The organism is Gorillibacterium massiliense (assembly GCF_000455485.1).
In the GTDB taxonomy this organism is placed as follows: Bacteria; Bacillota; Bacilli; order Paenibacillales; family NBRC-103111; genus Gorillibacterium; species Gorillibacterium massiliense.
Genome location: NZ_CBQR020000151.1, coordinates 1 through 57,671 on the forward strand (window position 1 = coordinate 1; position 57,671 = coordinate 57,671).

43 protein-coding genes and 2 pseudogenes (1 of these 45 running past the window's edge) are annotated in these 57,671 nt (G+C 44.2%); 41 read left to right on the forward strand and 4 right to left on the reverse strand.

All coding sequences use genetic code 11. From position 1 onward, the window contains the following. On the forward strand, positions 1 to 1,051 hold a 1,051-nt coding region (gene spoIID, locus TJ79_RS21190), incomplete at its 5' end, for a stage II sporulation protein D (protein ID WP_052339840.1). A 284-nt stretch (positions 1,052 to 1,335) separates the two neighbouring features. Next, complete coding sequence (locus TJ79_RS21195) at positions 1,336 to 2,076, forward strand: M23 family metallopeptidase (RefSeq protein WP_040952353.1); 741 nt, start codon at positions 1,336 to 1,338, stop codon at positions 2,074 to 2,076. A gap of 120 nt (positions 2,077 to 2,196) precedes the next feature. Here the strand turns inward: TJ79_RS21195 and TJ79_RS21200 are convergent, their stop codons facing one another. Beyond that, complete coding sequence (locus TJ79_RS21200) at positions 2,197 to 2,751, reverse strand: helix-turn-helix domain-containing protein (protein WP_040952354.1); 555 nt, start codon at positions 2,749 to 2,751, stop codon at positions 2,197 to 2,199. 110 nt (positions 2,752 to 2,861) lie between these two features. Between TJ79_RS21200 and TJ79_RS21205 the strand changes: the two genes are divergently transcribed. The 14 genes from TJ79_RS21205 (at position 2,862) to TJ79_RS21275 (ending at position 18,242) form a co-directional block, all read left to right on the forward strand. Then, on the forward strand, positions 2,862 to 3,449 hold the full coding sequence (locus tag TJ79_RS21205) for a LysE family transporter (protein ID WP_040952355.1): 588 nt from the start codon (positions 2,862 to 2,864) through the stop codon (positions 3,447 to 3,449). 159 nt (positions 3,450 to 3,608) lie between these two features. Continuing rightward, positions 3,609 to 5,192, forward strand: a complete 1,584-nt coding sequence (locus tag TJ79_RS21210; RefSeq protein ID WP_238323099.1) for a hypothetical protein — start codon at positions 3,609 to 3,611, stop codon at positions 5,190 to 5,192. A 475-nt stretch (positions 5,193 to 5,667) separates the two neighbouring features. After that, positions 5,668 to 5,958 (forward strand): sporulation transcriptional regulator SpoIIID, encoded by a 291-nt coding sequence (gene spoIIID / locus TJ79_RS21220; RefSeq protein ID WP_040952358.1) that lies wholly within the window; start codon positions 5,668 to 5,670, stop codon positions 5,956 to 5,958. A 189-nt stretch (positions 5,959 to 6,147) separates the two neighbouring features. Next, positions 6,148 to 7,161: a rod shape-determining protein gene (mreB, locus tag TJ79_RS21225; protein WP_040952393.1), complete on the forward strand. Its 1,014-nt coding sequence runs from the start codon at positions 6,148 to 6,150 to the stop codon at positions 7,159 to 7,161. A gap of 56 nt (positions 7,162 to 7,217) precedes the next feature. Beyond that, complete coding sequence (locus tag TJ79_RS21230) at positions 7,218 to 8,168, forward strand: flagellar hook-basal body protein (RefSeq protein WP_040952359.1); 951 nt, start codon at positions 7,218 to 7,220, stop codon at positions 8,166 to 8,168. Between the two features lie 47 nt (positions 8,169 to 8,215). Beyond that, positions 8,216 to 9,061: a flagellar hook-basal body protein gene (locus TJ79_RS21235; protein ID WP_040952360.1), complete on the forward strand. Its 846-nt coding sequence runs from the start codon at positions 8,216 to 8,218 to the stop codon at positions 9,059 to 9,061. 90 nt (positions 9,062 to 9,151) lie between these two features. Next, on the forward strand, positions 9,152 to 9,568 hold the full coding sequence (locus TJ79_RS26235; protein WP_052339841.1) for a DNA-directed RNA polymerase subunit beta: 417 nt from the start codon (positions 9,152 to 9,154) through the stop codon (positions 9,566 to 9,568). A gap of 159 nt (positions 9,569 to 9,727) precedes the next feature. Beyond that, complete coding sequence (locus tag TJ79_RS21245) at positions 9,728 to 10,309, forward strand: CDP-alcohol phosphatidyltransferase family protein (RefSeq protein ID WP_052339846.1); 582 nt, start codon at positions 9,728 to 9,730, stop codon at positions 10,307 to 10,309. Positions 10,310 to 10,461: 152 nt separating this feature from the next. Beyond that, the gene (gene fabZ, locus TJ79_RS21250; RefSeq protein WP_040952396.1) at positions 10,462 to 10,893 is read left to right on the forward strand and encodes a 3-hydroxyacyl-ACP dehydratase FabZ; all 432 of its coding nucleotides are present in this window, start codon (positions 10,462 to 10,464) and stop codon (positions 10,891 to 10,893) included. 93 nt (positions 10,894 to 10,986) lie between these two features. Then, positions 10,987 to 12,681, forward strand: a complete 1,695-nt coding sequence (locus TJ79_RS21255) for a phospho-sugar mutase (protein ID WP_040952361.1) — start codon at positions 10,987 to 10,989, stop codon at positions 12,679 to 12,681. 204 nt (positions 12,682 to 12,885) lie between these two features. Then, positions 12,886 to 14,943: a DUF5693 family protein gene (locus tag TJ79_RS21260; RefSeq protein ID WP_052339842.1), complete on the forward strand. Its 2,058-nt coding sequence runs from the start codon at positions 12,886 to 12,888 to the stop codon at positions 14,941 to 14,943. Continuing rightward, positions 14,919 to 16,202: a polysaccharide pyruvyl transferase family protein gene (locus TJ79_RS21265; protein ID WP_040952363.1), complete on the forward strand. Its 1,284-nt coding sequence runs from the start codon at positions 14,919 to 14,921 to the stop codon at positions 16,200 to 16,202. The genes TJ79_RS21260 and TJ79_RS21265 overlap by 25 nt, the downstream gene beginning before the upstream one ends. A 17-nt stretch (positions 16,203 to 16,219) precedes the next feature. Then, on the forward strand, positions 16,220 to 16,984 hold the full coding sequence (locus TJ79_RS21270) for a WecB/TagA/CpsF family glycosyltransferase (RefSeq protein ID WP_420319401.1): 765 nt from the start codon (positions 16,220 to 16,222) through the stop codon (positions 16,982 to 16,984). Between the two features lie 157 nt (positions 16,985 to 17,141). Continuing rightward, positions 17,142 to 18,242 (forward strand): glycosyltransferase family 4 protein, encoded by a 1,101-nt coding sequence (locus tag TJ79_RS21275; RefSeq protein ID WP_040952365.1) that lies wholly within the window; start codon positions 17,142 to 17,144, stop codon positions 18,240 to 18,242. A 229-nt stretch (positions 18,243 to 18,471) separates the two neighbouring features. Here TJ79_RS21275 and TJ79_RS21280 read toward each other — a convergent pair whose 3' ends face one another. Both TJ79_RS21280 and TJ79_RS27390 read right to left on the reverse strand, forming a co-directional pair. After that, positions 18,472 to 20,988, reverse strand: coding sequence for an O-antigen ligase family protein (locus TJ79_RS21280; protein ID WP_040952366.1), 2,517 nt, complete (start codon positions 20,986 to 20,988; stop codon positions 18,472 to 18,474). A 223-nt stretch (positions 20,989 to 21,211) separates the two neighbouring features. After that, a pseudogene (locus TJ79_RS27390) lies at positions 21,212 to 21,622 on the reverse strand (transposase); the annotation flags it as partial. A 538-nt stretch (positions 21,623 to 22,160) separates the two neighbouring features. Between TJ79_RS27390 and galU the strand changes: the two are divergent. The 24 genes and pseudogenes from galU to TJ79_RS21400 all read left to right on the forward strand — a co-directional run bounded on the left by galU (position 22,161) and on the right by TJ79_RS21400 (position 54,276). After that, positions 22,161 to 23,048: a UTP--glucose-1-phosphate uridylyltransferase GalU gene (gene galU, locus TJ79_RS21285; RefSeq protein WP_040952367.1), complete on the forward strand. Its 888-nt coding sequence runs from the start codon at positions 22,161 to 22,163 to the stop codon at positions 23,046 to 23,048. A 161-nt stretch (positions 23,049 to 23,209) separates the two neighbouring features. Continuing rightward, positions 23,210 to 24,517 (forward strand): ABC transporter permease, encoded by a 1,308-nt coding sequence (locus TJ79_RS26240; RefSeq protein ID WP_238323100.1) that lies wholly within the window; start codon positions 23,210 to 23,212, stop codon positions 24,515 to 24,517. 21 nt (positions 24,518 to 24,538) lie between these two features. Continuing rightward, complete coding sequence (locus TJ79_RS21295; protein ID WP_155987985.1) at positions 24,539 to 25,822, forward strand: Wzt carbohydrate-binding domain-containing protein; 1,284 nt, start codon at positions 24,539 to 24,541, stop codon at positions 25,820 to 25,822. Then, a complete protein-coding gene (locus TJ79_RS21300) occupies positions 25,822 to 26,745 on the forward strand; it encodes a class I SAM-dependent methyltransferase (protein ID WP_040952370.1) in 924 nt (307 codons plus the stop codon). The genes TJ79_RS21295 and TJ79_RS21300 overlap by 1 nt, the downstream gene beginning before the upstream one ends. A gap of 17 nt (positions 26,746 to 26,762) precedes the next feature. Beyond that, on the forward strand, positions 26,763 to 28,334 hold the full coding sequence (locus tag TJ79_RS21305) for a hypothetical protein (RefSeq protein ID WP_040952371.1): 1,572 nt from the start codon (positions 26,763 to 26,765) through the stop codon (positions 28,332 to 28,334). Positions 28,335 to 28,378: 44 nt separating this feature from the next. Then, complete coding sequence (locus TJ79_RS21310) at positions 28,379 to 31,246, forward strand: glycosyltransferase (protein WP_040952372.1); 2,868 nt, start codon at positions 28,379 to 28,381, stop codon at positions 31,244 to 31,246. 2 nt (positions 31,247 to 31,248) lie between these two features. Next, on the forward strand, positions 31,249 to 32,280 hold the full coding sequence (locus TJ79_RS21315; RefSeq protein ID WP_081757063.1) for a glycosyltransferase: 1,032 nt from the start codon (positions 31,249 to 31,251) through the stop codon (positions 32,278 to 32,280). A 12-nt stretch (positions 32,281 to 32,292) separates the two neighbouring features. Next, a complete protein-coding gene (locus tag TJ79_RS21320) occupies positions 32,293 to 33,915 on the forward strand; it encodes a glycosyltransferase family 2 protein (RefSeq protein WP_040952373.1) in 1,623 nt (540 codons plus the stop codon). 24 nt (positions 33,916 to 33,939) lie between these two features. Then, positions 33,940 to 34,869 carry an NAD-dependent epimerase/dehydratase family protein gene (locus TJ79_RS21325; protein WP_040952374.1) on the forward strand — a complete coding sequence of 310 codons (930 nt, stop codon included), beginning with the start codon at positions 33,940 to 33,942 and terminating at the stop codon, positions 34,867 to 34,869. 268 nt (positions 34,870 to 35,137) lie between these two features. Continuing rightward, positions 35,138 to 36,022, forward strand: a complete 885-nt coding sequence (gene rfbA / locus TJ79_RS21330) for a glucose-1-phosphate thymidylyltransferase RfbA (RefSeq protein WP_040952375.1) — start codon at positions 35,138 to 35,140, stop codon at positions 36,020 to 36,022. Between the two features lies 1 nt (position 36,023). Next, positions 36,024 to 36,569: a dTDP-4-dehydrorhamnose 3,5-epimerase gene (rfbC, locus tag TJ79_RS21335; RefSeq protein ID WP_040952376.1), complete on the forward strand. Its 546-nt coding sequence runs from the start codon at positions 36,024 to 36,026 to the stop codon at positions 36,567 to 36,569. A gap of 105 nt (positions 36,570 to 36,674) precedes the next feature. Continuing rightward, positions 36,675 to 37,613 carry a glycosyltransferase family 2 protein gene (locus TJ79_RS21340; protein ID WP_040952377.1) on the forward strand — a complete coding sequence of 313 codons (939 nt, stop codon included), beginning with the start codon at positions 36,675 to 36,677 and terminating at the stop codon, positions 37,611 to 37,613. Positions 37,614 to 37,815: 202 nt separating this feature from the next. Further along, positions 37,816 to 38,832 (forward strand): dTDP-glucose 4,6-dehydratase, encoded by a 1,017-nt coding sequence (gene rfbB / locus TJ79_RS21345; RefSeq protein ID WP_040952378.1) that lies wholly within the window; start codon positions 37,816 to 37,818, stop codon positions 38,830 to 38,832. Between the two features lie 3 nt (positions 38,833 to 38,835). Beyond that, complete coding sequence (rfbD, locus tag TJ79_RS21350; protein ID WP_040952379.1) at positions 38,836 to 39,687, forward strand: dTDP-4-dehydrorhamnose reductase; 852 nt, start codon at positions 38,836 to 38,838, stop codon at positions 39,685 to 39,687. Continuing rightward, the gene (locus TJ79_RS21355) at positions 39,684 to 39,953 is read left to right on the forward strand and encodes a glycosyltransferase (protein WP_040952380.1); all 270 of its coding nucleotides are present in this window, start codon (positions 39,684 to 39,686) and stop codon (positions 39,951 to 39,953) included. Before rfbD ends, TJ79_RS21355 begins: the two co-directional genes overlap by 4 nt. A gap of 88 nt (positions 39,954 to 40,041) precedes the next feature. Continuing rightward, positions 40,042 to 40,362: pseudogene (locus tag TJ79_RS28280) on the forward strand (glycosyltransferase family protein); the annotation flags it as partial. Between the two features lie 410 nt (positions 40,363 to 40,772). Then, positions 40,773 to 41,651, forward strand: a complete 879-nt coding sequence (locus TJ79_RS21365) for a glycosyltransferase family 2 protein (protein ID WP_040952381.1) — start codon at positions 40,773 to 40,775, stop codon at positions 41,649 to 41,651. Next, positions 41,648 to 43,057: an undecaprenyl-phosphate glucose phosphotransferase gene (locus TJ79_RS21370; protein WP_040952382.1), complete on the forward strand. Its 1,410-nt coding sequence runs from the start codon at positions 41,648 to 41,650 to the stop codon at positions 43,055 to 43,057. The genes TJ79_RS21365 and TJ79_RS21370 overlap by 4 nt, the downstream gene beginning before the upstream one ends. A gap of 206 nt (positions 43,058 to 43,263) precedes the next feature. Beyond that, on the forward strand, positions 43,264 to 47,064 hold the full coding sequence (locus TJ79_RS21375; RefSeq protein WP_040952383.1) for an S-layer homology domain-containing protein: 3,801 nt from the start codon (positions 43,264 to 43,266) through the stop codon (positions 47,062 to 47,064). Positions 47,065 to 47,413: 349 nt separating this feature from the next. Beyond that, positions 47,414 to 50,362 (forward strand): S-layer homology domain-containing protein, encoded by a 2,949-nt coding sequence (locus TJ79_RS21380; RefSeq protein WP_040952384.1) that lies wholly within the window; start codon positions 47,414 to 47,416, stop codon positions 50,360 to 50,362. A 112-nt stretch (positions 50,363 to 50,474) separates the two neighbouring features. Further along, positions 50,475 to 51,035 (forward strand): hypothetical protein, encoded by a 561-nt coding sequence (locus TJ79_RS21385; RefSeq protein ID WP_040952385.1) that lies wholly within the window; start codon positions 50,475 to 50,477, stop codon positions 51,033 to 51,035. Positions 51,036 to 51,177: 142 nt separating this feature from the next. After that, positions 51,178 to 51,453 carry an alpha/beta-type small acid-soluble spore protein gene (locus TJ79_RS21390; protein ID WP_040952386.1) on the forward strand — a complete coding sequence of 92 codons (276 nt, stop codon included), beginning with the start codon at positions 51,178 to 51,180 and terminating at the stop codon, positions 51,451 to 51,453. A gap of 166 nt (positions 51,454 to 51,619) precedes the next feature. Next, the gene (gene metK, locus TJ79_RS21395; RefSeq protein WP_238323101.1) at positions 51,620 to 52,831 is read left to right on the forward strand and encodes a methionine adenosyltransferase; all 1,212 of its coding nucleotides are present in this window, start codon (positions 51,620 to 51,622) and stop codon (positions 52,829 to 52,831) included. Between the two features lie 74 nt (positions 52,832 to 52,905). Further along, complete coding sequence (locus TJ79_RS21400; protein WP_040952388.1) at positions 52,906 to 54,276, forward strand: ArnT family glycosyltransferase; 1,371 nt, start codon at positions 52,906 to 52,908, stop codon at positions 54,274 to 54,276. Positions 54,277 to 54,355: 79 nt separating this feature from the next. Here the strand turns inward: TJ79_RS21400 and TJ79_RS21405 are convergent, their stop codons facing one another. After that, complete coding sequence (locus TJ79_RS21405; RefSeq protein WP_238323102.1) at positions 54,356 to 55,309, reverse strand: polysaccharide deacetylase family protein; 954 nt, start codon at positions 55,307 to 55,309, stop codon at positions 54,356 to 54,358. 318 nt (positions 55,310 to 55,627) lie between these two features. Here TJ79_RS21405 and TJ79_RS21410 point away from each other — a divergent pair, with 318 nt between their 5' ends. Continuing rightward, positions 55,628 to 57,671 carry the 5' portion of a stalk domain-containing protein gene (locus tag TJ79_RS21410; RefSeq protein WP_052339844.1) on the forward strand. Its footprint extends 653 nt past the window's final position, so 2,044 of the gene's 2,697 nt are visible here — the first part of the coding sequence; its start codon is at positions 55,628 to 55,630; its stop codon lies beyond the right edge, outside the window.

The window sequence follows — 57,671 nt, forward strand, 5'->3', positions numbered from 1 at the left end:
TGGCGGCTTAGCCGCCAGGGGCCCGGCTGCGCCGGACGCTTCGCCGCTGCCGTCCACGCAGGCATCCGCCGGCGGCGACACCGCGGCTGCGCCGCCCGCCGCTGGCTCACGCCCGGCGGCTGCATCCGGCTCAGCCTCCGCCCCTCTGGCGCCGGAGCTGCTCCTGGCCGACACAAGCCCGGCCGTCACCGTCCCGGTCTACCTGACGGCTCAGCAGCAAATCGATAAAATCCCGCTGGAAGAGTATGTACGCGGTGTTGTCGCCGCGGAGATGCCGATCCAGTTTGAGATGGAGGCGCTCAAAGCTCAGGCGCTGGCCGCCCGTACTTATATCGTCAGGAGAATCGCCCTAAAGGATTTTAGCGGCGTGCCGAACAGCGAGGCGTGGGTAACGGACTCCGTTCAGCATCAGGCGTTTATGACCGAAACGCAAATGAAGCAAAAATGGCCGGGCACTCAATATGCCAGCAATCTCGATAAATTGAATCGGGCTGTGAATGCGACGCGCGGGAAAATCTTAACGTATGGCGGAGAACCGATAAATGCGGTGTTTTTCTCAACAAGCAACGGTTATACCGAGAACTCGGACGAATATTGGTCGGACAGCGAGCCCTATCTGCGCAGCGTAGCGAGTCCATGGGACAAGTCGTCCCCGGAATACAAGACTACCGTTACCTTTACCAATTGGGAGTTCGTCGAGAAGCTGGGCTTGGCGGGAATCCGCTCCCCTTCCTCCATCATCGCCAAAATGAAAATCCTCGGCTACACCGCCGGACATCGAGTCGACAAAGTCAAAATAGCAAATACTACCCTGACGGGCAGAGAAGTTAGAGAGCGGCTGGGGCTTCGATCCTCCCAATTTCAAGTCAAGGTGAACGGCTCCAGCATCACGGTGACCACCTTTGGTTATGGGCATGGAGTGGGGATGAGCCAATGGGGAGCCAACGGCATGGCAAAAGAAGGGGCAACCGCCCAAGAGATCGTCAAATACTACTACCAAGGCATCGACATCTCGGATCAAGCTCCCTACCTGCAAAAAGTAGCACAATAGCAATCTGGCAAAATTCATCCCATTCATCGCAGAAAGACTTTCGCTGTTATGCCCACAATCTTGTTTTATGAACGTTCTATCTACTAAAAAATCGTGCCCACAAAAAGCACGCTCTCTATTGGCGCTGCCTGCTTCTATAGCAACCTTCGCTCTATCAGCGGCTGCCGGTGCTTGCCAATCCTTGTTTTGCGACAGACAGGGTCTAGCAAATTTTTCAAGAAAATATCATCTCCCCGTATAAAACCCCATGTTCTGGCAAGAATGGTGGGTGAGGTGATGAAAAAATGAAAGAGAATAAAAACAAAGACATCGATTTTCAAGAGAACCCTCAATCCGTAGAGGGGGAAAGCACGGCCCAACCTGGCGCGTGGAAAAGGCTGATGGCCAAAAAATGGGCCTACCCGGCAATCTACCTGGCAGCGTTGGCAATTATCTTAACGTTAATGTGGGTCTATCAGGATTCCGGCAAAAAAGCAGTGTCGGACGTGAGTGCAACCCTCTCTGGCAAAACCGGCCAGACGGCAGTGGACTCCGCCAAGCCTGATGCACTCCCCGCTAACGCAAATGCCGAAGCCCTGCAATGGCCGGTAAAAGACCGCTCTGAGGTGGATATCGCTCTTGGTTATTATGACAAGAACGCAACGGCTGACGAGAAGCTGAACGCAACGATCTCCACAAGTGACAACACCTTCGAGCCCAGCACCGGTATCGTGCTCCAGCGGGAAGACAACGCATCCTTTGATGTATTGGCAGCTGGCAGCGGTGTCGTAACCGACGTGGAAAAGAGTGCTCCCCTCGCAGGCAACTACGTGGAAATCACTCACAACAACGGGTTGATTACCGTCTACCAAAGCTTGGGTGATTTGAAGGTAGAGAAGGGCGACAAGGTGAAAAAGGGTGCAGTCATCGCAACCGCCGGCCGCAACGAATTGGAGAAAGACTACGGCGTGCACCTGCATTTTGAAGTCCGCTCCGCTTCCGACAACACAACGGTGAATCCGAAGGAAGTATTGCCGCAACAATAACCAACCAACAACATCTTAAGAAACGGAGCGTCTGGTAAATCCAACCGAGCCGGCCGTACCAAGCAGAATGAATGCGTACTGTACGCAGGGCTGACCCTATAAGGGGCGGCCCTTTTTGTTTTATCCCGGATAATGGATTACCATGCAGAGCCGCGTGAGGGTGTCGCAGGAGTTATGGTAAGAATGGGGCCGATCCGCTTTGAACCGGATGGAATCGCCCTTTTGCACGGTATATTCTTCAGCATTGACCCGGATCGTGAGTTCTCCGTCGAACACCGTTACAAATTCCTCTGTTCCCTCTTTGTGCGGCTCCGAGCTTAAATATCCGCCTTTGTCCACCTCCAGTGTATACATCTCGAATCGTCTCCCGTCCTCAAAAGGAAAAAACGGATAGAGCCGGAACTTCCCGTTATCTTCATTAAACCCGCGGATGTCGCTCTTGTAGACCATGATCGTATCGGATTGCGGCTCATCGATGAGTGAACTGAACGAAACCTTCAAGCCGTTGGCGATTTTCCAGACGGTACCGATGGATGGGTTTGATTCTCCCCGCTCGATTTGACCCAGCATCGTTTTGCTTACTCCTGTCAGCTCGGCCAGATTGTCGAGGCTGAGTTTCTCTTGCTCCCGCAGCGTTTTCAGATTTTTGGCAAGGACGAAATTGATATTTTCCATAACATTCACCTCTTCCATTGTGCTATATAGCGTATATATTGTATAATTATAACGAACGTACGCCTTAACGTACGTTTTATACATTATAGCATATAAGGAGTGGGTGCATCTTGCCGATCTTACCATTTTTGTTGTATGTCTTCGTGATGACGTTTACGCCAGGACCGAACAATATCATGTCGATGTCCAATGCCAACCGGTACGGCTTTAAAAAAACGCTTCGCTTCATTTTCGGAGTGAGCTTCGGTTTTCTCGTCATCCTGCTGCTGAGCAGTTACTTTAATTTGCTGCTCTACAGCATCATCCCGAAAGTCAAACTGGTGATGGGCATTCTGGGCAGCCTTTATATGGTCTGGTTAGCGTATAGAATCATGATGAGCTCTTCAGGGAAAAAGGGTGCGGATAACGAAAGACTGAATTCGTTTCTCTCTGGTTTTGGACTGCAATTTATCAACTTCAAGGGAATTTTATACGCCATTACGGCGTTCTCATCCTTCGTCATCCCTTATTACCGGTCAAACGGAATCTTGATCTTGATTTCTGCATTTATGGCGATCGTCTTTTTTTCGGCTTCCTTGTGCTGGGCCGGGTTCGGATCGCTCTTCCAGCGTTTTCTTTCCAAATACGAAAAACCTTTTCATATTATCATGGGGCTGTCGCTGCTTTTTAGCGCTGTTTCGATCTACACGGAAATTTGAAAACACACACTAAATTTCCAAAAACATCCAAAACATTAAGAGTTCCGGGGCGTATAATGTTCATCGGAATCTTTTTTTGCCCACAAACCCGGAAAGGGAGTTTTTCATGGCCTATAAAAAACAAAGGCTTTGCTCGCCGTAGTTCTTTTCGCTTGTTCATTGGTTCTGTCACCTTCTCCTTCAGCGAAAGCCGCCCCATCGGTAGCAAAAGAAGTGACTGCGACGCTTCCGGCATTCCCGGTCACGCTAAACGGCATCGCCATCGACAACGCGCACCGGCAGTATCCCCTTATCGTGTACAAGGGCATCACGTATTTTCCCATGACGTATTATGACACCCGGTTTCTCGGCCTGGAGACGACTTGGACCGCCAAGATCGGCTTGGGGGTTTCGCAAACCGGCATATCAGGCGCTTATCGGGACGGTTACACCGCCAAGTCCAATCCAAAAACCTTCAAAGCGAGCTTGCGGGAAGGCGTCGTGAAGGTAAACGGCTTCGTGGTACAGGCGGACCGGGAGGACTATCCGTTTCTCTCTTATCGGGGGATCGCCTATTTTCCGCTGACATGGAAGTGGGCGAAGACGGAGTTCGGCTGGAGCTATCATTTTGACGCGAAGAAAGGGCTGGCGATCGACTCCGCCAACCAACAACTCATTGCTACCTCGCTCCCCGGCTATAAGGGTGGCGAATACACCCGGTCGGGTGCCTATCACTACTATATCGATGAAAAAGGCGGGGTCTATCAGCTCAAGGTGGACGGCACCGGCAAACCGCGGAAAATGTACCAGCTTCCGATTTGGGATTACGGAGACGGCAAGACCCTAGTGGGGGCGGGACTCTCTTCGGACGACAATGATTCGGCGTTGCTCACCTATCATCAGGGCGGGGCAACCATGGGGTATGATGAGTCATTACGCTTGAACGCCAACGGAACCGTTGAAAGTCTCAGCCATACGAGCAGCGTAGGGCCGCCTCCGCCCCCGCCGGGCAATATCGGCCTTGAGTATACGGGTGGTTCGTACGGGATAACCGCTGTTACGAATCAATATATCTATTCGGCCGCGTATCTTCCCAATGTCCCCAACTCAAATGCAATCTGGAGAACCGACAAAACCACTTTGGAAACGGAACGGGTTTCCGGCCTGCCTGCGGATAAAGTTTATTCAATGGAAGTGTGGGGGGATTTTCTCTATTGGATTAACGACGGCAAGCTATACCGAGTTCCTTTGGATGCCCATCTCGCTGACGGCGAGGCAGGGCGGCTTCTGGAAACTCACGGAGCTATTGATTTGCAGGCTCCTCATCTTGAATGGAACGGCAGCTTTTACTTCGTGACCGCCGGCGACGGCAAACTCTATCGGATTCCTTGGGAAAGCCAGGACAACGATGTAATTGACGCGCAGCTTGTACCGACACGCGGTAAAATCAACCGGCAAATCTGGAGCTTGCAAGTCTTCAACGACGGCTTGTATTACCTGAATGACGCCGGGGATATTTACGCCGTAGGATCGGATCAACCCTTTTACGACGGAAGCCCTGTTATGTCTTTTCAGAGTTATGATGATTATCTGGTTTGTTTCTTTGCTAACGTGCCATCCAATCCTTACCGCATGACCGTTCAAAATCTGCAAGGGCAAATCGTCTTCAAAACTGCCGACATCGGCAGCGGAGCCAGCATACAAAGCGGCGTTCTTACTTATCTACTGGACGGCACAGCCTACCGGACCGTTTTGCAGCCTTAAGCCTCCAGCGATAGCTCTTTAGCTTGTCTGTGATTGTATAAAATACAGGAGAATCTCTCGGGAAGCTTCTGTATAGGCAACGTGATTGTATTTTGTACAGGAGAATGACAACAAAACTGCACAAAAACCTGATTTTGCTTCATTCTCCTGCACTTTGTGCAATCAGATTCGATAAATCTACTAATATTTGTAAAATCAATTGTACTTTTTGCAGGGGCGTCTGAGTGCGATGCCCGTACAACTATTATAGGAGCAACCGAGTGCAGAATCCCCCAAACCCTACGGGGCTTATGCACGAGCGACTTAGCATCGGCCCCAACCCCATACAACAGATCGACCTGCGCCGGAAGCTCGCTCTGAGCCATAACGATAAAACATGTACAATCCCCCTGTTTTTGTTGGACGACTGAGCGAATATATAGGCCCGCCCCTCATATAATGGTACCATTCAACGCAAGTAAGGGAGGCGAGGCGATTGCACGATTACATCAAGGAACGGACCATCAAGATCGGCAGGTGCATCGTGGAAACGAAGCAGACGGTCCGTACCATAGCCAAGGAATTTGGCGTTTCCAAGAGTACGGTGCACAAGGACCTGACCGAACGGCTGCCGGACATCAATCCGGAACTGGCGAACCAGGTCAAAACGATTCTCGAGTACCACAAATCGATCCGCCATTTGAGGGGAGGAGAAGCGACAAAGATTAAGTACAAAAAATCGACACGCTATAAAAATCATGAGCAACTCGTATCCGCTAATTCCTGAATTTTTCGCTCCAGCCAACGTTCCCGGCTCGCTCGCGTAAATTTCGGAATAAAGAGGATTTTTTATTTTTATGGCGAATTTTGCTATAAGATATTTTTAGGTGCGTGCCGATAATTATGGAATCGATGGCGTCATGAAAGCGCAGGCGATTACAGGAGACGGACGGTGGCCAGGAAAGGACTTTGTGAGATGCTCAGCAAAGATATTGGGATTGATTTGGGTACGGCAAATGTACTGATTTACGTGAAGGGTCAGGGTATCGTTCTCAATGAACCCTCGGTTGTAGCCATGGAAAGCACGACGAGACGCGTGCTGGCTGTCGGGGAGGAAGCGAGGCGGATGGTTGGCCGCACGCCTGGCAATATCGTCGCAATCCGTCCCCTGCGCGACGGAGTGATCGCCGACTTCGAAGTGACGGAAATGATGCTGAAATATTTTATTCAAAAAGTGGGGGGCCGCAGTTGGTTCCGCAGCCCCCGTATATTGATTTGCGGTCCGACCAACATGACCTCCGTAGAGCAAAAATCGATTCGCGAGGCAGCGGAAAAATGTGGCGCCCGTGAAGTTTTTCTGGAGGAAGAACCGAAAGCGGCTGCAGTGGGCGCGGGAATCGACATTTACGAGCCCAGCGGCAACATGGTCGTTGATATTGGCGGAGGAACCACGGACGTTGCCGTGCTTTCCATGGGTGACATCGTGACTTCCTCCTCTCTCAAAGTGGCAGGGGACAAGTTCGACGCCGCGATTGCCAAGTACATCAAAAACAAGTACAAGCTGCTCATCGGCGAGCGGACCTCTGAAGATATCAAGGTTAAGATTGGAACGGTCAGTCCTGATGGCAGAGACGGAGAAATGGACGTTCGCGGCCGCGACATGGTGACTGGAATGCCGCAAACCGTAACCGTCAGGTCTTGGGAAATCAGCGAGGCGTTATCGGAGCCGATCATGACGATCGTCACCTCAGCCAAGACCGTGCTGGAGCAGACCCCGCCGGAGCTTTCGGCGGATATAATCGATCACGGGATTATCTTAACGGGCGGCGGCGCCCTTCTGCACGGATTCGACCAACTGCTCACCAAAGAGCTGTTGGTGCCGGTGCTAGTCGCCGAAGACCCGATGAACTGCGTATGCAACGGGACCGGCATCATGCTGGACAATCTGGATAAGGTTGCCCGCAGACGCTCTACGGCCGATGCCCGATGAATAGATAAGTTGAACGATTCCTTTGACGACTGTCGACAAAAGAAACGGAGGAGCCTATGTTAAGAGGACTATACACGGCGGCTGCAGGCATGATTACCCAGCAGCGCAGACACGACGCCGCTACTAACAATATTGCCAACCTCAATACACCTGGCTACAAGCAGGTAAACGCTGTAACGCGGTCTTTTCCCGAAATGCTGATTTCGTTAACCGGTGGAGGACAAACGAATCCGGCTAATCGCCATATCGGCCGGTTGAATACCGGTGTTATGGCGGAAGAGGATCCTTCCACATACGTGCAGGGCGATTTGATGGAAACCGACAATTCCTATGACTTTGCCATTTCTTCCGATATCCAGGATGCAAACGGCCTGAATTTCAACGGTTCGGGTATGGCTTTTGATGCCGATGGCAACCGAATTTTTCAAAAGCAAGCATTCTTCACCGTTCAGGATGCCAACGGACAAACCCGGTACACCCGCAGCGGTGACTTCACTGTAACGGCAGATGGTCATCTAACCACGCCTGAAGGCTACAAAGTGCTGGGTTCCGACGGCCAGCCCATCGTGATGACTGATCCGACGACAGGTGCAGCGATCCCGGATGCTACTCTGGCGGCGGATGGAACCTTCCTGGATGCGGTGACGGGTAAGCCTCTGACGGGCGCAAACGGCGGTCGCATGGCGCTGCTGCTGTCACGGGTGGACGATCCGAACCGGTTGATCCTCGAAGGTAATGGCGTTTACCGCATCAACGCTGGCGATGAAGGCACCGTTACGGCTCTCACCGACGGGGCGGGAGGCGTTCCCAATCCGGAGTTGACGGCACTGACGACAACTGGCCAATTGACCGTTCATCAAGGTTATCTGGAGCGCTCCAATGTGGATTCCGCCCAAGCCACCATCGATATGAACAGTGCCCTTCGAGCTTATGAAGTCAATCAAAAAATCGTGCAATATTATGATAAAAGCCTGGACAAGGCCGTCAACGAAGTGGGAAGAGTCTAGACCGGCCGACCGCTCATTCAAACTAACACCGGAAGGGGCTTCATGACATGAACACTTCACTCATCACCTCCATGGTCTCCATGCGTGCACTGCAGCAAAAGCTGGACATTATGGCGGATAATATGGCAAACTTGAACACGACAGGTTTTAAGCGCAAAGAGGCTACCTTTGAGGATGTTTTGACGAACCTAAAAGAGCAGCCCAAAGGCTTTCAAAAGAATGGACGCTTGTCGCCTCTTGGTTATGACCAAAGCTATGGTATGAAGGTGAGCCAAACGAGGCTAGACATGACTCAGGGACCGCTTAAAGAAACCGAAGTTCCAACGGATATGGCTTTGGAAGGGCCGGGTCTGTTTGAAGTTAAGGCGGGTAACACCACCGCGTATACCCGTGACGGCAGCTTCCAGCTCTCCTTCGATAAGCAGGACCCTGATATGGTATACCTTACAACCAAGGACGGATACTATCTGCAATGGAATAACGGAGGGACGGCGGAGCCGGTGCACATGTCGGCAAAAGCAACCTTCACTGTCAATGCAGAGGGTCAAATGACCGTTACCGTTCCCGGCGAGCAACCGACCGTGCATCAGCTTAAGCTGGTCCGCGCTGTCAAACCCCAGCTTCTTGAGCAGGCAGGGGACAATCTATACCGGATACCGAATGGCGTTGACAACACCCAGGGACAAGTCATCCGGGATGTCGGGCCTTTGGATCGGACATCTGATAACCAGCCGCTCATTACCGTGCGGCAGCAATTCCTTGAGCAGTCCAATGTCAATTTGGCCAATGAAATGACCGAAGTGCTGCAGGTTCAACGCGCTTATCAGTTGAATGCTCGAGCGATCAGCTCATCCGATATGATGGCGAGCCTGACCAACAACCTTCGCGGTTAACGCGGCGTATGCACGGCGGTAAAGTGCCTGCGGCGGCGTGAGAAGGAGCCGCTATCGGAAGCTTACGCCGGAAGGAGGAAGACCCGCATCATGCAAGATTCAACAAACCGCTACGGAAAACTCCTTGAGGATAAGGAAGACGACCGGAACCCATCGCCGTACAACCAGGGGATGGATGACGCGGATGATCATGATTATACGGCGGAGATGTATATGCCAGACGGTTATCGGCAGGAGCTTGAAAAGCCGAATATAAAACCGAAAGCAAAGGAAGAGAGTCAACACCCGGGACCGGCTGCATCCGGCAAGAAGCCCGCTAAGAAAAAAAAGAAAAAGCGGCATCCCGTCCTGAGGGTACTGCGGTTTTTGATCGTTCCTTTGCTTTGCTTAATCGCCCTTGGCGCTGGACTTGTGGTGGGTTATACCTACATCGGCGATCACCCGATGTCGGACGTGTGGCATTGGGAAACTTGGAAACATGTATGGGATTTGGTCTACGCCAAGTAGATCCGAAATAGGTGAGGCTATCCTGCGGCGCTGCTTGCGCTTAGAGGATAGCCTTTTAAGTGCTTAAGAGCAGGGCAAACGGTTTTATTTTTTTCTTTTCACAGGTATAATGGATTAGATAGACAACCGGTAGTAAGGAGAGACAAGCAATTGCGTTTCATAAATGTGCCTAATATACTGACACTTATTCGATTTTTGCTTATCCCCGTATACCTGTACGTCTTCTTTTCCGGGCATCCGCGATGGTCGCTGCTGATCGTGCTTTTGGCAGGCTTGACCGACGTGTTAGACGGTCATATCGCCCGTACACGAGGACAGGTTACCGAGATGGGGATTATGCTTGATCCGTTAGCGGATAAATTGATGATGGCGACAGTCTTTCTGTCCCTTTTATACTCCCGGCTGATCCCATGGCTTGCAGCTGTGGCTATGGTCATCCGCGACGGGGGCATGATTATTTTCGCCACCATTTGTCATTTTAAAGGCAAAAAGCCTGTTCCGGCCAACATATTAGGGAAGATGACGACCGTTCTGTTTTACTGCGCCATTTTGTTAATTGTATTTGAAGTAAAAACGGGCGTTCCTTTCTTGTGGGCTGTCATCGTATTATCGTTTGTGGCGACGACGATCTACCTGTTCTCGTTCCGGCGGATTAATGGCAAGCTGAGAATGGAACCGGCCAGCGCAGGCGACAGCTTGTTACGAAATCCCCCTGTTAAGCCTGCCCGTAAGGGAGAATAAGGAAAGGAGCTTATCCTTTTAGCGCCGTATACAGCGCGGATAGGCTCCCTTATATCAACCCCGCCGTCTGCAGCAAGCGAGGGGACTATTCTAGTGTAGGTGAAACTCCTCCCATTTATTCTTAGAACATAAGAGGAAAGGGCGTGCGCGTCATGATGGATATCAATCAGATTCAAGAAATTATTCCGCACCGGCAGCCGTTTTTGCTGGTGGACCGCATTTTGGAAGTGGAGGAAGGCGTTCGGGCAGTGGGACTGAAAAACGTATCCATGAACGAACCCTTTTTTGCTGGTCATTTTCCAGGGTATCCGGTTATGCCTGGTGTGCTGATTATCGAGGCACTGGCTCAGGTAGGTGCCGTGGCCATGCTCATGACGGAAGCTAACCGGGGAAAATTGGGCTTTTTCGCCAGCATTGACGGCTGCCGTTTCCGCGATCAAGTGGTCCCGGGGGATACTCTAACGCTGACCACAGAGATTACCCGGCTCAAAGGGTCCTTTGCCAAGGCAAGAGGTGTTGCCAAGGTAGGCGACAAGGTCGTAGCCGAAGCGGATATGATGTTTGCCCTTTCCGATAAGCAATAAAGCAGGATAAAATATACTTATATTAGGGAATGCTAACCATTTGATTAGCGGGTTCCCTAAGAAAAATAGATAGAAGTGCGAGGAGGAACGGCTATGACGAATGAATTTGCGGGGTCTCGGTACACCCAGTGGCTGGAACATGCAGATGCGGAAACGCAAGCGGAACTGGCTGGCCTGAAGGAACAGGCGAATGAGATCGAAGACCGTTTTTACAAGGATTTGGAGTTTGGAACCGGAGGAATGCGCGGCGTCATCGGCGCCGGAACCAACCGGATGAATTTGTACACCGTAGGCCGGGCCTCCCAAGGCTTGGCACAATATTTGCTGACGGATACGTCTCGTCCCCATTCTGTTGCGATCGCTTACGATTCCCGCAACCGCTCGCCGGAGTTTGCTCTTGAAGCGGCGCTGGTACTGGCAGCCAACGGAATTACCGCCTATGTATTTGAAACCCTTCGTCCGACTCCCGAGCTGTCTTTTGCCGTGCGCCGGTTGAATGCCTCCGCAGGTATCGTGGTTACGGCCAGTCATAACCCTCCGGAGTATAATGGCTATAAAGTATACGGTCCGGACGGCGGACAGATGGTTTCAGAAGCGGCAGGACAAGTCATTGCGCAAATCGCCGATTTGGATTTCTTCTCCTCCGTGAAGCGTCTCACCCGGGGGGAAGCGGAAGCCAAAGGACTGCTGTTCTGGCTGGGCGAAGAGATGGACAAGGAATACATAAGCGCCGTCACTGCCGTTAGTCCCAATCCGCAAATCGCCAAGGAAATGTCCGATAAGGTCAAAATCATCTACACGCCGCTGCATGGCGCTGGCAATCTCAGCGTCCGCAGGGTTTTGCGCGAGTTGGGCTTCGCCAACGTGCAAGTTGTGGCTGAGCAGGAACTTCCGGACCCAATGTTCTCTACGGTAAAATCCCCGAATCCTGAGGAACGGGCCGCGTTTACCATCGCCATGGAACTGGGTAAACAAACCGACGCAGACATCATCATCGGCACAGACCCGGACTGCGACCGCATGGGTGCTGTCGTCCGTGATGCTTCCGGCGAGTATATCGTCCTCACCGGTAATCAATCCGGCGCGATCATGATCCACTATTTCCTCAGCAGTTTGAAGGAACGCGGTGCCATTCCGGCAAACGGAGTGGTGATCAAAACCATCGTTACCAGCGAAATGGGCGCGGTGATCGCTCGCAGCTTCGGCGTTGAAGTGATGAACACACTCACCGGGTTCAAATACATCGGCGAGAAGATGACGGAATTTACCGCCACCGGCTCCCATACCTTCCTGTTCGGTTATGAGGAAAGCTACGGCTACCTGGCGGGCGATTACGCCCGGGATAAAGACGCCGTCATCGCTTCCATGCTGATCTGCGAAGCAGCCGCTTATTATAAGAAGCAAGGCAAAACGCTGTACGACGTGCTGATCGAGCTCTACGAAGAGTACGGCTACTTCATGGAGCGTCTGGAGTCCCGTACCTTGAAGGGTAAGGAAGGCGTGGAGAAAATCCGCGGCATCATGGAAAACTGGCGCCTGATGCCTCCTGCTGAAGTGGCAGGGGTAAAGGTGACCGAGGTGCTGGATTACTCCCAAGGCATTCAAGATCTGCCTGCGGAAAACGTGCTGAAGTACGTCTTGGAGGACGGCTCCTGGTTTACCCTGCGGCCTTCGGGAACCGAACCGAAGATTAAGGTCTATTTTGCGGTAAAAGGCAGTTCGGTCCAGGATTCAGGGAATCTCCTGGATGCCATGACGGCAGCTGTAATGGCCCGCGTGGACGGTTAGGCGTAGGCGAATCGTAATCAACAAAATAATCGTGACCGGACGGGTCCCTTCGGCAGGTGCCAATGCCTGATCGGACGGACCCGTTTTTAAGTTTAGTACAATAAATTGCCTTATTCCGTATCGGTAAATGTCGCTCGTCATTCCAAGGATTGCATCAGCTGTTTCTTGGTTTTGCGTGCATTTTGAAGGGAGCGTTGGGGTATCTTGGAACGTTTTGCAAAAGTAAACCGGGCTTTGCCTAAGGTATTGTGGGCACTTGTCGCCCTCGCCTTGCTTGCTTCCGTGCCGTTGGTGTCAGATCGGATCCGCACGGAAAAGTCGTCCCAAAAAGTCGAATTCGTTATGGACTATCGGGACGTGCTGGAATTGTCCGCCTATAAGCCGGATCCGCAGGCTTTCGTGAACGAGCAATTGGACACGATGAATAAATCCGGTATCCATTCGGTGGCGATTTATGAGACGACATTAAGCGAGCTGCAATTGGCGCGCCGTTTGGATATGTTCACTGCGAAAGAAGCGGCGACGCTGACGGGCAAGCCTGGCGAAGCGAACCGCAACGACACCTTTGTGCTGTTTACGGACGAGACTGCTCGGGGCAAGCTGCAGCCGATGATCGAGCAGGAGTTTGCCGAGCTGGGTATCGCTACTGAGCCTTGGTCTTATGACGGTCGTTCCGGTCTGCGCATCGCCGCGTCTGAGGACGAGGCACAGCTTAAAGTGCTGGGACCCGACCCCATCGCTTTGGAACAATTGCAGGCGAAGGGAATGGGTATCGTCGCCCGGATTTCCAATCGTCACAAGCCATATGACGAGGCGAAGATGGATAGATATCTGGGGATGTTCGCCGCGGCTGGAACGAAGAACGTCATTGTAGAAGGCGATTTTGTACCCGGCTACGGAACCGGGGAAAATAACCATATCTCCGATTTTGCTTCGCTGATGAACAAATATAAGCTGGGGCTGGGGATCGTTGAATTGATCAAGGCTCCGGCGGGGATCAGCACCCTGGCGGAGAAGCTGGACTACAATGCTTTCCGCGTCCATTCTTTTACCGAGGCTGATGCCGAAAAAATGTCCATGGCCCAAACCAAAGAGCAATCGGACGACCGCGCCCGGGAAGCCGCCGACCGTTTCGTGCTGGCTGTGAAGGACCGGAACATCCGCCTTGTTTTCCTCAATGCCAGAGTGTATAAAAATAACGAAAAGGCATCCATGACCGACCCGCTGAATACCATCTATGAGAGCATCAAAGGTAAGGACGGGGCCGCTCCGCGGATTCAGGACGCCGGTTATGTGACTGGACAAGGGTCCGCCCACCGGTTTGATTACACTCCTTCAGGATGGCATAAGCATCTCCACTACCTGGTCATTCTTGGCAGCGTGGCGCTGATCGTGCTGCTGCTGTCGTACTTCTTTCCGAATCTGACCCTGTGGTTCTTGATTCTCGGCTTGTTGGGCAGCATCGGCTTGCGGGTATTGCATCCGCTCATGCTCGACAAGATGCTGGCATTAGGCGCTGGCTTATCCTCTGCTTCCATCGCCATGATCCTGACCGCCCGCAAGATCCAGAGCCGCATGGAGAAGGAGTCCCAATCGTACGTAGGTCAAACCGTCAACCTGTTCATCCAGGCGACGCTCGTGTCTCTCATCGGCGCTGTCCTCATTGTTGGGCTGCTGAATGGTTTGACATACAGTTTGCTCCTGCAGCAATTTTTCGGTGTTAAAATGTTGGGCATGTTTCCGCTCGTCATCTTTGGCTTGTACTTGTTGCTGTTCCATGAGAGCTTGGGCACGACGGAAAAAATCCGCAAGCTGCGCCGGATCCTCTCCTCGCCGGTTACGGTGTTCTTTATCGTGGCGGCGGCTGTATTGGGCGGAGTGTTGTACTATTACATGAGCCGGACAGGCAATTCGGGTACGGTGAGTCCGCTAGAGATGAAATTCCGCAGCTTGCTGGAAAACGGCATCGGAGTTCGCCCCAGAACCAAAGAGTTCCTGATTGGACACCCGATATTCATTCTGGGTGCATATCTCGTCTTGAAGTATCGATATAAATACGCCGAATGGGTGTTTTTGTTTGGTGTCATCGGCCAAGTGGACATGGTGGGCACCTTTACCCACCTGCATTCACCGATCATTATGTCCGCTGAACGCGACGGGTACGGCCTGTTGTTCGGAGCTGTCATTGGGCTCATCCTCATCGGCATCTGGAATTTGTTCACAAGGGGTTGGAAAAGATGGGCCGAGCCGTTTTACAAATAGACAAGTTCAGGATAGTCATTTGTGGATACTACGGCTTCCGCAACAGCGGCGATGAAGCGGTTCTCCAATCGATTTTGCTGGCGCTTGAAGCGGAGGGCGAACGGCTGGGCGTGACCATCGAGCCCATCGTGATGTCCGGTGATCCAGAATGGACCACGCGGATGTATGGTGTAAAAGCCGTTCCCCGTATGAAAATGGCCCAGGTCATAGCAGCCATTCGCAGCTCTGACGGCCTTATAAGCGGCGGGGGCAGTTTGCTGCAGGACGCCACCGGTAAGCTATCAATTCCGTATTATTTGGGTATCCTAAAGCTTGCCCAGTGGTTAGGAAAGCCAACGTTCATCTATTCCCAGGGCATCGGCCCAGTGAACCGTAGTGTGTTCTTCCCCTTGATCCGCAGCACCTTCGCGAAGTGCAAGTACGTTTCTGTACGCGACGCCGAATCGGCAGAACTGCTGCGGAGCGTGGGGTATCGGGGTCAGGTAGACGTCGTCCCCGATCCGGTCATGGGTTTACCTCTTAAGGCAGAGACGGATGGTCCGGATGCCGCCACTGTAGGGACGGCTCAACTGCCTAGCATGGACGCTCCGGCAGGAGCCGCACATGTCGCAGGCCATACCGGCAGCCCGGCAGATGAGTCCGATGCAGGCAGCGGGAACGAGGAACCTGCTGGGGATGTGTCTGCTATCACGGCGGCGCAATCAGGCGCAGGCGACCGCGACATCGTCGGCGTCTCCATCCGCTTCTGGAACGGTGACCGCTCCGAGCTCCACGCCTTGGCCGAAGCGCTGAATGCGCTTCGTCAGAGTAGGCCTGTGGAGCTGCGCTTCCTGCCGTTCCACCTGCCCTCCGATGTGGAGGCATCCCAATATGTGATCGGGGCCATGGGCGCGGAGGGTGACCCTGGCGTGGTGCTCGTGGACGGCATCGAGCACCCGCAGGACATGCTTGCGGCGGTAAGCGAATGCCAGCTCATGATCGGCATGCGCCTGCATTCGCTGATCTACGCCGCTTCTCAAAGCGTGCCGGTTCTCGGCATCTCGTACGATCCGAAGATCGACCAGTTTCTGAACCGGCTCGGTATGAGCTCAGCCGCCCGCACGGACCGCTTCGATGCCGCCCTTGTAGCGGCGGAAGCGGCAGCCCTTCTCGACGGCCGTACCGCCTGGCAGCGGGAGAAAACTCCGCTTATCGCAGCGCTCAAGCAAGAATCCCGCAAGCCGGTGCAACGAATTCTCGCTTTCATGCGTCAATTATAGGAATGAGGTGAATGCCTATGAACCAAACGTTACCAAATCCCCTTATTCCGAAGACCTTCATCTTCGGCGTGCCCTTTTCGCGGCTCGGTTTTCGCGATACGCTGCAGCTGTTGGTGGAAGCGGTGAAAAACCGGCAAGCTACCCACGTCATTACGGCTAATCCCATCATGGTTACCGCAGCAGGAAACAACCCAGCGGTCATGGCGATGATGAAGCGGGCCGAGCTTGTCGTTCCGGACGGAGCCGGCGTTGTTTGGGCGGCAGGCTATATCGGCCAGCCCGTTACCGAAAAGGTAGCCGGCATCGAGCTGATGGAAGAGCTGATCCGCATCGGGGAACAAGAAGGCTGGCGCGTATTTTTGCTGGGGACATCGGAGGAAGTGATTCAAGCTGCGGCCGCGCGTATAAAGGATAAATATCCGAAGATTCAAATCGTGGGCGTGCAGAACGGGTATTTTTCCGACGAACAGGATGACGAAATTGTTGAGAAGGTGCGCGAGGCCAAACCGGATCTGCTTTTTGTCGGACGGTCCGCTGACAAGCAGGACTTGTGGATCGACCGCTACCGCGACCAGTTGGATGCGACGCTCATGATGGGTGTTGGCGGAAGCTTCGACATTTTCTCCGGCAACTTGAAGCGAGCGCCGAAAATTTTCATCCGCATGCGGTTAGAATGGTTGTATCGGCTTATGCAGGAGCCATCTCGTTACAAAAGAATGTTGGATTTACCCCGATTCGTGATGAAAGTCATAAAAGAAAAAGATAACGTAGGAAAACCTTGACTATTATCGGAATGTTGACGTTATCATGTGGAAAATCGGCTTTTTTTGCACAAAAGGAATTATTGTATATTCGATCTCGCACTTTTATAGTAGGATAGGAATGCAATCATGTAAGTAAATTGAAGGTTTGCGAGAGAATTGAGGGGTTGACCATTATATGAACTGGTGGATTTATGTCATCGGGTTTGCCGCAGCTTGTGTCTTATCGATCTTGATGACACCGCTGATGAAAAAACTGGCCTTTAAAGTCGGGGCCGTCGCAATGCCCAATCACCGTACCGTACACAAAAAACCGATGGCTCAACTGGGCGGGTTGGCGATTTTTGCAGCCTTTGTCCTCACGTACTTTATCGTTACTCCTTTTTCCGGATATGAAGACAAGAGCCATATCGCCATAGGACTTATTCTTGGTGGCACCATTATCGCCATCACCGGCGCTTTGGACGACCGCTTCAACCTGTCGCCGAAAGTCAAACTGCTGGGCCAGCTTCTCGCCGCCGGCGTGGCTGTCGCCTTCGGACTGGAAATCGACGTGATCCGCATTCCTTTCCTGAGCAGCGAGCAGTTTATTCAATATAACTGGATCAGTATTCCTTTAACTATCGTCTGGATCGTTGGTGTGACCAACGCCGTCAACCTGATTGACGGCCTCGATGGCCTGTCAGCAGGCGTATCCAGCATCGCAGCAGGAACTATCTTGGTGACCGCCATCATGATGAACCCGCTACAGCCAATGGTTATCCTGCTCAGCGCCATCCTGATCGGCAGCAGCTTGGGCTTCCTGTTCTTCAACTTCCATCCCGCCAAGTTATTCATGGGGGACTCGGGCGCACTGTTTTTGGGCTATGCCTTGTCCATTCTATCCATCATGGGTTACAAACAGGCCACCATCGTGTCCTTCTTGGTACCGGTTTTGATCCTTGGCGTGCCGCTGTCGGACACCTTCCTGGCTATTCTCCGCCGGAAGCTGAACAACAAGCCGATCACCGTGGCCGATAAAGAGCACCTGCATCACTGCCTAATGAACATGGGCTTCAGCATGCGCAAGACAGTTATCATCATCTACGGCATCGCCTTTACCTTTGGCCTGTGCGCCATCCTGATGACGCAGAAACAAAGCTGGTGGACGATTCTGCTCGTCCTGCTTATCCTCGTCGTCTTGGAACTAGGCGCAGAAGCCATCGGCGTCATCGGCAAAAAACGAAAGCCCGTCCTTAACTTCCTGCAGCGCGCCATGGGCGTTAGCCGGACGAAGTAAGAAGGGCAACGAATACTTAACAGCAAACGCAACCCCGGTCCTCTCAGAGGCACCGGGGTTTATATTTTGACACCATATCGTCGAATCTGCTTCGCCAACGGTATTTGTCTCGAATCATAGCTAGAACGACCTACATCGCATTAAACATATAAGCCTCAACGATAGTCAGCAAAAAAAGAGCATCCCTCGAGTCTCTAATCGAGAGATGCCTTAAGCGCATTTAATTATCTTATTTCAAAATGGTGTCCAGTTTAACTTTTTCTGTTTCATCTTTGCTAATTAAGAGATTGTGCAGATTTTCGTCGTTCTGTTGCTGCTTATTAAGTGTAGCGAGGTACCATAGGGCCGCTTCCCGCCCCTCCGCGGTATCAAGCAGCTTGGTGCGCTCGGGCGAATCTGTTCCCATAGTGGGTTTTAAGATTTCCATTGCTTTGTCAAAATGTCCTTGTTGGAAGTAAATTTGACCCAAGGAAGCAGCCATTAATGGAGTCACTTTAAATTCAACGGTTATCGCGATTTCCTTCGGGATCTTGGACATGTCCTTCACCCTTTTGTTGAAGGCATCGTACACGGTCAATGCGTCATTTCGATATTGTTCAGCTACAGCAGGATCTTTCTGATCGGCTGCGGCTGCGAGTTTTGCTTCAAGTTGCATCTTTTGTGCATAGAGTGATTCGTCCCAAGGAAACAAAATCAGACTTTGATTTAATGTATCCAAAGCTTGATTGTATTGGCCGATAGAAGTATAGATTGACACCTTATCATTCAATAGAGCCTGAGAATTAGGTTCGTGGCGCAGAGCGGATTCCGTTTTGGACAGAATGGCCTGCAAATATTGCGTTGCTTGATCGGCCTGGCCTTGCTGCACCATTTGTTGATAAACTTGCTGATAATACTGGATATCTTGAGCACGATAATCGGGATGACCCGGATCTCGCGATATAGCGCGATTAAGGGGCACAACCACTTGATCCAGAGACCCGGTCGTGACGGCCAAACGATTCGCTTTTTTGAAGGAAGCATTAGCACTTAAACTTATGCTTGTCATAACGAAAGCGGTAATGGCAATGGCAGCTAACGCCCCCGGGAAAAGATATCGCCACGGTGAATCCTGGCGTTTTGGAACCGGCAGTAGTTTCACCGAATCAGCCCCCGCTACCATCCCCCCAAGGCAGAGAAACAAGAGTCCGGCCAAGTAAATGTAGCTTAACTCGAAGTCGATCAAGCTATGTAGAAGCAAGGCAACCGAGACGATAAAAAACACAAAATTCTGATCGCGTTTTGCCGGCTCCACTTTGATATAATGGCGGACGAATAGGTAGAATGCCAGACCAATAACCAAAAGTAATACAATAAAACCAATTATACCCGTTTCTAGCATGTATTGAATCGGAAAGCTATGAGCCTGACGGCTTATGTATGGGTAGCTTTGATATTTACCGTATAGGGTGCCCCAGGCTCCTCCGCCTGCTCCCAGTACTGGGTAATCCGCAATCAGCTTAAAGGCATCCTTGTAAAAGTACCCCCGCTCCAACACGCTATGCTGGCGGAAGTTGATGTTTTCGACCCGCGTGCGGAGCGTATCCGGGAGGGCATCCTTGACGGGAGTGAAATAAACCAAGAGAAAACCGATTATGCCAATGATGATGAACAACAGGGGAAGGGCAAAACGGGCATATTTTCGGGACGAGAAGCCGGCAAGTTTTGAATCCATCCGGGGCTCCACGAAGCGTTGCGAAGCATAGATAAGAGCCGTGACAGCAAACGAAACGACCACTAAGATGACAAAAGCGAACCACGAGTCGCCGCTTTTCCAACCTAACAGACTAGCTGTCCAATCTCCCTTTGCGGTGGGGAGCACTTTCGCTAATGTGTTTTGTCCGGCCTTGTTCAATGAACTCGTCACAGCAAGAGCGGCAGCCGCTCCAACGAGAGTATATACTAGCATAAAAAGCTGCCTAACCACTGGAAGGAACGGAACGACAATCAGCAAGATTACGGGAAGAACCACTAATCCCCCACGTGAAAGAGTCAAGAGAAAAGATACAATGATGGGAACGATCATAAACATATGTAAGAACCGAATTTTGCGGTCAGTTGCACAGACAACCGAATAGATGCAGGCAACAAGCAAAACAAGCAGAAACGCAGCATAGGCATTTGCATATTGGAACACGGATGTCAGTCGCAACCCTTGATCAGACATTAAGGCGTCTTTGTGATAAGCCATCCCCAAGAGGCATGCAAGCCCGAACCAAACAATGATATAACCGGATATGAGCAGCCCGTTTTGAAGGATAGTGCTACCAAAGCGAGTGCGTGCAAGTACAATCGCAGCCACAAAGAGAGCAGCGTAAAAGATGTTGATCAGTAGCATGTTTTTCGCAAGATGCGGAGAAACAGCCTGGGACATCGAAATGAAATAACAAAGTGGAATCAGCCAGATTAGTATGCTGAGCCAGTCACGGCTGTCTTTTAACTTCCAGTTGGAGAAGAACCGCAATCCAACAACCAGCAGAGCACCAAAGCCAACCAGCAGCCAGCCGAAAAACTTGCCCTCATATTGGGTTAAATCCCCAATACGCCCAACAATCGTGTTATTATTGAATAATGCTGTTTGGTATGGCGCAATAAATACGAACGCCATCACGCAGAACAAAAGCGTCCAGTAGAGGATAGAGGATCTATCGGAATTCATGATTTCTGCATCCTGATCAGTTTTCCGCCTGTTTGTTGCATTTTCCATGAGTGAAGCTCCTTTTCTATCATTGATCGACAATATTTTCTATTTTATCATAGAAGTGAACATCTTTCAGTTTGAAAGTAGAGATTTATAAGACATTAGAGAAACATTAAATGCTTTGGTAAGCATACTTTATTCGCAGTGTATTACTTAATTAAGAACCTAATAGCGAAAGGTAGCCGTAAGATTAGCGTAAGTCTAAAATATCTATAAATGTCAATCAACCAAGGCGTGCTCGAATAAAGGCAAGCTCGTACTTGCGCCTGCCTTCTCCAAATCTACCTTCAATTGTGTTCCGTTCACTAGCATCCTGTTTGACGACTTGCTTCTCTTCATGTGTCGGACCGTTTTTAGGCTTGCGACCCAATGTCGATCCGTTGAGTCGTCGTATCCCATTGCTCGCAATACTTCTCAATCACGCCAATCAGCGTCATACTCTCGTTGAAGTTTTCTCTAGACAGCCGATCAAGGAACGCATAGTCATTCGTCATGTTACTGCGTTCTTGGCTCCGAATTCGATTCGCGGCTTCTCTTTCCCTCGCACGATAGGTCTGACATGTGGCTGATGAATGCAGATGACCCGGTCCTCCATCGCAGGGGGTGCTTCAGACGAACCGTCCTTCTGCTCCACGAACATCGTTTACTGCCCGTCATCAGAAGTAGGAGGACGCTTCTTAGAACGCGTCAATTGCCTCCATCACTGCTGGAGCCATTGTTGTTATTGTTTGTCATCCCTCGCGTTGTAGAGTCGACGACCTCGTTCAAGTATATCCAGCACAGCCGTCAGACGCTATCGAACGTGTGTCTGACGGCTGTACTGCGCTTGTTTTTTGTCAGGAATACACCTAAAATGAAGAAGGCTGCATACAGCATTTGGATGTAGGTCATATTTGTTTCCAAATAATGCGAGCCCGCATTGGATAAGGGAATTATATAGGCGAGCAGCATCAGCAACACCAAGATGATCAACACATCTTTGCGCTATTGAAGCTTATAAACGACAAAAGCATAGATAGAAGTAACCAGCAAAATGATGGAAGACCATGCGGTACCGAGTAAATTAAGCTAGTGGGGAGGGTGGGGAAAATAAATAACTCACGCTCTTTACAGGCGCACTTATTTATTACAATTACAAATCATTAATGGAATACTTCAAATAAAGTCGGAGAGGTTATATGAAAATCAGAAAAGCAATAATCCCAGCGGCCGGGCTCGGAACAAGATTTTTGCCTGCTACAAAGGCTATGCCAAAAGAAATGCTACCCATTGTTGATAAGCCTACCATACAATATATCGTCGAAGAAGCGGTTGCTTCAGGCATAGAAGATATTATTATTGTCACAGGCAAAGGGAAGCGAGCAATTGAGGATCATTTTGATATGAGCTTTGAACTTGAACAAAATTTATTGACTAAAGGAAAACTAGAATTGTTAGATGAAGTTCAAAAATCAACAGATATGGCAAATATTCACTATATTAGACAGAAAGAACCTAAGGGTTTAGGACATGCTATTTGGTGCGCCAGAAATTTTATTGGTAATGAGCCTTTTGCAGTACTTTTAGGTGATGACATCGTACAATCACAAACGCCTTGTTTGGGGCAAATGATGAACTTCTATAATCAGTACAATAGCTCTATTATCGGCATTAAACCTGTTCTCAAAAATCAAGTGCAACGATATGGTATTATTGATGGAATACCAATATCTGATAATTTACATAAAATAAATAGTCTTGTCGAAAAACCTCGCGTAGAAGATGCTCCTTCCAACTTCGCGATTATGGGTAGATACATTTTAACTCCAGAAATATTTGAAATCCTGTCAAAACAAGAAGTTGGGGCAGGAGCAGAGATTCAACTGACAGATGCAATCGTAAAATTGTTAGATACTCAAATGGTATATGGTTATGAATTTGAAGGTATTCGCTATGACGTTGGTGAAAAATTAGGATTTATAAAAACAACACTTGATTTTGCATTGGATCGGGCAGAACTAAGGAATGAACTTCTGGATTACTTACAGGAAATCGTTGAGAGCAGAGTGATTAAAAATAAGACTTAATTTACCTGATATTGTTCATCACGATTAATAACTACTGTGCACTGCTATCATTCTAAAATGTGAGGGCATGGATAATTTTGGGGGATAAAATGAGAACAATTAGACTCAAGAAAATATCAACGCTAGTCATTTCAATATTCTTGCTTTTTATTATTTATAAGATGGTAGCAACGCAAAATATGGATTCCTTTAGTATTGCTGTAGAGATGAAAATTCCTCAAAACGATACTATTCAAATTTTCTATGACAATGGAAAAAAAACATACTTTGATGAGCAACATTCAAAAAAAATAGATGTTAAGGGATCAAATGAATTTCAGGTTATCAGAGTGAAAATCCCTTATGATAAAACAGGTAAATTTAGGTTGGATTTAGGCGATGGACGAAATAAGAAAGTATTAATCAAAGAGATTAGATATGGAAATGCTTTGTCCCGTGAAATATTTGATGCTGATAAAATAGTAAAGAATTTCTTAGCATTTAACTTAACGCGTTACGAGATTACAGATAATACTATAAATATAGAAATGGATAGTAACGATCCTTATATCTATTCTCTCAGTGGCCTTTCAGCTGGTGCTGACAATCCTGTGGATAATAAAAAAATAGCACTATATGCTATTCTTATATGGTTTATTGTAATCGCTGCAATATTTTTATTGCTTAGACAAAGATCAATTAAGAGTTTTATAACAGATATTTATTCGAACCGAGCTCTTATAACTACACTTGCTTCAAATGATTTTAAGACCAAATATGCAGGCTCATATTTGGGTATTGTTTGGGCCTTTATTCAGCCGGTTATGTCTATCCTTATTTATTGGTTTGTTTTTCAGGTTGGATTTAGGGCACAAACAGTTAGTGATGTACCCTTTATAATTTGGCTAGTAACAGGAATGGTACCTTGGTTTTTCTTTTCTGATGCACTTATTAATGCTAGCAACTGCTTTATAGAGTATAGTTACCTTGTAAAAAAAGTTGTATTTAATATTAAAATACTTCCTTTTGTAAAAACAACATCATCTCTTATTGTTCATTTTTTCTTTCTATTGATAATTGCATGCCTATTTGCAATTTATGGTTATTCTACTGGCATCACTTTTATTCAAGTAGGTTATTTTAGTGTTTGTACATTTTGCTTAGCTCTTGCATTATCATACATTTTTGCGCCGATTATGATATTTTTCAAAGATTTAATGCAAATAATCAATATCTTTTTGCAGTTCTTTATGTGGCTGACGCCGATTATGTGGAATCTAAGTATTGTACCTGAACAGTATAGATGGATTTTTAAATTAAATCCTGTTTACTATATAACAGAAGGTTATAGAAACTCACTTTTATATCATAAGTGGATCTGGCAGAGTTATGGGGAAACCATTTATTTTTGGGCAGTAACGATAGTACTATTTGGTATTGGTATGATGATTTACAAAAGATTAAAGCCCCATTTTGCAGATGTTCTTTAATTATGTACTGAGGAGAATATGATGAGTGACACAATAATACAAGTTTCCAATCTATCGAAAATTTATAAAGTTTATGATAAGCCTATAGATCGCTTAAAAGAATCATTGAATCTTGGAAGAAAATCTTATCACAAAGATTTCAACGCTTTAACTGATGTTTCATTCGATGTCCATAGAGGTGAAATTTATGGGATAATGGGACAGAATGGTTCGGGCAAGTCGACTCTATTAAAAATTATTACAGGGGTATTGAGTGCTTCCAGTGGCAAAATTGCAATTAATGGAAAAATCTCAGCTTTATTGGAATTAGGTGCAGGATTTAATTTTGAATATACTGGAATTCAGAACATTTATTTAAATGGTGCGATGCTTGGATTTACAAAAGAAGAAATTGCAAATAAAGTGGATTCAATTATTGAGTTTGCAGATATAGGGGATTTTGTTAATCAGCCCGTAAAAACCTACTCAAGCGGTATGTTTGCCAGATTAGCTTTTGCAGTCGCGATAAATGTTGATCCAGATATATTGATTGTTGATGAAGCACTATCTGTTGGAGATTTTTTCTTTCAAGCCAAGTGCTATAAGAAATTTGAAGAGTTTAAGAGTAAGGGAAAGACGATTTTGTTTGTTTCCCACGATATGAGTAGTATATTGAAATACTGTGATAGGGTTCTCTTACTGAATCATGGAAAAACGATTTCAGAGGGTTCCGCCGATCATATTCTCAACATATATAAGAAACTTTTAGTTAATCAATATAAAGATGAAGCAATAGAAGAAACAAAACTGCAAGAGCAATTATTAGATAATGATGATGATCTGTTTTGTAAGAACAGACTTACTATCAATCCATTCGTCTTAGATTACGGTAGTAAAGAGGCGGAAATAATTGATTTTGCAATTAAAGATAAAACAGGAATGGTGACAAATTCCATATTAAAAAGTGAGCAATTCGAAATATACATGAAGATTAAGTTTAACAAAAAAATTCTTGCACCTATATTTGCCTTCACCATTAAGGATATCAAGGGTACTGAACTTATGGGTACAAACACATTGTTAGAAAACAAAACGATTGAAAATATTAATGATAACGAGATAATTGAAATTTCTTTTAAACAAGAAATGAATTTGCAGGGAAGTACTTATTTACTATCACTTGGTTGTACGGGTTATAGTGGAAATGAATTTGTGGTGTATCACAGGCTTTATGATGTTTGTAATATTACAGTTGTTTCACAGAAAAATACGATAGGGTACTACGATTGTAATTCTGACATAGAAATAAAAAGGATGATTCAATGATGAGTGAAGAGCTTATAGGTAATGTAAAGCTGAATTATTCTTACTATAAGGGCAGTGACTTATATTCAGATGGTGATATTGAAGATCAGATGCTTGAAATTGCTCGCAATTATGAGGATTGTGAAGCTGTGCTTGCAGAGGATTCAAGATGGCCTATCCTCTATCATTTTTCCACGATAAGACAAAATATATTAGAATGGTTTCCTTTTAAAAGAAATGCAGAAGTTTTAGAAATCGGAGCTGGTTGTGGTGCTGTTACTGGAGCGCTTTTGAAAAATGATTTATTTGTTACATGTATCGAGCTTTCTAAAAAGAGGTCTATGATTAATGCTTTCAGACATAAAAATTACGAAAACTTAGAAATCATTGTTGGCAATTTTAATGATATTGAAATAACAAAAAAATATGATTATATAACCTTGGTTGGTGTCTTAGAGTACGCAAAACTATATATTGATAACAAAAATAACCCATATTTATACTTTCTAAAAAAAATTAAAGAGTATTTGAAAGAAGATGGCAAACTTTTTATAGCAATTGAAAATAAATTTGGACTAAAGTACTGGTCTGGAGCTAAAGAGGATCATACAGGTATATTATTTGATGGAATAGAAGGTTATACTTCTAATAATAGTGCTGAAACCTTTTCTAAAACCGAACTAAAGACAATGTTATATGAAGCAGGACTTCATGATTTTGAGTTTTACTATCCTTATCCTGATTACAAATTTCCATTACAAATCTATTCTGACAAGAGATTACCACAAATAGGGGATTTAGTACTTGAAAGATATAATTATGATCAAGATAAGCTTTCTTTCTTTGATGAAAAGAGCGTATATGACAATTTAATTAATAGCCAAATGTATGATTTTTTCTCTAACTCTTTTTTAATTGTAATAGAGAATAAAACAAAAGTTTGACTTTAGAAGGTGAAGGCATGACCATTGAGTATGTAAAATATAATCCATTTAGAAAAAAGGAATTTGCTCTTAAGACTGTAATTGAAAATGAAAATGGAAAAGTGCGTGTAAAAAAGAAGAGCGTGAATATAGAGGCAGAACAATTCATAAGAAAAATTAGCGATAATCGCCAACTTCTTAAAAATGTATATAAAAAACTTGTGGTTTGTGGCGCTGAACTTCATGATAATGAAATTATTTTTGAATATGCACAGGGAATAACTCTCCAGGAATCTATTCTTATGAGCATTGAATCCAATGATAAGAAAGGATTTATCGACTACTTATACGAGTATAAGGAAGTCCTTACGGATCATGGGGAAATTCAATTAAAGAAGACTTCTGATATAAATGATGAGTTTTGTGCAGTTTTTGGAGTTCTTTCTAAAGAATATACTTTCGAATATTTGCCTGTTTCAAATATTGATGTATCCTTCGATAATTTAGTGGTTAATGACGGAAAATTAACTATGATCGACTATGAGTGGGTTTTTACTTTTCCAATACCGTTTAATTATATTGTATATAGGAATATTATTGCTTTTTATAACAAGTTTAATAGTAAACTAAATAAGAACAAGTTTATTAGTGTTGAAGAGGTATTTAAGCTTTTTGATATTTATGAAGATGATATAATTATCTTTTCGCAAATGGAGTCTAATTTTCAAAAGTATGTACATGGTAATAATTCAAATATTTATAATGTACATCTAAAGGAAACATATTACTTAAGTGATTTGTTGGAGCTTAGAAAGAGGGAAGCCTCTAATTCAATCGCCCAATTTTTTTGGGATGAAGGAACAGGATTTAATGAGTTAAATACTATAAATATTGATATAAATATTTCAAATCGTAATGAACAGTCCATAGAATTTTTTGTAGATAAGGTTAAATTATTTCGTCAAAACTGTTTTAGAATTGACATTTGCAAGGTACCTTGTGCAATCAAAATTATTGGAATAAATGTAGTGAGTTCTGATTCTAATCTAGAACTTAAAATAGATAACAACAATGCTAATATAGTTGATGGCGATTATTATGTTTTTTTTCATGACGATCCACAATTTATTTTTAACAAATTAGAAAATACCGAATTACAAATAGATAAAATTGTTTTGAAAGTTCAATTTATTGATTTAAATACATTTGCAAGAGAATCATTTATAAAAATTAAGAATAAAGAAGCAGAATTAATGGTGGCTAATAATCAGTTACATGATGATTATTCAAAATTAGCTGTTTATAACAATGAAATATCAATTGTAAACAATAATTTGGAAAATGTAAAAAATGAATTAACGACTATAAATGATGAGTTAGTACATAAAAATAATGAATTAACGATTACAAATGATGAAATAGTATATAAAAATAATGAATTAAAGATTACAAATGATGAAATAGTTAGTACTCTGCGTGTAACAACGGATGCTAAAAATGCGTTAGAAATGGAGCTTAATAACAAAATAGAAGAATTGGTTAAAATATACACCTCCAAAAGTTGGAGGTTAATTGAATATATTAGAAAAATCATTCATTATAGGAAATAATGAATGATTTTTGTGTTGATATATAAAATTCAATTGGAGGAATTATGGTACAAATATCCGTAATAATTCCAACTTATAATAGGCTGGATGTACTTCCTGAATTGATAGAATCCCTTCGCGCAGTAGAGCAGGTTACAAGATACAAATATGAAATAATTTTTTCGGATGATGGTTCTACAGATGATAGTATATCCTACTTAAAGAGCATTGAAAATCTTCCAATAATAATTTTAGAAAATATACATGGTGGAGCATCCCAGGCAAGAAATGCGGCATTAAAAATTGCAAATGGAGAGATCATATATTTTATTGGAGATGATATTTATCCGAACCCTGAAATATTAAATCAGCACTATGAGAAATATGTAAGCTTAAATCGTAAAACAGCTATCTTAGGAAATATAAAATGGCATCCAAAATTAGAAATAAACCACTTAATGAAACATATAACCGAAATAGGTGGTGAGCAATTTTCATTCGAGAACATACCAGAAAATGATCTAGTTGATTTTAGGCATTTCTATACCTCTAATATTAGTGTACCTAAAACGATTATAGGAAATATGCTTTTTGATTTGCGTTTTGATAAATATGGTTTTGAAGATATTGAGTTTGCATATAGATTAGCTAAAAAAGGATTGCAGATTTTTTATTACCCTGAAGCCTATGTATATCATTATCATTTTTTTGACCTTGGAAGATTTTGTAGAAGGCAAGAATCAGCAGGAGAAATGGCAGTTGTTTTCGAAAAATTGCACCCTGAATTAGACAATAAATTTTTGAAAATTACCAATCTGAGATTAGAATATGAAAATTGGATCGAAAAATATGCAAACCAAGTCAAGAATATAGATTCGAAGGCAATTATTGATAACATCCATGAAGATATAAAAAAAATTGAAATAAATACAAGTATTAACGAAGTAAAACTTTCAAATTTCTATTCGAGATTATTTATGCTGTATTACGAATTAGGAACTTTATCACGTCTCGGTTTCCATAAGAATTTTGTTGAGAATTATCTGATTAGCAAATATTTTATTGAATATATAAGTATTAAAATTGATTTTTTCGATAGGAGACGTTCTATGCTAAATAGAGCTAAACAATATTTACGTCAATTCAAAATTTTAAGAGATATAAAGTCTGTTTTTTTTGATAAACAACGAAAGATAAAACATAGCCATTATATTGAAGTAACTCCTGAAAGAAAGAAAATTGGACTTTGTATATTAAACAATACGGAATTTACTTTCAATCATGAACTTTTTGGAGATCAATTTGAAATTATAGTTTATAAGGTAGATGTAGATTCTTATGTAGTAAACGGTGAGGCTTTACATTATGCGGAAATAAAAACAAAGTATGAATATATATGGTTTATGCCAGAACATTATAAGTTGTCAGACGAAATATTTTCAAACATTCTCCTAATGGTTAACAAGGTTAAAAGCGATTTTATATTACTTTCTTTTCTTCTAAAAGATATGCCAAATGTAGCTGTGTTAAAAGAGTTTAGAAGCAATATTATTATTGCTTCTGAAAGAATCATGGCAAATAGGGAACTGAATTTTGAAAATAGCTTAGGCAATGTTGTTAGAGTTTTTCATACTGAGAATGAACAAATTGAAGTCATGAAGTGCGAAACTTTTTTTGGAATGTATTTTGGTGTTGAGAAGAATTTATCATACGATCACAAACAGATTGTCATTGGAAAAGCAGTGAATTATAGCAAGCCAATAGAAAAATATGAACTTTACTATAAACAAAATAAGCCATGCATTTTTGTTATTCCAGTCTATTTATTCGTAGGGGGAGTTGAACGCAATACAATAGAAGTAATGGAACGGCTCGCTAGTAAATATGATTTTATTACTATAACGCTTGAATGGATATCCGAGCAGCATGGCTCGTTACACTATAAAATGAGAGATTCAGCAAAGTGCATATATGATTTTCACGAACTAATGGATTACTCAATTTATCTTGATGCACTTAGGGACTTAAAAGATATTTATAAACCGGAAGCAGTTTGGATCTGTAATGGGTCAAATTGGCTATGTGATAATGCCTTGGAAATAAGAGCAGTATTTAATGATATACCTATAATTGACCAAGAGGTATATGATGCAGAGGCTGGATGGATCAATAGATATCAAGAAAAAGGAATACAATCATTTGATCGTTTCATTGCTGTAAACAGAAAAATTTATGATAAACTTACAAATGATTTCAAAATGTCAAAAGAAAAAATAGATATTATCTATTCAGCAGTAAATCTAAGTAAGGCTAGTGCTCATTTATATAATAAAGACCAAATGAATCAAAAATATAAGGTACCATCTGATAAAAAGATATTCGCTTTTATTGGACGGATGGCACCGCAAAAACGCCCACTTCTGCTCGCTCAACTAATTAGGGAAATAAATAAAATTCAAAATGATAATCATTTTTTTCTTATTGGAAATGGGGAATTGAAAGAACAGGTTAAAGAATATGTAAATAAACACCATTTAGACAATGTAACAATGATTGACTATATTGATGATTTGTGTGAAGTCTTTTGTTTTCTAGATGGAATAATCTTTGTTTCAGAATATGAAGGGCTCCCAATTGCCATGCTTGAAGCATTACTTAATGCAGTTCCGGCAATTTGCACTGATGTTGGTGATGTTAAATACGTTCTTGAGAAATACAATGCAGGTTTAATTTTTAGCGATAGTTCAGAAATAGAATTGAAATCGAAAGTGGATGATTTCACCAATTTCAAGCAAAATTTATCGTTTTATAATAATTCTTTGCAACAAAATAATCAACATATAAAAAATGAATTTTCAATAGATACAATATCAAAACAATGGGAGTCTTCCTTTGAAATTGCAATAGAAAAATATAAAAAATTAAGGAGTTAAAAATGAATAAAAAAATTAGTGTAATAATTCCATCTTATAATCACGAAAAATTCATTCGACAAGCAGTAGAGAGTGTCTTAAACCAAAGTTATAAAAATATAGAACTAATTATAATCGATGATGGATCTAAAGATGCATCATGGGATTACATTAGTAACATAACAGATGAAAGAGTAATAAAACATAAGCAGGAAAATCAAGGTGCACATAATGCTATTAATAATGGTCTTAGATTAGCAACTGGGGATTTTCTTACTGTCTTAAATTCTGATGATACGTTTTCGCCTGACAGATTTCAAAATATTATAAGTGAGTTTGAAAAAGATAATGAACTAGATTTTGTTTGCACTTATATTAATATTATAGATGCGGATGGAAACTCATTGGTAATTAAAGAGGGCTGGCACAATTGTGAACCTTGGCCAATTCCGAATAGTCAACAAAGTTATAAAGTACAAGATAATTTTTATACAAATATTATTATGACTAATTTCGTTTCTACAACCAGTAATATGTTTTTTAAGAGAAAGATTTATCAAGATATTGGTGGTATGAGGAACTTAAGATTTGCGCATGATTGGGATTATATGCTTAGGCTTGCTTCTAAATATAAATGTAAAATTCTGAAAGAAGCTTCTATGAATTATAGATTGCATGGAAATAATACCATTAACACAAATAGAAAATGGCTATTATTTGAGATCTGTATAGTTTTAGCAGCTAATATCGATAAGTTTTATGGTAAATATATTTTCCAAGATTTCAGTGAAAAACAAGTTATAGAACAAAGCACTTTATTATTTAATTCGATTAATCTCCAGGGAAACGATAAAGTTTTTTGGGCATTAAAATCTTATATTGATGCATATAGGAAAAGCGGAATTGAAAATCCTGAAGAGTTATTATTTGATAATAAGATCGTTAGGGATGTTTTTGTAAATATGATTGCTGATGACGACGAAAATAAGCAAGAATCTAAGGTTGAACCAAAGTTAAGTTTGCGACATAGAATCAAAAAAGCTATTTTTAACTAAATCGGGGGCTTTATGAAAAGTTTATGTTTGGTAGCGAATACAATTGATGAAAACGTGCATGCACTTAGTGAAATACTTAGAGAAACACATTTGATGACGATTTATTGTGTTGGAGAATATGAACATAGTGAACATGAGTCTTACAGGGATAACTTTAAAAAATTAAATATCGAATATATATCTTTGATTGATAACACGACAAATTATCCTATTATACCAAAGGATAGGTTTACAGTTGCTTCATATTCAACTTACGAATATTTAAAGAAGAACCATTTTGATTTTGTTGTTTTCGGAGTAAACGGAGCAAATGGATTCTTTTCTATACAAGCAAAAGAGACTAGCAAATATTTGAATGATACATCTATTTTTGTTTACGCAGATAAACCCTCACAATTATTGAAGTATGAGGCTTCAGGTTGGAATACTGATCCTGTTCAAGATATGAAATTATGGTATGCTGAGAGATTCTGCGTTGAGCATGCGGACTTCCTGATATTCCCAAGTAAAGATATGTTTGATTGGTTCAATCAAAACGCTTGGAAATATGCTGAAAATTATGACATTATTCCATTTTTGCAAATTAGTGAAGATAGAACTGAATTAATAAATAGGCAGTTAGCTAAAATTTTCGATGAAAAAAAGCCTAATGTTGATATGGAGATAATAAATAAAATTGAGAAAGAAAACCCATTAATATCAATTTGTATTGCGCATTATAATCATCCTGAATATCTACCTGCTGCTTTAGAGTCAATTTCAAAAACTACGTATAGTAATTATGAAGTCATAGTAGTAGATGATGGTAGCCCTTCAAAAGAAGCACATGAAGTTTTTGATGATTCTACAAAAAAATATGATCTACCAAATTGGAATTTTTATAAAAAACAAAACGAATATTTAGGTAAGACAAGAAACTACTTGGTAAATAAAGCTAATGGGGAATACATAATTTTTGTTGATTCAGATAATGCTGTAAAGCCTAATATGGTATATGACTTTTTATATGGGATTTACAAAAGTAAGGCGGACTGCTTAACATGTCATATAAGTACTTTTTTGGGCAAACAAACGCCAAATGAAAATACTGAAATAGCTAATATAATGCTTCCGATGGGACCTATTCTTGAGCTTGGATTCACTGAAAATGTCTTTGGAGATGCAAATTTTATTATCAAAAAAAGTGTATATCAAGAAGTGGGAGGATTTGCAATTGACCGTCTTTCACTTGATGATTGGGAATTTTTGGCTAGATTGAGTCTAAAGGGCTTTAAGCAAAGTGTAATTCCTGATACTATATTCTGGTATAGAGTTTCGGAAGATAGCATGGTAAAAACTGGCGATAATTATAAGAGTTTGCAAAGAATTTTTAGAGCTTATGATAGCGAACTTCCTAATTATTTACGATATATGATAAATGGATTTATTGTACCGCTTTATTATAAATCGGAAATTATGGATAGAGGTACGTCGAATATTTACATTCAACATCCTAGTAATTGCACAATATCGGAACCAGAAAATATAAGTGGGAAAGAAAGAATAAAACTTGCTACGAAGATAATTTTTCCGAAAACATCTGTTGTTGGAAAAATAATTAGAAAACTATACAAACTTATATCTAAAACTAACTGAATTATTCTAATTTGGAGGGATTAAATGAATTCCTATAATTGCTTGCTCTTAGGAGGGGGAGGATTCATCGGTTTAAACCTTGCGGAGCAGTTATACAGAGATGGTCATAAAATAACTATTTATGATAGAAATACAAAAGAAAAGGAACTTCCAACTAAATTCTCGATAATCGAAGGCGATTTCTATAATGAAAATAATTATGACGAAATAATCAAAAATCATGATATAGTTATTCATTTAATTAGTAGCGTCTTTCCCTCCTCGTCAATGGACGCTGGCATTGAGCCCTATCATCAGGACATCACCAAAATGCTTGAGCTTTTGGATGCGTGTAGGAAAGCTCAATTAAAGAGGGTAATTTTTTTATCCTCAGGCGGAACAGTTTACGGAAATAGTTATGAAAGACCAATTCGAGAAACAGATCTAACAGATCCTATCAATCACTATGGCATTTTGAAACTAACATTAGAAAAAATATTGCTGATGTATAACCAGTTATATGGGATGGAAAACTTAATTTTAAGAATCGCTAACCCATATGGTAAGAATCAAAATCCAGAAAAGTTAATCGGTGCAATCAGTGTGTTCTTACATAGGATATTACATGATGAACCTATTACATTGTTTGGAGGAGGACAGACAATAAGAGATTATATAGAAATATCTGATGTATGTAATGCAATTGAGTTAGCTCTTTCATACAATTATCAGACTCATACTATTCCAGTATTTAATATAGGAACAGGAACCGGTACCTCAGTAATCCAAGTAATTGAAGAACTTGAGTTACTGTTAAGGAAAAAAGCGGTTATTCGTCATGTTCCCGAAAGGGCAATTGATGTAAAATATAATGTGTTGGATGGATCGAAATCTAAAACCCACTTGAGTTTCCAAGCAAAAGTGCAAGTAAGCGATGGAATTGCTCAATTAGTACATTACTTTAAGGTAAAATAGAAAAACAAGTAGAGGTTTTATATCCATTAAACAATTCAGCTCTGTATACTTCCATCAAAAAAAACTTTTATGATTCAGGGGGGACTCATTTGGGAAACAACCCTTTGCATCTTCAACTCCTCTCTTCTAATTTACACATTTGAAATTTATTATAAATATGAAATTGTGTTTCTATTATAAATATTGAACTAAGGCTATCTATGAATTCCATGAAAATCTGGAATTTTCATTATTTCGTGAAAACTTATACAACAAGGAGGTCAGATCATTGAAAGGGATAATTCTAGCAGGTGGTAGTGGTACACGCCTGTATCCACTAACAAAATCAATTTCAAAACAGTTACTTCCTATTTATGACAAGCCTATGATTTATTATCCGTTATCTGTGATAATGCTCGCAGGTATAAAAGATATATTAATTATTTCTACACCAGAAGACACACCGCGATTCGAGCAATTATTAGGTGATGGCCATAACCTTGGTATTTCTATTTCATATGCAATACAGCCATCACCAGATGGTTTAGCTCAGGCCTTTTTGATTGGCGAGCATTTCATTGGTAATGATTCGGTATCTCTTATTTTAGGTGATAATATTTTTTATGGTCATGGCTTTACTGATATTTTGGCACGAGCAAGTAGTAGGAAAAATGGAGCAACAGTGTTTGGCTATAATGTAAAAGACCCCGAACGGTTCGGTGTAGTTGAATTTGACAAAATGGGGAAAGTACTTTCTATAGAAGAGAAGCCTTCACAACCTAAATCAACTTATGCTGTTGCTGGGTTATATTTTTATGATAATCGTATTGTAGAAATAGCAAAAGGTATAAAACCTTCAGCTCGTGGAGAGTTAGAAATTACCGATGTAAACAAGGCATATTTGGAAATGGGCGAGTTGCATGTTGAATTGCTTGGGCGTGGTTTTGCGTGGTTGGATACAGGGACTCATGAGTCCTTACTTGAGGCATCAACTTTTATTGAAACAATCGAGAGACGACAAAGTTTGAAAGTAGCTTGTCTAGAAGAAATTGCATTCCGTAAAGGTTATATTTCACGCGAAAAGTTGTTGGAACTGGCGGAGCCGCTAAAGAAAAACACGTATGGTCAATATTTAATTGACCTTGCTAGCCGCATGAAGTTTGGAGATGAATAGCATGCAAATAGTAGAAACTTTTTTTTTAGATGTATTATTATTAGAGCCTAAGGTATTTTCGGATAGCCGCGGTTTTTTTATGGAAAGCTATAATAAACAAAAATTTCTTGAGTTAGGGATCGAGCACTTATATGTGCAAGATAATCATTCGCTTTCTGTTGAAACTGGAGTAATTCGAGGTTTACACTATCAATTAAACCCAAAATCGCAGTCAAAGCTTGTTCGTGTTGTTAATGGTGCAATATATGATGTAGTGGTGGATATACGCCGATCGTCTCCTACTTATGGGCAATGGGCTGGGTTTATTCTAAGTTCAGAAAACAAGAGACAATTGCTTGTGCCTCAAGGTTTTGCGCATGGTTTCTGCACGATTGTTCCCAATACAGAGGTATTGTATAAAGTTGATGAGTTTTATTCTTCAGAGCATGATCGGGGTATACTGTGGAGCGATCCAGCATTAAAAATCAACTGGCCAATATCTAATCCGATTTTATCCGACAAGGACCAAAAGCTTCCATTGTTAATGGATGCAGAAATAAACTTTTAAAAGATAAATTAAGAAAGTGCACTCTGGAAAGAGTGCGCTTTCAGTATGTAAAGTGGCATTTCCGAGAAGCGAGTTCAATGTACGAAAGAAAGAGTGAGCCATTTTATGAAGATTGCAATATTACTTTCAACATATAATGGAAGCAGATATTTACAGGATTTTCTGAATTCGCTGAAGCAACAGACCTTTCAGCAATTTACTTTGTTTATTAGGGACGATGGTTCGACAGATGAGACGTTTGAGATTATTAAAAAATATAATGCGGAGAATCAGCATGTTGAGATAGTAAGCGCTTCTGGTAATGTTGGTGTCATACGTAGTTTTAGCCTTTTAATGGAACATGCGTTGGAATGTAGTTCGTTTGAATATTTTATGTTTGCTGATCAAGATGACGTATGGCTACCCCAAAAGATTGAAACTACACTCTTTAATATGAGGAAAATGGAAAACTGCAACAATATGCAGCCAATTCTGGTTCATTCGGATTTGGTGGTTGTTGATGAAAAATTGAAGCAAATAAGTCCATCGTTTTGGAAATACCAGAATCTCAACCCAGAATATCACCAAATAAACAGGTTGTTGGTTCAGAATGTAATTACGGGTTGCACCATGATGGTTAATCGATCTTTGGCGAAGCTAGGCGTGCCATTTCCGAGTGAAGCGATAATGCATGATTGGTGGTTAGGATTGGTAGCTTCATGTTTTGGTGAGATTTCTTACCTTAATGAGTCTACGATTTTATACAGACAACATGAAATCAACAATATAGGTGCCAAAAAATTTAGCCTATTTTTTGCTTTAAAAAGAATGTTTTCTCCAGTGATCTTCACTAAAAACTACAGACAAGCTCAATGTATTGTGGATTGTTACGATGCACTATTGAATGAGCCTGAGCTTGCCAATCAACTTGCTGTGCTGAAAGCTTTTCAAAGTATGAAGAGCGCGCATTATTTCAATCGTATTAAAACGATGATTCGGTTTAAATTCTTTAAACAAGGGATATTAAGAAACATTGGATTTTTGATACATCAGTTGCGATTATAAACCCACCTAATTTAAGAATATAGATATTCATGACTAATCGCGTCAACTTATTGTACGAATGGGAACTGGCTCCTCACAACACGGGCAAAACCAGAAGATTGAACAACTTGAAGAAGCTGTCTATGGTATAATTCTCATTATTGAATGCCTCGATTTTATGAATTGATTTGCTATATATTTTAAGAGGGACAAGGAGATCAAGATGAAATTACTCATAACAGGTGGAGCCGGCTTCATCGGCAGCAATTTCGTTCATTATATGCTTAATCGTTATCCGAATTATAAGCTTATCAACCTAGATGCGGTAACTTATGCTGGGAATCTTGAAAATCTTGCAGCCGTAGAAAACAACATCAACTATACTTTCGTAAAAGGCGATATTGCCAATAGAGACTTGGTTAACGGTCTTTTTGAAAAAGGCATCGATGCTGTTATTCATTTCGCAGCGGAATCTCATGTGGACAGGAGCATCTTGGAGCCGGATGTGTTCGTGAGGACGAATGTTCTTGGTACACAAGTAATGCTTGAAGCAGCAAAGAAATACGGAGTTCAAAAGTTCGTCCATGTCTCAACGGATGAAGTTTACGGTACATTAGGCGAAACAGGGCTTTTCACAGAGGAAACTCCACTTGCTCCAAACAGTCCGTATTCAGCAAGCAAGGCTGGATCTGATCTGCTCGTTCGTGCTTATCATGAAACATTCGGGTTGTCTGTCAACATAACTCGCTGCTCCAATAACTACGGTCCTTATCAGTTCCCAGAAAAGCTTATTCCACTTATTATTGCTAATGCGTTAGCTGATAAGCCTCTTCCTGTATATGGAGATGGATTGAATATACGTGACTGGTTGTATGTCGAGGATCATTGCAGTGCAATTGATCTTGTTCTTCATAAGGGTATCAACGGGGAGGTATACAACATTGGTGGGAACAATGAGAGAACAAACATTCGAATTGTACAAACGATTTTACGCGAGCTTGGGAAGCCGGAGTCACTTATTCAGTATGTGAAGGATCGCCCTGGACATGACCGGCGTTATGGCATTAACGCTACGAAGATTAGTACGGAATTGGGATGGAAGCCGGTACATAATTTCGAGACGGGCATTCATGAAACGATTTGTTGGTATTTGGATAACCAAAATTGGTGGAAACGAATCCAGTCTGGTGAGTACCAACAATACTTTGAGAAGCAGTATGGCTCTCGATTAGGTGGATAAGTCATGAAAATATTGGTGACAGGTGCCAATGGTCAGTTAGGACATGACCTTGTGAAGCTTTTTGCAGGGAAATATGAGATCCATGGTTTGGGACGCGAACATTTAGATATTACGAATGAGGAGCAGTGTAATCGGATTATTTCCGATCTACGACCTGAAGTAATTATTCATAGTGCAGCTTATACGGCAGTAGATAAAGCTGAATCTGAAGAGGACTTGGCTTACAAGATTAATGCTTTTGGTACAAGAAATGTTGCGGTTGCCGCAGAAAAAGTCGGTGCTAAACTGTGTTATATCAGTACGGATTATGTTTTTGATGGTGCGGGGGGCAACCCTTATCGAGAATACGATAACACGAATCCGCAAAGTGTATACGGCAAGTCCAAAAGAGCCGGAGAACAGCTTGTCCAAACGCTGTCTTCCCGATATTTTATCGTCAGAACGTCATGGGTTTATGGGTTGTATGGTGCTAATTTTGTGAAAACGATGCTTAAACTTGCTCAAGATCGTGATTCACTTAAGGTTGTTAGTGATCAATTAGGCTCACCGACGTACACAGTGGATCTCGCTCATTTCCTTGAGCAGTTAGTGCAGACGGAGCGATACAGCATTTATCATGCGTCTAACTCTGGAATTTGTTCTTGGTTTGAATTTGCTCGTGCTATTTTTGAGGAGAGCGGTTTGAAAACTCAAGTTGTGCCTTGCACAACAGAAGAATTCCCAAGGCCTGCTCCCAGACCACAATATTCCGTGATGGAGCATTTGGCCATTCGTACGAATGGTTTTGTAGACTTAAGGCCGTGGCGGGAGGGGCTAAGAGCTTTTCTTAAGGAGCTGTCAGAAACTGAACGATGAACACAGTCAGCATCCATATCGTTATTTATTGTAATTCCGGATATATAGATGAGTGCTTGCAGGCCGTTTTTGATCAAAAGTACCGGATTGAACAAGTTATCATCGATAATAATGCTTCGACGGATGGCACTTTGAAGAAATTGGTGAAGTGGTCGGATCAATGTATCGTTGCGCACAATGCTGTGAACAATGGATTTGCGGGTGGTCACTTAAAGAAATTAAAAGCAGGCAAAATGTGCAAATCGCAGGCATTGCGGTTACGATGATGGAGCATGTAGCTAGCATTCAACACTGAAGCTTATAAAATAAATGACCAAGTAAGGCTAATCTGCTAGCCTTACTTTTTTTGCGTAGATGTACAGTTTTGTCCGTCACCAGCAGGACAACTTACCCCGTCCATTGCCGGACATTATGCTTCAGCATATGGGCGATGTTGTTAGTCTACTTGGTAGCGGTAGGGAAGTGGGGGTATCCTTTACCTATAAGGTTCAAGACGAGGTGGGAGGTATTTCCCAAGACCTTGGACTGACGGAGCAATATGTCGGAGGTGATTCGATGGTGGTTATCCTGGGAGACAATGTGTTTTCGGACAGCATTTCTTCTTACGTTCAAGGATTTAAAAGGCAAAGAAATGGACCTAAGATTCTCATTCAGAAAGTACATGATCCGAAGCGTTAGAGAGCACCGCGGGTTGGAGTGCTTATTGTGTTCCCTCCGCTACGGCACTTCACGAACGGGGCTGGAAGAAGGGTGAACGGGAGAAACGGCCGCTGCCAATTCGCCGCCATTCCTTTGAAAACCGATATCGGATGATGTTAAAAAACGATCGTCTCATCTACATAATCAGGCATTTGCCGTACATCTTGGTCACGGAAGGAGCGCAGTTTGTCTTCCTCCTCTTTAAAGAACCCGCTCTATTCCTATCTTATTTGAATATATTGAGAGTGTTACCGGTCCTGATGCGGCAACGGAGGTGCATCCAAGAGTTGGTGGGTCGAGGTACATTCAGGAAAATTTATTCCTTTTTTCGCTAAAATCCGTTTTTCTCATGCTATAATAAAGGCAACTGATAACGTGGTGATGAAATGGACCTTAGTATAATTATCGTCAGCTATAATACAATTGAATTGACCCTGAATGCGCTCCAATCCGTTTTCAACTCAGCGACTTCCTATCAGTTTGAGGTTTTTGTAGTGGATAATGCCTCTGAGGATGGATCGCCTGCAGCTATTAAGGAACGTTACCCGCAGGTGCGACTTCTTACGAACGATCAGAACCTCGGATTTTCCAAGGCGAATAATCAGGCGATTCGTCTCACTTGTGGTAGATATGTGTTGCTACTGAATTCTGACACAGTTGTCCACCAGGAGACGCTTGATGTGATGCTCCGTTATATGGACGCTCATCACGATGTAGGAGCAGCTGGTTGTAAAGTCATATTGCCCGACGGTTCCCTGGACAAAGCCTGTAAAAGAGGGTTTCCTACACCTTCCGCCTCTTTTTATTATGCCTTCGGGTTCTCGAAGTTTTTTCCAAAGGCCCCTCGCTTTAATGGTTATCAATTAGGTTACTTGAACCCGGATGAATCCTATCCAGTAGATTGTCTTGTCGGAGCTTTTATGCTCGTTCGGAGAGAGACGATCGATCAGGTGGGGATGCTGGATGAAGCGTTCTTTATGTATGGAGAGGATATTGACTGGTGCTACCGGATAAAAGAAGCGGGATGGGTTGTCTATTACTATCCACAAACATCTATCATTCATTATAAAAGAGCCAGTAGTCGGGCGAAGCCCGTCCCTATTATTTACGCGTTTCATGAAGCAATGCTTTTGTTCCATCGCAAACATTATCGGCAACGTTATCCGTTCTATATTAATGGGCTAGTATATGCAGGCATCTATGTAAAACTAGGGCTTGCACTGCTTGCCAATCGTTTGAAAAGGTTCGGGGGGAAGCCATCATGATCCGCCGTAATCAACATATTTTAACGCAGTTATACGCGATTTGCGATTTTATCATGATTCAATGCTTTTTTGTTATCGCTTGGTGGTTCAAGTTCCAGTCTCCTTGGTTTAGTGACAGCATGAAGCACTTGCCATTTCATCGCTATCTGTACTGGAGCTTGATCTATGGTGGAATTGCCGTCTTTATTGGGTATTTCACCAGCTTTTATCAGCCGAAACGTAAAAAAACCTTCGCCTCCGACGTTTGGAAAATAACCCAGCTGCACGCGATCAGTTTTTTAATTCTTTTAAGCATGCTGTTTATTGATAAAGATCTTCACATTTCCCGCGGGTTTCTAGCTATCTTTTTAGTCATCAATATTTGCGGGATCAGTTTATATCGCTACATAATCAAACATTCTCTTCGTAAATTACGGGAAAAAGGCTTCAACCGGCAGTTTGTTCTTATTCTTGGAGCAGGCAGTCTGGGGCGGCGTTTTTATGAAAATTTACTGCACCACCCTGAACTTGGGTTTGAAACCTTCGGTTTTCTCGATGATTATCAGACGAAGCACGATTTCCAATATGCCCATTATAAGCCCATACTCGGCAAGGTGTCGGAGCTTCCAGAGGTTTTGAATACCCATCCCATTGACGAAGTGATCATTGCCCTACCATTAGATGCGTACAGTAAATTCGGTGAAATCATTGGCCAGTGTGAAAAAGCGGGTGTTCGTTCCATGATTATTCCTGACTTTTTCGATGTGTTGCCTTCAAAACCGCATATTGATGATTTTGCAGGCATTCCACTTATTAACGTGCGGGATATTCCGTTGGACAATCTAGCAAACCGCATCGTGAAAAGGGCTTTTGACATCACTTTTTCTTTCCTTGCACTCATCGCCACTTCACCGCTCCTGTTGCTTATTGTGGTTGGTGTCAAACTAACTTCACCCGGACCAGTCATCTTTAAACAAGAACGAGTCGGCTTCAATCGGCGAACGTTTCCCATGTATAAATTCCGAACGATGAAGGTTTCAGACGAACGAGTGGCTGATACGGGATGGACCGTGGTGAATGATCCAAGACGTACGGCTTTCGGAACGTTTTTGCGAAAGACCAGCCTTGATGAGCTTCCGCAGTTTTTCAATGTGTTGGTTGGACATATGAGCGTCGTGGGGCCAAGGCCGGAACGTCCCCATTTCGTCGAACAATTTAAAGAGGAAATCCCTAAATACATGGTGAAGCACCATGTTCGTCCTGGCATAACCGGTTGGGCACAGAGCAATGGGCTGCGCGGCGATACATCCATCGAAGACCGCATATCTTATGATATTTTTTATTTGGAGAATTGGACGTTTTTATTCGATTTACGAATCATCTTTAAAACCGTTCGCAAAGGGCCTCTTGATAAAAATGCATATTAAAAGAGAGACTCGAAGGAGTTTCTCTTTTTTTGTACGATGAGTTCTCTCAATTTCCTTCACTGATCTTCCCCAATTGGCTAAAAAATGAGTAAGAGCTAACCGATAAATAGAGTACATGCTAACGGTTACGGGAGGGATCGAAAAATAACCCGCAAGAACAGAACAACTCAATATGACAAGTATGTCATATGAAGGAGGATTTCGTGGTGAAGAGTTTACGAAAAAAATGGACAAGCACCCTGCTTATTTTTTGCATACTAATCGGTCTGCTGCCGGCTATTCCTGCTTTTGCAGCTAGTGGAACGATTTCAATCACCAGCCCAACAACCAATGATTTAATTACGACCCAAACGATCAACGTAAAGGCAAATGTTTCAAGCGACATTATGGCGCGGATTAGTGAGATTCGCTACGAAGTATATAACGAGACAACTAAAGTAAGTTCCGGAGAAATTACAAATAAGCCGGCTACCCAAACAGGACAATTTGAGGTTACCTTTACAGATGTCAATTTGACGGAAGGGACAAACCGTATCACGCTGATCGTGGGGGATGTCAACAAGATTAAATCGGCACCTGTAACTGTTATTTATACTCCGGTATCGAATATCAGTGGGTTGAAAGCGGACGGGACTAGTTTTTCGAATGTTCCGTCGATTTTGCCCTCGCCAGGTAAAACGTCCTTCCAAATTGAAGGGGATGCGCCGAACGCGAAAGAAGTTTACGCCATCATTGATGGAGATTCAACACCTATTTACGGATCCGTTCGCAGTGGTCATTTTTATTACACGGTTGAGGATTCCAATATTCCGATGAATCGAAGTGTGACCAATTTCCGGTTAACACCGGGGGATAACAAAGTAACCTTTTATGCAAAAAATGACACTAAAATATACCGAACCGATCGTACGTTCATTTATGACAATGGCAAATCGTTTGCTTTTGACGCTAAAATGAATGAAGTTGGCCAAAGCAATGTGCAGGCGTTGAAGAACCTGACTCTATTCCAGCCTGAGGGCAATACGCGGCAGGTTCATTTGACTGCTAAGTTAAAGGTTGATACACCAAACGGGACAGTTGCATCGTCCGTTTATGGTGAACTGAATGTTCCCGGCCTTTCTCCGGAAACGATAACGCTATCTACTCTTCCTAAGGATTCCACTTGGTCGAAATCTGGACAATATGATGTATACGATTTTGACAAGGTTATCACATTGCCGAGCGGGCGTAATCAGACCATTCAACTCCGCTTTATTGATTCTGCTAACTCCGCCTTCTATTCGGAGACCACATTCAATTTTGAATATCTCCCGAAAACGGTAGCGGCTATCACCTCCGCGGCGCGGGTTGTGGATGTTGCCAATAATACGGAAGCCGAACTGATCGATTCGTATAAGGGCACGAATAATATCAATATGACTCCACTTTATGTCAATGCCTATGTGAATACCTATGTATCCGGAATCGATGTGAATGTAAACGGCGTTAAACTGGCTACGTCCAAAATCGGCTCTCTTCAGACGGGAACGAATGGGAAGTATTATCGAATCGATTTAAGTGCTCTGAATGATGGGGTCAACACATTGGAAATCATCCCCAAGGATAGCACCAGTGCTTTGGTTCCAGAAGGAGCAAGAACATATGCATTAAATATTACAAGTGTGCCTTACGTGATACTGACCAATATGTATAACGGCATGGTAATCACAAACCCTGATGTAGATTTGAAGGTGGATGGTCTTGCGCCTGTACTTTCAGGTCGGGTCATAAACTTGCCTACTTCTGAATATGCCAACGTCAAACTTTATTTAAATGGCGAAGAAGTAAGTATTGCTGCCAACCCTATCAAAACGGCTGACGGCACTTTTAATTTTTTGCTTCCGACAGCAAAAATTAAAGAAGGCAACAATAGCATCAATATCAAGCTTTATCAAAATGGAGTTGTTGTAACCGAAACGACTAATGAATTTTTCAAATACGCAGACAATGCCCCGCAGTTCATTTTTGCGACTCCGGAGGCTCCGGCAGAAGGCAACAAATTTGTTAAGGGTCAAGCTGACGATATGTATGTCACGAATGAACAGTACGTGCGGATCAACGGGCAATTTCTCTCAAAAAATACCAAGTACTTGAAGGTGACGGTCAAGAAAACCGGTGAGGACGGCAAGGAACTTGACACTTATGATATTGTCCCAGATATAATAGACCAAACCAAATATCAAACATCCTCGGGTATTGAGGTCATGCCTGCAGGGTATAGCACGAAGGTTCCTGCTGGAGAGCCGACGCGATACATCAAGAGTATTAATTCATCTGACGGCACATTCCAAACGACCTTCATTAAGCTTCAATCATCTGGCAATACGATCATTGAGTTTGAGATTCAAAACAGCAGCGGGCTTGCCATCACAAAGGCGATTACGATAACCCGCGAACCAAAAGATTATACGATTGTTAGTCCGACAACGACTCGAAATGCAAAAAATCAAGACCAGGCGAACGTCAACGCCAACTTTGTCGACATCGATATTCTGGCGGAAAGCGCGGATAGCGTTTTGTTCGGAAAAGAAGCAGCAACTCGGGACACCACAAACACTGATCTATTCCACTTCAGGTATTTCGGGTCAAGCGGCAAAGGCTTATCAGCTGGTTCAAACAACGTTAAGTTTACAATTGTTAGAGGATCTCAGAAATCTAATGGAACGCTAATTGTCTATAATGCCAATACGTCTATTCAAGGCGCTCAGTATATTACTGCTTTGGGTACGTCGATGAAGGTTTTCAACGGCAATGTGGTTTTAAGCTTTCCGAAGAGTACGCTCTTGAAACGAAGCGATACGACCCAACCCGATCCGATGCTGACGGAAGGGCGGAAAATACTATTTGGCATCGCCGATAGCGCAGACGGTCGAGTGGATAAATTGAAATATCCTTCGATAACGGAAGGTGCTGGAAACAGTAATTTTAATGCTCGTACAGCAAGTGCGATCATTACGGGTAGCTTTATGCTGACAGAAGATAGCGGACGCTTCCGGAAAGCAAGCTCACTTATATGGATCGATGCGGGAAGCATATCCAGTCAGTCCGTAAGCAACTCAGATCAGCTTCAAGATGCAATGACCGGTTCCGGCAAGGACCCCTATGTACTCGATTCTGAGTTTTTCAACCGTCGGTCCAACGAAGATGTGGTTCCGACGAATCGAGGTACATTGACATTGAGCTATGATCCTAGCGTAAGATCGGATTCGTGGAACTATGTGACCGTTCTGCACTTTGATCCTACGACGAAACGTTGGGCTAACCTAGGCGGCGTTGTGGATAACAAAAAGAATACCATCACGGTTCCTTTCGAAACCTTCGGTTACTACCAAGTCTTCTATATGTTCAGGAGCTTTGATGATGTCATCAGCCATCCCTATGCCCGCAATGCGATGGATACATTGTATTCTAAAGGGTATATGAACAAGAAGGACGGGAAAAACCTTTTTGAGCCGTACAACTCGGTAACGCGCGGCGAATTCATTACGATGCTGGTGAAAATATTTGAAATCCCTCTGAATTATGACGGCGCAAGTTCATTTAGCGATGTGTTCAAGGTAGATCCATATAGTGAAGGGCTCTACGAATACAAGTATATTGAAACAGCTGCACGAGCCGGAATTATTCGTGGCACAACAGGCGGAACATTCATGCCACGGGAAACCATCACCCGCGAAGAAGCGGCCATCATGATCGCTAAAGCGGGAAATATGAAGCTTAATACGGACTTGGACAAGTCCCTCGCAACATTGCAGAAGAGCTTTACGGATGCCGCAAGCATTGAATCGTACGCAAGGCCAGCGGTTGAAGCCATTACGAAGGCTAAACTGGTGAGTGGCATTCAGAATGTTTTGGTACCGGGACAAAAGATAACCTATCGTTTCGCGCCAAAAAGCTCGTTTACTCGTGCCGATGCTGCAGTAATTATGATGAATGTGTTGAAACAACAGAAGAAGATTCCTAAATAATAAAAGAAAAGAGCTTGCTTGGAAGAAATTCCAGGCAAGCTTTTTCTCTGTTACTGAGTAGGATGGAAAAAAAGTTTTATATACCGCAACTTTTTTCAACCCACAGCGTTTAACTAAAAGGAGTAGACACAGTTCAATAACTTTTCATCTTCTAGTCTAGCCGATACGGAGAATTGTGCCTCACCGCAAGTTACAAAAATTGCTTTACGATGTTTAGCCACCCATTGTATAATAAAAAAAGTGGCTCTAGCAGCTTGTTTTTCTATCTTTATTTACAAGTTTCTGTCGTCTATTGACGACAGACAAACTTAAAATATCTGCTCAACTTCGGAAAGGGGGTGACAACAACATGAGGGAAACGAGCTCAAATTATTCCAAACAAATTTTACAGACAAACATGCAAGACCAAGGAGGAGAAAAAAAGGTTATGAAGAAAGCTTTGTCCCTTACGCTTGCTGCTTCCTTGCTGGGTGGCGCTTTCGCCGGTATTGCTGGCGCAGCTGACCTGACTGTGGAAGACCAATTTAAAGCCTTGTACGATGCTCAGATTTTCTCTGGTATCGATAGCAAAGGTACTCCGGGTCTGGATCAAAACATGACCCGCGCCGAAATGGCCGTTATCATTTCCAAATTGAAAGGCCTCACCCAAAACGCTGCAGGTCAAAGCTTTGCAGACGTTAAAGCTACCGATTGGTACGCTGGTTGGATTGGCGCTGCTACCAAAGCAAACCTGTTTGCCGGTAAAGGCGACAACAAATTCGATCCAAAAGGCACTGTAACAATCGAAGAAATCGCAGTCGTTGTTGCAAAAGCATTTGGTCTGACGGAGTCCACTACTGCTGTTGACGGCAAAGTTGACGACTGGGCTAAAGGTTGGGTAGCTGCTGCCGTTGGCGCAAACCTGCTGCCGAAGTTCAGCGACTACACCACTGTTGCTGACCGTGGAGATCTGGTTTCCGCTACTTACGCAGTATACCAATCTTCCCAAAAGGTATCCGTAGTTAGCGCGAAAGCTACAGGCGCTAAAACTGTTACCGTTGTGCTTAGCCGTCCGGTTGACACTGCTAAAGCTACTCTTTCCTTGAAAAAGGAATTGGCTGCAGTTGCTACTACCGCAAAATGGTCTGATGATAAGACAACCGCAACCCTGACCTTAACTAACACCACCATTGGCGATGGCAACTACAGCGTAACCCTTGGCGGAGTAGACAGCATCGGTACTGCTGCTGCATCTTTCGTAGGTGAGGCAGAAAAAGTTGCTTCTATTGAATTCCTCGGCGGTGAAACGCTGGCGAACTCTTCTAAATCGCTTATTGACCTGGCAGCCAAGAACCAATACGGCGAAAACACTACTTTGAGTGATTTTACCGCTTACGTTCTGGGTACTACGCCTACTGTCAGTAAGAACGATGATGGCACCTTCCACATCGAGCTTGACTTCACCACGAAGACGGGGCCTTTTACAGGTCTTACCCCTGGAGTTAGCATCATTCCTGTTGTTGTTTATGCAAACGACAGTCATATTAATGTTACGAAAAACTTCACTTTGGGCACGGTTCCGTTCCTGAGCAAAGTTGTACTGGGTGATGTTACCTATCCGACTGGTCAGACCTCTTTGTCGGGATCAGCTGATCAGGCTACAATTTCTGCGAAGTTCTTTGATCAATATGGAAATCGTGTAAATCCTAAATTGATCTCGAGCGCCGTGGGTGCCGAAATCAGTCGTTCTACGATCCAAGCGAATGTTTTGCCATTTGACACCAATGTTACTGCAGCACTGAACAGTGATAATGATACGATCACAGTTACGCTTACCAACGGCGCTGCTAAAAATGCCGATTACAACCTGACGGTATATGCCGGCACAGGCAATGCCACTGCAAAGGTTAGCGTACAGGCTGCAGCTATTCCTGCTAAAGTAGCTTTCGGCACATTTGATGGCACCCTGGCTGCTGGTGACAAATCTGTGGTTCTGCCTCTCGTTGTTACCGATGCGAATGGCAACACCCTGACTGGTCAACAAATCGTTGATAACGGCGGAGATATCAAATTCACTGCTACTAACAGCGACACTGCTACTCCTCACACCGCTGGTTATGAAATTATCAAAGCTGGTACGGATAAAGGTAAACTGAAAGTTTATCTGACCGGCACTGCCGCAAGAAGCTCTGTATACGTAACAGCTAGTATTGCTACGTCTTACGCTCAAAGCTTCGCGCAAACAAGCATCACGGTTCAACCTCAACGCGTTCCGGCTAGCATCGCAGTCGTTACCAACAGTGCGGACAAAGGTATTTTGAAAGCCACTTCCACACTGGAGCTCAAACTGGTTGACCAATACGGATCTGATTTCGACAGTCAATTGAAAACCAATCCGGTGGATGGTAACAACGTTCCTTACATTTATCAACTTGTGTTTGACAATGCTACTAAATCCGGTGACACCTCTGTAGTTATCCCTGCAGCTACTGTTGCTCAAGCCGATTTCGACACTTTCAATGACTTTGATTTCATTTTCTCGTCGAGTTCAAACGCTAAGGGTAGCACAACCTTGAAAGTATCTCTTCAAAAGAAGAGAGCTGATGGTACTAACTTCTCTGAAGTTGCTAACTACTCCCGCACTTACTCTCAAGTTGATCAAAGCACCTCGTTGACCTACTCTTTGGCTGCTGTTGGCGATCTCTATGCAGTAGGCGACGCTGCTTCTGCGGGCCTTCTCACTGTTAATGATGCCACGATTGGCCAACTGGATAAAGGATTGTCTGTTACGGCTAAGGATTCCAGCGGCGCTACTGTAAAACTGCCTAACAATATGTTGTCGGATGTTGTTTCTTCTGACCCATCTGTTGTTGCCGTTAATCCTGATGCCACTATTGCTGCTGTTAACGCAACTGTCTATGGTAAGACGGCAGGAACTGCAACGGTTACGGCTTCGATTTACACCAATAAAGGTGAATACCTGACCTTTAACGTACCGGTAACTGTTAAGAAGGACCTTGTAACAGTTCAAACCTTGACAGCTGACAACTCTTCCGCAGCTTACAACAGTGCCAAAGTTGCAGCACAATTGATGGGACTCAAAGCTGTTGACCAATATGGCATTGAGTACTACGGTGCTACGGTTGTCACTTACGACAAACTGCTCAACATCCGTTACTCTGTAACAGGCAAGGTTGGAACTGGTTCGATTACGATTTCTTCGACCGGCACCATTACCATTGCTGGTGACGTAACAGAGTTCACTCTTACTGCAACCGCTCCTAACGGTAAAACCGTATCTACGCTTATTACTAACTAATAATCAATCGCTTTAAAAAAAGAAGACCCTTCGGGGTCTTCTTTTTTTTCGCAACAAAACAACTAAAGGAGGAGTATAACCTACTAGCAAGTCTACTTCAGGAGGTATCATGATGAAGAAGAAATGGATATATGCTCTATCAATCGGAATTGTCTCATGTTCGATATTGGTTGGTTCTACTCTATCACTCCGCTCGTGGGCGGATTCAGCGCCTCAGCCGGGAACGGCGGACGATCCTGTTGTCACCAAGAGCTATGTTGATCAACAAATCAAGGCGGCGTTGGGCAATCAACCAACAGTTACACTGACGCCAACTCCGACGCCAACTCCAACCCCGACCCCATCAGGCAATCAGGGTTCCGGTGCAAGTTCTACGATCGAGACGATACAGCTTGCCAAGGGTCAGACGATTTGGGCCAAATCGGGAGCAGAGATTATTGTCCGGACGGGTAAGACCATTGCCCAGAGCAAAGATACCAATACGATTCCGGATGTGACGGCGGGGACGAATATTGCGGCAGGTGTGGCGATTCCGCTTAACCATATGCTGGTGTTCCCGAATGATACTCGTGGAGTTAAGGCCACAACAGCCAATACGGGTGTTTGCTGGGTGATGGTGCGGGGCGGATATACCGTCGTGGAAGCCAACGGCACTGTTGTAATGGATAAGTAAACTCTATCGAGGATTTACTTTTAACATCGCCAGCTGGTTTTATGCATTCCAAATTTCTCGTATATTCGCCAGTAACTCACCAGTTTAGACTTTGAGGATCTCCTTATACTAGATATATCTCTTATATAGGAGGTCATCCGAAATGGCGAAGGGTAAAAAGCTGGTGCCGGAGTCGAAGCAAGTGCTGGATCAAATGAAGTACGAAATTGCAGCAGAGCTGGGCTTGCCGGTTGGACAGGGTTATAATGCAGGTGCGGATACGGAGTTTGCTGGCGAATTGGGTGCTATGGGATCGTCTGGATCCGGTTCAAAGGATTACTGGGGTCATTTGGCATCACGGGATGCTGGCTCGGTGGGTGGAACCATTACGAAAAGGCTGATCGAAAAGGCCGAAGAATCGCTGTTTTCACTCTCTTAATTTGCTCTCTTATTGTGGAATTATACGATTCCATCGATTTGACACAAAAGATCAAATCCAGTAGTATACTGTAAAGAAAGGTGCATTTACAACCTTTTTCCGTCCTGGGAAAAGGTTGATTTTATGAGGTTCGCTTTTTGCGTAAGAGAAGTAGGAGAGGATGTTGATGGCAGTGAAGAGCGCCAAACGATTGTTTACATCGGAATCGGTAACGGAAGGCCATCCGGATAAGATTTGCGACCAGATCTCGGACGCGGTGCTAGATGCTTTTTTAGAAGCTGATCCAAATGCGCGGGTTGCATGTGAAGTATCCGTAGCAACCGGTCTTGTCCTGGTTATTGGGGAAATCACCAGCCGTGCTGATTATGTGGACATTTCGGCGATTGCCCGTAATACGATTAAGGAAATCGGCTATACTCGCGCCAAATATGGCTTTGATTATAAAACTTGTGCGGTTCTGACCTCTCTCAACGAGCAGTCCGCTGATATCGCCCAGGGCGTTAACCAGGCGCTGGAAGCCCGAGAAGGCACGATGAGCGACGCTGAGATTGAAGCGCTAGGCGCGGGGGACCAAGGGTTGATGTTTGGTTTCGCTGTCAATGAAACGCCGGAGCTAATGCCGCTGCCGATTGCGCTCTCGCACCGTCTTGCCCGCCGTCTGGCGGAAGTTCGCAAGGATGGCACGCTTCCCTACTTAAGACCGGACGGAAAAACCCAGGTTACCGTTGAGTACGATGGGGACAAGCCGGTTCGGGTGGATGCCATCGTCGTTTCGACACAGCATGCGCCGGACATCAACCTGGAGCAAATTCAAAAAGATATTAAAGAACATGTCATCAAACCAGTCGTTCCGGCTGAGTTTTTGAATGAAAATACGAAATATTTTATCAATCCGACGGGTCGTTTCGTTATAGGCGGACCTCAAGGAGATGCCGGTCTGACTGGCCGTAAAATCATCGTGGATACCTATGGTGGATATGCCCGTCATGGCGGTGGAGCATTTTCCGGTAAGGATCCGACGAAGGTGGACCGTTCTGCCGCTTATGCTGCTCGTTACGTAGCGAAAAACATTGTCGCTGCCGGTCTCGCGGAAAAAGTCGAAATCCAGCTCGCCTACGCCATCGGTGTCGCGCGTCCGGTGTCCATCAATGTCGATACCTTTGGCACCGGCATCATCAGCGACGAAGAAATTTCTGGGCTTGTAGCGGCCAATTTTGATCTGCGCCCGGCTGGTATTATCAAGGAGCTTGAGCTGCGTCGCCCGATCTATCGTCAGACAGCTGCTTACGGTCACTTTGGCCGCACGGATGTGGATCTGCCTTGGGAACGTACGGATAAGGCGGAACTGTTGAAATCCCAAGTGAAAGCAGCTCAGTAAGCTAAACAATATTGTTCATATTGAGGCCCCATGTGCATCGGCGGATGGGGCTTTCATTGTATGGAGGAGCAGGTATGCGAATCTCTCGGTCGCTGGTGTGGCTATTAGGAATCCTTTTGTTGGGAACGGTGCTGCGGCTTGTCTGGGTGTATGAGGTAAACACGCAGCCGGTCTATGACTTCAAACGTTATCATGATCTGGCCATGTCGGTTCTGCACCACGGTACATACGAAATCCCGGAAGGGCTGGACTACATAAAGGCAGACACGCCTTATATCAAAACGGGTGTACATTATCCGACAGCTTTCCGCCCTCCGGGTTATCCTTTGTTTTTGGCGGCGATTTATGCGGTGTGGCCGAATATTTTGGCAGCAAAGCTGGTAAATGTGGCTCTCGGTGTCGTTTGGATGGCAGGGATGTATTTGCTGGGCAAACGGTTTTTCGGGGAAAAAGCAGGGCTGTGGGCGGCTTTTATAACGGCTATTTTTCCGCCGGCCATTAGCTATACAAGTGTAATAAGTACAGAGATTCTTTCCGTCGCTCTTGTACTGGTTATTCTTTGCATTCATGCTTATAAAATCGGATCGCTATGGCTGCGCAGCCTTATTCTTGGTTTACTGACGGGATTCCTAGTGCTGGTGAAGCCTTATTATGAAGTATTCCCGGTCATCTATTTTATACTCCTTTGGTGGCAGCAAGGGGAAACGAAGTGGGCGGACTGGAAACCTCGCTTGAAAAAATGCCTACTGGGAACTGTTATGCTTGCCGTCGCGATGGCAGCCGTGATTGCGCCTTGGTCGGTGCGGAACTATAAAGTACTTGACCGGTTCGTGCCGATCTCCACTAATGGCGGTTTTGTTCTGTACATTAATAACAACGACCTCGCTGCAGGAAAATACATGGATGCGCTGAAGGTGCCCAACTCGATTTTTCTGACGGATCGAATATTGGACGATCAGGGGACATATAACGAAGCAGATGCAATGAAACTTGCGGGAAAAGAAGCAAAAAGCTGGATGTGGCACCATCCGCGGGAGACACTTTTTTTGGGCATCACTCGCTTAGCGCTCAGTTACTCGCAAGTGGGGACAGAGATTTGGGAATGGACGATGTCGAAAGCGACACTGCGCTTTGACCAAAGCTGGGTGAATCCGACGATTCAGGTGCATAGGCTGGCGAGTACGCTGATTGTTGGTGGGGGATTGATGTATGCCACTCTGATCCTCTGGCAGTTTGCGAGAAGACGGCCGATGAACCCGCTCCATAAGGTCAATTTGCTGTTTATCGCATTTTACACGGCAGTCATTTTCGCCTCCGAGGGGCAGCCGCGTTATACGTTCGTGTTATTCCCTTTTCTTATTTTCGGCGTGGTTTGGCTGGGAACGCGACTTACGGCAGCTATGCTGGGGGATTCTGACGGGGAATCGGATGCGGTTCTGGATTAGCATAAAAAAGAAACGGTCATTCCGGCTATAGGAGCGGAGATGACCGTTTTCTATTCCATTACTATAAGGTCAGCTATGTTCAAGCACCTTGCCAAATCTTTTTATAAACCCCAGTCACCGATATTTCTACAGCTTCCACATAGGATTTGCCAAATAGACCTGGCTGATTGTAAGGTTTCAAAATCTTCATCAATTGCTTCCCGGTGAATCCCGCGTCGCCTGCGTTGATCCGGTTGATGACGCGTTGACCAGGGACATTGAAGCCGGATTTGATGTTGAAGTATAAGGAGAAGCCCACTTGGTCAGCAGCTTTGATAGCTTTGTCATTGTAAGCTCCGTAAGGGAAGGCCAGTAGTCGGAAGGGGGATTCCCCCAGTTCCTCGTCCAGTCGCTTTTCCATGAAAGTCAGATCGCTGATAAGGCGCTTGTCGTATTCTTTAGCCGTTTCAACTCGTTTTTTATTGGTTAAAAAGATGTTGTTTGGCAGCGCGGGCTGGAGGGTGCCTTTCGCGTTAATGGCAACCTCCCGGTGCATATTGTAGGTGTGATTATAAATGCCCATGCCATTTTCCTTCAGTTCCCGCATTTCATCCCAACTCAGATGAGGTAGTGCATTGGGATCGAAAACGTCGGAGGAGAAGCCGATGATGAATACGGAAGCGGTCATGCCGAACTCTTTTAAAATCGGATAAGCCACGTTATAAAATGACTCGTAGCCATCATCGAAAGTGATGACGACGGAATTGGCAGGCACTGGTTTATTGTTCAGTTCAAAATTAACCAACTGCTCCATCGTGATGACGTTATAACCGCCATCTTTAAGGTTCTTCATTTGATCCCGGAATAAGCTGGCGGTTAAGGCCTCCGGTTTGCTGCCGTCCGTCGGATCTGCCTGCAGGTTGTGGTAGAAGAGCACCAATACTTGATTTTTATAGAGAACCGGTTTCGATAGAAGCGGTTCGGCCGCAGGTTTCTGGGTAACAGCCGGATCGGCTGCAGAGTGAGCGTGAGGAGTTCCTTTTAAGCTGCTCATAATCATGGTGCATAATAATGCCAGGATGATTCCAATCTTTAAGGACAAGCGCTGGGTCTTGATGATGGTAGCCTCCCGCTTTCAAAATAGATTCCCAACTTCATAATTTCGTCACAAGCACGGTTACCTCCTTTTTCTGGGGAGGTTTATTTGGCGTTATTCAAAAACTTGTGAACAATCGTTCAAATGTAAGGAAATATTTGTGAATCTACGTAAAATTCCAACGGATATCGTAACTTTTTTCTCTCGTATTGAGTCTAAGTATAAGTCGCTAAATAGAAGAGGCACAAATAGACAAAATAGGAGGAGATTGCGAAAATGCTGCGAAAGGACAGCAAAGCTGGGATGGTAAGAAGAGGAACGGCGCTGCTATTGGCGTTGGCTCTTGCGCTTCCCGCATCCAATGCACTTTTACCTGTACGGGCGGAAGCTGCATCTACGTTAGTGTCGGCCACTGTCACCAGTCAAAGCCCTGTAACGTCGGGGGCAACCATCAAGAACTACTCGGTGTCTATGAAAAGAGGTACCAGTACCGTCAAATCCAACGCCCGTGTGGTACAAATCGATTTGAATAATCCTTACGTTCATCTAGACGTCATGTCAGGAAAAAATGATAAGGTAGACAGCAATAGCTCCGTTCGCAGAATGACTGAGGATACCGGAGCGGTAGCTGGGATCAATGGTGACGTATATGCAACCAACCAGACACCCAAGGCGCCTATCGGTCCTGTGATGAGCGAAGGACAAATTCTATCGACTCCTTCAACCAATATTCCAGGAATGTATAGTTTCGCAATTACCAAAGATAATAAACCGGTTATTGATATGTTTACTTACCAAGGCTCTGTAACTGCCGCGGACGGTATTGTTTTCCCACTTTCCGGTGTGAACAAAACCTACTATTGGTATGGCACCAATAGTACATTCAGTATGAGCAATGCCATGTATGTGTACACCGAAAATTGGGCTGGAACGGATCGGGCCAATTCGTCGACCAAGAATGCTACAGAAGTATTGGTGAAAGACGGCATTATTGTTGATATTTCGCTGGATAAGCCGATGAACATCGAAGTTCCGGCAGGGGCTATTATCCTGCATGCGGATGGCACAGCGGCTAAATTCGTCAAAGAACATTTGACGATAGGATCGCCAATTGCAGTAACGTCCAGTATCGTCACCCAAGATGTGACCAAAACGTATACCGATAAAGATTTTGTTATGATGATCGGCACGCATACGATTTTGGTGGATGGAGGCAAGGCGACGGCGTTTTCCCGGGACATTAACGGGGTAAGCGGCAACGGGTATGTGGCCCGTTCGGCTGTCGGCTACTCGCAAAGCGGCCAGTATGTCTACCTGATCACCGTCGACGGAGGAACCGGCACGGACAGCGCGGGGATGAGCCTGCAGGAGCTTCAGCTTCTCCTTGTGCAGATTGGCGTGTATAAGGCAGCCAACTTGGACGGCGGCGGCTCAACTCAGCTGGTATCCCGGCCTCTAGGCGAGACAGAAGTGCAGTTGACCAATGCCACAACCAGCGGAACCGAGCGTCAAGTGGTTAACGGTATTGGCGTCTATACCACTGCGCCTGTCGGCGACCCCATGAAAGTGGAAATTATCGGCGACGATCTGATTATGGTTGGGGAAAAAGTGCCCTATCGCATTCGCGGATACGATACTTACTACAACCCGCTTGCATTAGGCCAGTTGACGGCGCAATGGACGTCCTCTAGCGCTATCGGGTCGTTCCGGGCTAATCTTTTCTCGGCAACCGCCAAAGGCAAAACGACGATAACGGCAGTAGCCGGCCAAGCGAAGCAGTCAAAGGAAATCAAAGTGGCGGGCTTCGATGACATTGACAGCATGCAGATTGTCCCCGGCAGTTCGGTTATGCTGGCAGGCGCGGATATCAACCTTCAGGTAAAAGTAACCTTGAAAAACGGTTCCGTGCGCACCGTTCCGGGCAGTTCTTTTGCGTGGGAAGTCCGAGGTTTTGACGGTGTAGTCACGGGGGACACCCTTCATGTGAACGATCCGGGTCAAGGCGGAGAACTGATCGCTCGTTATGATGGCTTCAGCGCGGTAGCAGGCGTCGTGAACGGCTCCAAAACCGTATGGGCCGATTTTGATACGGTCGACATTCCGGCTGAGGCAACGGTTTATCCGTTAGACGGAGAACTGACGGCAACCTTGACGAAGGAATTGAATTTTGGCGGACAAACGACAGGCTCAAATGCACTCCACTTAAATTACAATATGCAAATGGGAAGCTTCGGGGAGAACACCAAGGCAGCCTACATCAAATTTGGCGGTTCCGATCCAAACGGAGCAGCTGTGGCGGGAAGCCCTCAATCCATGACGG

Excerpts from the sequence above, each read along its gene's own strand:
- TJ79_RS21195 (WP_040952353.1), top strand. The coding sequence starts at position 1,336 with ATGAAAGAGAATAAAAACAAAGACATCGATTTTCAAGAGAACCCTCAA.
- TJ79_RS21200 (WP_040952354.1), bottom strand. The coding sequence starts at position 2,751 with ATGGAAAATATCAATTTCGTCCTTGCCAAAAATCTGAAAACGCTGCGG.
- mreB (WP_040952393.1), top strand. The coding sequence starts at position 6,148 with ATGCTCAGCAAAGATATTGGGATTGATTTGGGTACGGCAAATGTACTG.
- TJ79_RS21230 (WP_040952359.1), top strand. The coding sequence starts at position 7,218 with ATGTTAAGAGGACTATACACGGCGGCTGCAGGCATGATTACCCAGCAG.
- TJ79_RS21235 (WP_040952360.1), top strand. The coding sequence starts at position 8,216 with ATGAACACTTCACTCATCACCTCCATGGTCTCCATGCGTGCACTGCAG.
- TJ79_RS26235 (WP_052339841.1), top strand. The coding sequence starts at position 9,152 with ATGCAAGATTCAACAAACCGCTACGGAAAACTCCTTGAGGATAAGGAA.
- fabZ (WP_040952396.1), top strand. The coding sequence starts at position 10,462 with ATGATGGATATCAATCAGATTCAAGAAATTATTCCGCACCGGCAGCCG.
- TJ79_RS21255 (WP_040952361.1), top strand. The coding sequence starts at position 10,987 with ATGACGAATGAATTTGCGGGGTCTCGGTACACCCAGTGGCTGGAACAT.
- TJ79_RS21265 (WP_040952363.1), top strand. The coding sequence starts at position 14,919 with ATGGGCCGAGCCGTTTTACAAATAGACAAGTTCAGGATAGTCATTTGT.
- TJ79_RS21270 (WP_420319401.1), top strand. The coding sequence starts at position 16,220 with ATGAACCAAACGTTACCAAATCCCCTTATTCCGAAGACCTTCATCTTC.
- TJ79_RS21275 (WP_040952365.1), top strand. The coding sequence starts at position 17,142 with ATGAACTGGTGGATTTATGTCATCGGGTTTGCCGCAGCTTGTGTCTTA.
- TJ79_RS21280 (WP_040952366.1), bottom strand. The coding sequence starts at position 20,988 with ATGGAAAATGCAACAAACAGGCGGAAAACTGATCAGGATGCAGAAATC.
- galU (WP_040952367.1), top strand. The coding sequence starts at position 22,161 with ATGAAAATCAGAAAAGCAATAATCCCAGCGGCCGGGCTCGGAACAAGA.
- TJ79_RS26240 (WP_238323100.1), top strand. The coding sequence starts at position 23,210 with ATGGTAGCAACGCAAAATATGGATTCCTTTAGTATTGCTGTAGAGATG.
- TJ79_RS21295 (WP_155987985.1), top strand. The coding sequence starts at position 24,539 with ATGAGTGACACAATAATACAAGTTTCCAATCTATCGAAAATTTATAAA.
- TJ79_RS21300 (WP_040952370.1), top strand. The coding sequence starts at position 25,822 with ATGAGTGAAGAGCTTATAGGTAATGTAAAGCTGAATTATTCTTACTAT.
- TJ79_RS21305 (WP_040952371.1), top strand. The coding sequence starts at position 26,763 with ATGACCATTGAGTATGTAAAATATAATCCATTTAGAAAAAAGGAATTT.
- TJ79_RS21310 (WP_040952372.1), top strand. The coding sequence starts at position 28,379 with ATGGTACAAATATCCGTAATAATTCCAACTTATAATAGGCTGGATGTA.
- TJ79_RS21315 (WP_081757063.1), top strand. The coding sequence starts at position 31,249 with ATGAATAAAAAAATTAGTGTAATAATTCCATCTTATAATCACGAAAAA.
- TJ79_RS21320 (WP_040952373.1), top strand. The coding sequence starts at position 32,293 with ATGAAAAGTTTATGTTTGGTAGCGAATACAATTGATGAAAACGTGCAT.
- TJ79_RS21325 (WP_040952374.1), top strand. The coding sequence starts at position 33,940 with ATGAATTCCTATAATTGCTTGCTCTTAGGAGGGGGAGGATTCATCGGT.
- rfbC (WP_040952376.1), top strand. The coding sequence starts at position 36,024 with ATGCAAATAGTAGAAACTTTTTTTTTAGATGTATTATTATTAGAGCCT.
- TJ79_RS21340 (WP_040952377.1), top strand. The coding sequence starts at position 36,675 with ATGAAGATTGCAATATTACTTTCAACATATAATGGAAGCAGATATTTA.
- rfbB (WP_040952378.1), top strand. The coding sequence starts at position 37,816 with ATGAAATTACTCATAACAGGTGGAGCCGGCTTCATCGGCAGCAATTTC.
- rfbD (WP_040952379.1), top strand. The coding sequence starts at position 38,836 with ATGAAAATATTGGTGACAGGTGCCAATGGTCAGTTAGGACATGACCTT.
- TJ79_RS21355 (WP_040952380.1), top strand. The coding sequence starts at position 39,684 with ATGAACACAGTCAGCATCCATATCGTTATTTATTGTAATTCCGGATAT.
- TJ79_RS21365 (WP_040952381.1), top strand. The coding sequence starts at position 40,773 with ATGGACCTTAGTATAATTATCGTCAGCTATAATACAATTGAATTGACC.
- TJ79_RS21370 (WP_040952382.1), top strand. The coding sequence starts at position 41,648 with ATGATCCGCCGTAATCAACATATTTTAACGCAGTTATACGCGATTTGC.
- TJ79_RS21380 (WP_040952384.1), top strand. The coding sequence starts at position 47,414 with ATGAGGGAAACGAGCTCAAATTATTCCAAACAAATTTTACAGACAAAC.
- TJ79_RS21385 (WP_040952385.1), top strand. The coding sequence starts at position 50,475 with ATGAAGAAGAAATGGATATATGCTCTATCAATCGGAATTGTCTCATGT.
- TJ79_RS21390 (WP_040952386.1), top strand. The coding sequence starts at position 51,178 with ATGGCGAAGGGTAAAAAGCTGGTGCCGGAGTCGAAGCAAGTGCTGGAT.
- metK (WP_238323101.1), top strand. The coding sequence starts at position 51,620 with ATGGCAGTGAAGAGCGCCAAACGATTGTTTACATCGGAATCGGTAACG.
- TJ79_RS21400 (WP_040952388.1), top strand. The coding sequence starts at position 52,906 with ATGCGAATCTCTCGGTCGCTGGTGTGGCTATTAGGAATCCTTTTGTTG.
- TJ79_RS21405 (WP_238323102.1), bottom strand. The coding sequence starts at position 55,309 with ATGAGCAGCTTAAAAGGAACTCCTCACGCTCACTCTGCAGCCGATCCG.